Genomic DNA, 50,609 nt, shown 5'->3' on the forward strand with positions numbered 1-50,609 from the left:
TGGGGTATAGCCAAGCGGTAAGGCAACGGATTTTGATTCCGTCATGCCTAGGTTCGAATCCTAGTACCCCAGCCATTCGCGGAAGTAGTTCAGTGGTAGAACACCACCTTGCCAAGGTGGGGGTCGCGGGTTCGAACCCCGTCTTCCGCTCCAATATTCTCTGGCGGCTTAGCCAAGTGGTAAGGCACGGGTCTGCAACACCCTTATCACCGGTTCAAATCCGGTAGCCGCCTCCAGAATTTTATTGAAATCGGGTATCCGGTTTTTTTTTATCTCAATTTTGCTCTAATAAAATTATGCCGGTATGGCGGAATTGGCAGACGCGCACGACTCAAAATCGTGTTCCTCTGGAGTGTCGGTTCGACCCCGACTACCGGTATCATGAGACTGCTTGCCAATGCAGTGAAATCAACGTTTCTTACACATTGTAAGGAGCGTTTTTTTGTTAAGGAAATTATAAAATGTCGCATTGTGGATAACGGTTGTTGAAAAGAGCATCTACGTCTAGGCAAAAGCGCCATCCCCTCGCCACGGTTCGACTCCCTCCTACGTGTGGCAAGCACACTTGTCGGGATTCTCTAGCGCGTGTCGGGGATGAGCAGGCGCTTTTTTATTTATCTTAAATACGATTCTTACATAAAATCGTATGCGTATAATCTATCCAGAAATTATAAATCATTAACATAACAAAAGTGATCAAAGAGATTGATTTTCAAACAGCTTTTTCTTTTGTATTTCGCAATTGAAATGTGAGCCATATCGCAATCGAAATATTAGAACATTCTGGTGGATATAGGTGGACAAGATTATCGAGGTAGCAAAGTTTACCGGTAGGCTTTACATGGAGCCTCTGCGAGTATAATTCAAGCTTAATAGGCGTAGTAATAAGGAGTTAACGCCCGAACAAAGGTATCATGCCCTCCACTCCAAATAAAGCTGAGGTGTGTATCTGAAAAATACACAGAGGTTTAAGTGGATTACTGGCTCAGTTAATAAATGGCTCACTATTGGGTTGCGATATACAGGGGTGTTTTCACTTGTTGTAAAACACCTCTTCCCACGTAGATATAGTAACGTCAATAATTGTATTCGACTGTTCATTTTGGTGCATTAGCTCCTCCTTTCATGAATTTCTTTGATGATAATTTACTCCTCCGTAGGTGATTATTTCTTTATTTATAACAATGGTTGTTATTGTTCTTTTTAAAATATGGTAAATATAGGATTTGAGTAATAGTGAAATAATTCCATAATACCTCCTTTCTTACTTTCCCTGCCACCAGGGAGGGAGTAGAAACTACCTCTTTATATAATCTTCTAATGCTACCTTATTATTTACTTATTTCTAATTATTATCAAAAAATTACTCGAATGAGTCTAATATTCATTAGAAAAAGTACTAGTATAGAAAAAAATTTACAAATAATTTATACTATTAACATATTAATGTGGTATTATTATGATTTTTTATTAAATTAAAAAAGGCAAACTTGTCGAAAGATAAGGACGCAAAGCTGCGAGTCTAACATCCTTCTGGATAATGATAGTCGGGTTGCCAAGATCATAAGTGATTGGTTGGCTATCCCAATTATTATAAGGGATAGTTTTTTTTTGTTTAGAAAACGTTAGGGAATAGGTGCAATCAGTCGTAGTGACGGGTGGAATGTTATCTTGGTGTAGTCGTTTGAGTAGCATTCACATAAAAACATGCAAACGCTATCAATGGAAGGATAGCTAACGATAAAAAGGAGATTAGAGATGATAGTCGTTGATAAACCAAAATATAAAATGGCCATTTATGAAGCAAAAAAAGAATTACATGTTCAAATACAAGGATTTCTTAAAGCGGAAGTTGTAGAGGAATATTTAAACGATTTGCAAGAGACATTGGCAAAAGTACCGAAACATGCGTATACATTTGTTGCAGATGGCACTTATCAATCACCTGTTCCTTCAAAGATTTCGGCAGAGCTAGGGCAAACACTCATGTTTTATGCATCACTAGGTTTCAAAGATATTGTGATTGTCAATCCACGCTCTAAAATTGCATATGTGCAAGTGCGAAATGCTTTAGAGGGAGTTAACTTCCCAGGAAAAGTAGTAGACAATGTTTCGCAATTAGCAATGCGTTAGTCTTGAATGAACTATAATGACATCTTAGAGAGGAATTTTACCATGCAAACGATTGAAGCTTTATATACATATGAACTCCTTACAAAGGACCAGTCCGATTTAATTGAAAAAGCAGCAGCGTGTATCGCAAGCACATTTATTGGAGTAGATGTTGCTGGCAAATGGGTGCAAGAACCAATCATTGGGTACGCCTTAGAATTACCTTACGAAGATTTTTATCAATTTACAAAGGAATATATCGAGACAAATGCTCACCAAGGCTACTGTGCTGTTGCGCTAGATGAAGAGAAAAATGTGGTAGGTGCACTCGTTGGGGATACAAATGCCCTTGAAATTATTGAAGGGGATATTTTTGACGGCACGTTTGCTGATATGAATGTAGTAATGCGTGTATTAGAGGATATCGATATTCGTTTCCTAGAAGATTATAAAAAGCGCTATGGGAAAGATATGGAAGATGGAGAAATATTGCATTTATTTTTATTAGGTGTCATTGCGGAGCATAATCGTCATGACATTGTACAAAGTTTAAGCGATATATTAATCAAAAGAGCAACAGAAGAAGGCTTACGATTGGTGTTAGGAGAAGCGACAAATCCGAAGTCCATGCGTTTGATGGAGAAGTATCATGGCATGACAAAATATGTAGACGTAGAAGGAAACTATATTGTTCATAAATATGAAAACAATGAGCGGTTAAACCATATTCCACCGACTGTAGCAGATGGCATTTACATCATTGTAAAAGAACTTTAAAATTTCATCGTTAATACATTAGTAGAATAGGAGATTTTTTTTTCATGGAAGCGATTATGCTGGGGATTATTATAGTTTTATTATGTACATCGTTGTATTTTGCTTACCAATATTTTTCGCTTAAACGTCATTCTGATATAACGCATGAGGTTATAAATGGAATGGGGGAATTATCAGTAGATCAAGTAACAGCGCAATTTCATTCATTCGCAAAAAATGTGAATGAAAAAGGTGAGAACCTGACGGAACATGGAGAATACGCAGCTGAGAAGGCTGATATTGTAAGGGCCGCAATCGATGAGGTAGGGAAAGGGTTGAAAAAGCAATTAGTCGCTACTGAAGAGAGCTCTACTTCGATCGAAGATATGACAGAAGCGATTGAAGAACTATCTATCAGATCAAATCAAATTTCAGAACAATCGAATACGACGTTAGAATTGACGCAAGAAGGTAACGAAAAGTTAAAAGATTCGATGATAAAAATGGAGCAATTTAATCAAACGATTAATACAACATTTGATGCCATCAATATACTTGGGGAAAAATCGCACGAAATTGGTATGATTGTAAAAGTCATTACAGGGATTTCAGAGCAAATTAATTTATTAGCATTGAACGCAGCGATCGAAGCAGCCCGTGCAGGTGAACACGGTAAAGGGTTTGCTGTAGTTGCTGATGAAGTGCGTAAATTAGCTGAACAATCACGTCAGTCAGCTGCTGAAGTATCGAATATTGTAAAAAATATTCAAGAAGAGACAGACAAAGTTGTCACATCAATGAATCAAGGAACAGAAGAGTTTGCACAAACGAATACAACTATTTTAGAAATTGGCACGATGTTCGAAAAGATTGTAGATACTATAAAAATTATTGCTGACAATAATGCGAATTCATCTGCAAGTACGGAAGAATTATCGTCAAGCTCTCAGCAAATTATGGCTGCTATGAGAGACATTTCGTTCATTTCCCGAGAATCAGTTGAAATGTTTGAAGAGCTAGTTGAAATTAGCGATGATGAATTAAGTACAATGCAAAAACTAGTTCAAGAGGCACAGAGTCTTGTCGATTTACAAGATGATGCAGAAAAATTACTTTTAGCATTGGAGCAAGGTAAGGAAACGATTAAGTAAAAGCAGGTTCATAAACATAACGAGAGTTCTCATTCATTTGAGAGCTCTTTTTTGTTTAGCTTCTATATGATTGGAGCAGTAGAAAAAGGAAGAGCCTCATAATAGATAAGTACAGATTGTTAGTTAATGTTAAATTTAATTTAAAAATAAATATGATATTTGTGTAATCATAATGAATATACCTTCATATTGTATATAATGTTGAATAAAATTAAACTTAGTGGAAAGTTCTGTTGAATAAGGAGGAGTAATTTGGAAAATGAAGAATATTAGGTAATAACATAATACACGGTGAGCTAATGGTCATGTATAAACCTTATTGACTTCCAATACGATGATATTTATTAGGGGGAACTAAGATGTGGAAAAATGTTAAAAGGGGAACGGCAGTAGCACTACTAACAGGGGGACTTCTTTTTGGCGGAATTAATGCATCAGCTGCTACGTTTAAAGATGTACAGCATCAGTATTGGGCAAAAGAGGAGATTACCTTCTTAGTCGAACAAAGCATCATTAAAGGTTATAAAGATGGCACATTCCAACCAGAGAAAACGATTACGAAAGCACAAGCTGCGACAATGCTAGTGAGAGCGTTACAGTTACAGACAACGAATAATCCAGATCCAGCCTTCTTAGATGTATCCAAACAGCATACAGCTTACAAAGAAATTACAGCAGCAGTGGCGGCAGGTATTTTTCCAGCAGGAGGACATTTTAATCCGAATGAACAGTTAACAAGGGAAGCTGTAGCAGAAGCTATTGCCAATGCTTTTAAATTAGAAAGTATAGGGCAATTTGAATTTAAAGATGTGCCTAAAACAGCTAAAGGCTATCAAGCAATAGTCAGTTTAGCGGAGCATGATATTGCAAAAGGGTATTCAGATGGCACATTTAAGCCAAATGAAAAAGTAACGAGAGCGCAGTTTTCAGCTTTTATGGCGCGTGCATTGAGTGCAGACTTCTTGCCAACACAATATAATATTCCGTTTAACGTAAACCCGGCTGTGATGTTATTTAGCAATGCTTTAACGAATCCTAGCGAAGCACAAAATCTATTTGTTGATCATAAATTTGATGTAGCTGTGTTGGCGAAACAACTAAAAAATCTGGAGTTAGTGGAAGTAAAAGAAGTAGCAAGGTTAAACGGGGAAGTAGAATTGGCTGTTACAGTGAAAGCGGAATTGGTCCATCCTGAAACGAGTGGATTCCTAAATGAGGGGAAAAACCAATTATATATGTTAATTACACGTAACGGTTATATGGATTATAAAATTGCCTCCATAAGTAAGAACCCACATTTATATGGGGATGACGGCATTCAGTTCACAACAGACGATGCACAGTCCCTTTTTGAAGAAGCACAACAAGGCTATTGGTATGTAGTGATGGGGGGCGAAGGAAAACGAAATGAAGCAACCTTTACTTATGAAGGGGTAGATTACCGCTACATGGGCGAAACGCTCAATACGATGGAAAAGTTACAGGCGTATTTAGGAACGGTATATACAGGTGAACAAGTAGAAGAATTAATTAAAACATTAGGGATTATTGAACGTAGCGGCTTTTTAGCACAGCCGAATGCAGATGGAGGAAGCTTATTAAATTGGTCCAAGGCAATGACTAAAGAAACTGTACGAACAGCAAGTATGAGAAGCTACGAAATGATGGTCCCAATTGGAGTAGAGGGAGAATACGAGACACTCCTAGGGGAACTCCACTTTGTAAAAGGAAAGGGCTGGCGCGTGCATCGTCTTGAAACAAAAGCAAATCATGAGCCAGTTGCCTTAACATCCGAAGAGGCATTAGCACTGTTTGAGCAATCACAAACGAGTTATTGGTATGTCGTAAGTGGTGGTGAAGGGAAGCGAGATAGCTCCGTCTTTACTTATAACGATCAATATTACCGTTACATGGCCGAAACATTAAATACAATGGAGAAGTTACAGGCATATTTAGGGGCAGTCTACACAGAAGAACAAGCAAATCATTTAATTGAAACGTTAGGGATCATTGAATATAAAGGCGTGTTAATACAGCCAGATGCGGATGGGGGAAGTTTATTAGACTGGGGTAGGGCAACGATTAAAGAGCTTTCAAGTACAGGGAATGTAAAACGTTTCGAGATGATGGTGCCAATCGGTGAGTCAAATGAGTTGGCGAAGTACGTTGGTGAACTCCATTATATTGAAGGGCTAGGCTGGCGTGTGCATAAACTAGCAGCTAAATAAAATAAAGGGCTTAGAGATTTCAGCTAAGCCCTTATTCATTTATATCTTTAAAATAGCCATATATTTTACATAGATTAATAAGGATATTTCATTTAAAATTAACACATACATGTCATATTGATAAACGGTAAGAAAGCTTACTGTAACAAGGATTTACAGTTGTTATTTTACGATTATGAGTATAACATGAGAACGAATGAAAGTAGGGTAAACAAAATGAATGCAAAAACAAATATGAAATGGATGGAAGCAGCTAGCTATGAGGAAATGAGTAAGTTAGCGGCAGATTTGTTTAAAGCACAACTAAAAGAACATAAACAAAGTGTATTTGGTATGGCTACAGGGGGGACACCAGAAGGCTTTTATAAAGAGTTAGTTGCTAGCTATCAAGCGGGTGAAATTTCGTTCGCTGAGGCCACATCGTTTAATTTAGATGAGTATATTGGTATAGCACCTGAAAATAAAGTGAGCTACCACTATTATATGGACGAACATTTATTTAATCATATCGATATGAAACGTGAAAACATTCATGTACCAACTGGTAATGTAGTAGACGTTGAACAAGCGGCTACTGATTATGATGCGGCAATCGAAGCGGCAGGTGGCATTGATATGCAGCTTTTAGGCATTGGTGTGAATGGACATATTGGCTTTAATGAACCAGGTTCTTCATTCGAAGCAGGTACAAACATTGTGGAGCTAACAGAGTCAACACGTGAGGCGAATAAAATTTACTTCGATCAGCCAGAAGATGTACCGACACATGCAATTACAATGGGCATTAAAACGATTATGCAATCGCGTAAAATTGTGCTATTAATTTCAGGTGTTTCTAAACAGGAAGCATATGACCGCTTGCGTTCGGGCGAAGTAACAGAAGACTTCCCAGCAAGTGCACTGCACAATCATCCAGATGTAACGGTTATTTATACAGGTGTGAAATAATGAAAATAAGCAGGCCGCTAGCGAGCCTGCTTGTTTTATTTTTTGTTCGATAATATCACACCACAAATAACAGCGAGGCCACCGATGACTTGTGCGATGCGTAAATCTTCACCGATGAATAACACTGCAAAAATAGTAGCAAAAAGCGGAATAAAATTCAGATAAATACTCGCCTTATTTGCCCCGAGTGCTACGACGCCCGTGTTCCAACTTAAAAAGGCTACAATGGATGCGGCAATTCCGACATAAAAAATAGCGCTAATTGTACTGAATGACCATACAATCTCAGCTGATGTTGTCGTTAATTCATAAATTGTAAACGGTAATAGCATGAGTGCACCTAATGCGATTGTCACGAGAAACGTGGAGTAGCCTGGCAAGCGTCCAGCATATTGCTTGACGAGAAGGGAGTACACACCCCAACAAACGACAGCTACAAGGACGATTAAGTCACCTTTATTAAAGGAGAAGGCAAGTAAGCTTTCAAGTGAGCCACCGGAAATAATGAAGGCAACACCTGTTAATGATAGCGCTGTGCCGAATAGCTGAAATTTGGATAAACGTTCTTTCAAAAAGATAAAGGATAATATGTAAATAATAATCGGTGTCGATGAATTCATTAAAGAGGCATTAATCGACGTTGTAGAATGGAGCCCGATATAGACAAGTGTATTAAAGCAAGCAACACCTGTCATGGCCATCATAATGACAGCAGGCCAATGTGCTTTGATCATAGACCATTCTTGTTTTGTACGGCTATAAGCGATCGGTAAAAAAATCATAAAAGCTACACACCACCGTAAGAAAGCGAGTGTAACAGGTGGTATATCTCCCGTTACAGCTCGTCCAATCACAAAGTTACCACCCCAAAGCAATGTGGCAAGGACGAGCAAAAGCTGTGGTGGGAATTTCATAATAAAAACTCCTTTTTAAAATTATTTCGAAAACTCAAATACAATTATAGGAATAGAACATTACATAATGCAATGCACTACATATGTTAAAATAACAACATCAACAAAAAGGGGGAATGAGGCAATGAAAATACGCCCAAAAAGAATAAAAAGCGGAGATACAGTAGGGCTCGTAGCGTTAAGTAGTCCATTAAAAATGGAGCAACTACAAGCGAAAATAGATTTTATTGAATCATTCGGTCTTCATTATAAGCTAGGACAAACTATTGGGATGTCACAAGGAATGCTTGCTGGGACAGATGAAGAACGAGTGGAAGATTTACATGCGATGGTGCAAGATGAAGAGATAAAAGCCATTTTCTGTGTGTGCGGTGGTTATGGGGCAGGACGGATGGCAGACAAAATCGATTATCAATTAATAGAGGAAAATCCAAAAATTATTTGGGGCTTTTCAGATATTACGTATTTACATACGGCTGTTAATGAGTTTGCGGATGTCGTGACATTCCATGGACCGATGCTATCAAATGGGCTAGAGCCACTTGACGCGCTATCCGCTAAAATGTTTCAACAATTATTTACACCAATCGAAATGCAATATGATGAAATGATTAGTCCACTAGAGGCGTTATCAGATGGCATCGTTCGCGGCGAGCTAACAGGTGGCAATTTAAATCGTTTAGTCAGTACACTCGGTACGAAATTTGAGTTTGATGCGCGCGGTAAAATTATTCTTTTAGAAGATATTGGGGAATCGCTTGAGCGAATTGATGGGATGATGAATCAGTTACGTTTAGCACGTAAATTAGAGCAAGCGGCAGGCTTTATCATTGGAAGCTTTACGAATTTAGGGGAAGGGGAGACGCATGAGCAAGTAGTTGAGATTATGCGAGACTATTTAGCCTCGCTTCAAAAGCCGGTTGTTTCAGGATTTATGATTGGTCATTGCACCCCGAATATCGGTATTCCTCTAGGCGTGGACGCTATTTTAGATGCAAATGAAAAAGTATTGCGTATTTTACCTGGGGTGGAATAAGTAGAGCGTGACTGCACGAAGGCGGTCACGCTCACTTTGTTACGGGTGTGAAAATAATCAAAATTACCGAAGTAACCTTTAGCAATAGTTGGTCATTTGTTAAAGGTAACCGGAGTAACAGGTGATTGGTCATCGGTTTGCATATAGCATTCAAGTTGTGAAATATGCAAAAAAGCGAAAAACACCCGTAACAAACTCGGTTTGGAGTTTTAACGACTCCTTCTATAAATTCTATACGATTTCATACAGTCTGAAAAGCTTAATATATCAAGTCTTTTTCAATTTTTATCATTCATTGCATTTCATACAACCGTATTTAGTTGTAGTCAAACCCGTAGTCAAAAGTTCATGTACTGCTCAAACTTTTTGGTAGCTTCTTCTTTCGCTTTGTTCGTGACATGAGTGTAAATGTTCATTGTAGTTTTTACATCACTATGGCCTAATCTATCTTGTACTTCTTTCAGCGAGGCCCCAGCTTTAAATAATAGGCTACAATGTATATGGGTAGGGCTTTTATTAGCTAACTAAGTCAAAGACTATAGATATGAAAGTTTTAATCCTACTCCAACTTCTCCTAAATCAGTAACTGTCGAAAGAGCTATTTTCGAGTGTAAATCTGTACAATGGCAAGCATGAAGCTTAGTAGGTTTAAGATTTTTTATATAATGAACTGTATTATCTAACTGCTCTTTAGTTGGATTCAATAGGTGAAATCCTCCGATAATATCAACGACTCTCTCTTCTTGACATACCTCTTTAGCATATTCAATAATGTTACATATTCCAGCATGTGCACATCCTACGATAATAATTAACCCTTTTGAAGATTTATAAACAATTGCTGAGTCATCCTCAACAAAGTCGTCAATACTCCCCTGATTTGTAACAACTTGACCTATCGAATCTTTGCCTTCAAAATCAAATATTCTTTTAATTTCCCCTAAAAACACCAATCTATCTGTTAACCATAATGGTTCTTTAGTTAATTGGACTGGAAAGTGTCTACTTAACTTTTCATGTGATAAAATACTCCCTATCTCTCCTACAGGATCAATTAGTTTCGTGTTAAAAACCAATGGATGCCCAATAATCTTGGGAGTATTGTGGTTTATTTCTTCATTTTTAGCTTCCATATGTAGTCTAATTAAATGTGTCAGTCCCCATGTATGATCCACATGTCCATGTGATAAGGCAACATAGTCGAGATTTCTTAAATCAATTCTCATTTTATCTGCATTCTTTATAAAGGCATCTGAATATCCAGTATCAAAAAGGATACGTTTATCATCTTCTTCAATAAAAAAAGATAGCGCAGGTTCCCCTAAAAAATAGCGATCAATTAAAGTATTATTATCTACCAAAACGGTTAATTTCATATAACATCTTCCTTTTTTATTAATTATAACTAAGTAAAGTAAGTTGTGTTCTATATAGTTAAACTTTTTCTAGAACAATAAAATTCATACATATTGAACTAAACTGCTCCGTTAGTTGAATAGCAACAATATTTTTTGAAAACATCCTAAATAAAAAAGATTGAAGCAATAAGCCTCAATCTTATATTTAAAATCTTGCCCCCGACAACGCTATTTTTGATAAATGGCATTCACTTAGCTTGGAATACCCTTGAAAAAGCCTTGTATCTATTGGTGTAACAGCGTTTTTATCGAAGTGTGTTACGAGTCTCACCGCCCCGAGCTTAGAAGTATTTCGAATCGTCAAAGTCTATTTGTACTTGATAGTTTTTCGCATTGATTGCGTTGGATAGGCGATGTGCTGATTTTTCCAGTTCGTTTGCCTTAACGCGGTATTCATTTGGCTCATATAATGCGACACGATAAAAGATCGTATCTCCTGAACCGTGGAAGAATGACTCTTTCTCAGATGAACCAAGGTCTTTATATAATGATGCTTGTGAACGAAGTTGAATCGCTAACTCAATCGCCTCAACGAGTGTATATGCTTCATTTTCAAACATAATCGTATTTTGAATATTCGCTTCGTAAATTAAACGGTCCAAAGTACGTGAATCATTGCGTATGTCTTGTAATTCAGCATCAATCACTTGTAAAGTGCGTTCAGGTACTTTTGGCTCTTCTCCTTTTTCTACAACAGTATGTGATACGCTATGAATCTCTGAGATTAGCTCTTGTTTCTTCTTATTTAAAATTGATTTTAGTTTAACGGCTTCTGCTAATGAAATCATAGAATCGCTCCTTATAAAGAAGTATGTCGTGACTCGGCAGAAAGTACATCGATTATGTAGTCGCCACCATTCACTTGCGTAAACATATTACCAGAAGATGTAAGGAGTTGTCTTGCATTAACCTCATCTATTGAGGGTGGTAAATAGAAAATGTGAAGAGCTTGTGTCGTTTCCTCAGTTGTTGCAGTACGAAGTGAATCGACAAATGGACTACCAAAGGCGCCAAGCTTGTCTCGCGAATACGGGATATTTTTTAGTACGTTATAACGACCGTTCAATCCTTCATATCCTGTTTCCTCATCGCCTAATGCAATGACAACATCTCCTTCGAGCTTTGCTATATCATAAATCCCAATAGGCATTTCATATTGCAATGAAAAGAAATTATTTAAGTCAACAGCTGAATGAACAGGTGTTAGGTAATTTTGTTTCGCGATTCGTCGCATTAAGCTTTCCGCAGAATGGCGATAACGATTTGGATCAGCACCAAGTGTTTTCCACAATGTACGCCATTCTTGAATACCAGCACGTTCCGTTACAGGTTTGTCTTGCATTTCCAAAAATAAATTTTCCTGATAAAGTTGCATGCGTCCTTTAATCATTTGAGGAGAGTGTGAGACCGTAATTTTGGTATAATGAATAATGCCGATTTTAAATTGGCTATGTTTTTCAATCAGTGATGCATCAAGTGAAATGTTCATGTAATCACTCCAACGTTTTTTTGTTAATTGTATCATAAGGAAGGTGAGGAAATGCGTATTGCAGAACTGCAACAAGAGCTGATTGCATATGCAAAATCCATCGGTGTAGATAAAATCGGTTTCACAACGGCCTCGCCATTTCATGAATTAAAAAATAGATTGCGCCGTCAGCAAGAGCTAGGATTTCAATCAGGTTTTGAAGAGTCTAATGTAGACTTGCGAACAGAGCCACTGCAGCTACTCGATAGCGCCGAAAGTATTATTGCGATTGCGATTGCCTATCCATCTAAAATGAAGGATGCGCCAGTTGGAAAGAAAGGGGAGCGCCGCGGTATTTTTTGTCGTGCTTCCTGGGGAGTGGACTACCACGTTGCTGTTCGCGAACGTCTGGCGAAAATAGAACAGTGGCTACTAGAGCGTGTACCCAATGTGTGTATTAAGTCGATGGTTGATACAGGTGAGCTAGTAGATAGGGCGGTAGCGGAGCGTGCGGGTATCGGTTGGAACGGAAAAAATTGTTCCATTATTACACCTGAGTTTGGCTCGTACGTGTATTTAGGTGAGCTCATTACAAATATTCCGTTTGCACCAGATACGCCGATTGAGGATGAGTGTGGAGATTGTAGGCTTTGTATAGATGTGTGTCCGACGGGTGCCATTGTAGAGGCAGGACAATTAAATGCACAACGTTGTATCGCGTACTTAACACAAACGAAAGGCTTTTTACCAGACGAGTTTCGGGGGAAAATCGGAAATCGTTTATATGGCTGTGACACGTGTCAGACGGTTTGTCCAAAAAATAAAGGAAAGGCTAACTGGATTCATACAGAATTCACGCCTGACCCTGAAATTGCCAAGCCATTATTAACACCGCTTTTGTCGATTTCAAATAAAGAGTTTAAAGCTAAATTTGGTCATGTATCCGGCTCATGGCGTGGGAAAAAGCCGATTCAGCGAAATGCCATTTTAGCATTAGCTCATTTTAAAGAAGAGGCGGCAGTGCCAGCGCTAATTGACGTGCTACAAAAAGATGAACGTCCCGTCATTCGTGGCACTGCGGCATGGGCACTCGGGAAAATTGGTGGTCCTGAAGCCGAACAAGCATTACAATGTGCGATGACACGTGAAACCGATATAGAAGTATTAGAAGAAATTCAAAAAGGATTAGCATTATTATAAGAAAGAGGTCTTTACTTTGCCGTTACATGTTGTTTTATATCAACCAGAAATCCCTGCAAATACAGGAAATATTGCACGTACGTGCGCGGGAACAAATACAAGCTTGCATTTAATTCGTCCGCTTGGCTTTTCGACTGACGATAAAATGCTAAAGCGTGCAGGGCTTGATTATTGGGAGCACGTCAATGTGGTGTACCATGATTCGCTCGAAGATTTTGTGGAGTATGCAAAGGATGGCGATGTGTATTTAATTGAAACATATAGTGATGAGCCATTTACGACACATGATTTTAGCGATACAGCACGTGATATTTATTTTATGTTTGGAAAAGAGACAACAGGCTTGCCGAAAGACTTTGCCTACGAGCGTCGCGATATGTGTTTACGTATCCCGCAAAGCGACCATATCCGGTCATTAAACTTATCAAACACAGCAGCCATTGTTATTTACGAAGCATTAAGACAACAAAACTATCCGGGATTAAAATAATTGCATAAAATAAAAAATGCCAGTTATCTTGAACGATAGCTGGCGTTTAAAATTATGTTATGAAGGATTAATCTCACTTATAGATTGGCTGCTTTTGTGCATTTGATTTGTTGCCGTTGCAGTATCATAAGCAATGAGAATGACGCCGAGCTTATTTTCAAGCGCTGTGATTTCTTCTAACTTGTCATTGCTAAGTTGGGCAAATGTATTGTTTTCCAAGATGTCACACCCTTTCTTTAAAAAATATTATGAACTTTTTTAAAGAAGGCTATACTTTTGAAAACTAGACTTCATCTTCAACAGTGAAAATAATACGAATACCGTTTGGATCTACTGTTGAAAATAGTTGCTTGCCACCGTATGCTGGTGCCTCATCGTATTGTTGAACCGTTACACCTGCTGTTTCTAATTTCGCTTTGACGGCTTGTGCATATCGTTCATCTTGTAATACGACAGTATATGATTTTAAGCCGACCGCATTTTCAGGTAATGCAGGACGACCAGCACTATGCCAAGTGTTTAAGCCAATATGGTGGTGATAGTTGCCAGTGGAAATAAATAGAGCTTGCCCGCCGTAACGACAGACCACATTATAATCTAATACATTCGTATAAAATTCCTCCGTTTTGTGAAGATCACTTACTGATAAGTGAATATGCCCCATCACTGTTCCTTTAGGAAGACCATTCCAGTTGCCATCCGCTTCAGCTAAAATGGGTTGGAAGTTTAGTTGTTCTGTGACCATATGCACGTAACCTTCTCCATTCCAAGTCCACTCATTTTCAGGACGATCTACATAAATTTCAATCCCGTTGCCATCTGGATCATTTAAATAGAGTGCCTCACTCACATCATGGTCTGCTGCGCCTAAACGAACATTATGTTGAATAAAATGTTGCACGATGTTGCCTAAGTCTTTACGAGTTGGTAATAATAAGGCAAAGTGATAAAGTCCTGTAAAGCCTTGTTGTGGAATCGCTTCTTTTACTTCTACTAAAGAAAGCAAGCTTGTTTGATGATCAAATGTTAAATAGGCTATGTTTTCTGTTTGTTTTAGGACTTGAAAGCCAATAATCGTTGTATAGTATTCGATGGAACGTTTTAAGTCAGACACTTTTAGCTGAACATGTGATGTATACAAATTTGGTTTTTGATGAAAGTGTGTAGTCATTGGATAGAAAAACCCCTCTTAGTTTATTTTTTGATAGTTACTTACTTTATGTAACTTAATATATGTATTTTATCTAAAAAAGTCAAGAAAAAAGACGACCGTTTAAACGATCGTCTTTTTAGGCGGATAGGAAAGTATAAGTTTCATGGATATCCTCCGCCGAAGAAAACACATCCACGCACTGTACGATAAAGCGAGTTGTGTTTTTCTAATCGGTGTAGGTTAAGGATTAGTTTTCTTTTGAAAACGGTTTACCTTCATACCCAGCTGTGAAGATTGCAGTTAAGAATGCAGCACACACACCAAGAACTAATAATAATCTCATGGAAGTACCCTCCTCATGGAATGAAAAATTTCTCAATATTAAGTATATCCTATCTAGTAAGGCTTGACCATTAATATTTTATGACGAAAATGGTTCAAATAACGGAGATGGGGAATCATAAAAATAGGAGGAATGATGATGACAAAAGAAAATGAGAAAATTTTAAATGGTTATATGGCAAATAACATGGAAGAACTCATCTATTTAGGGAAGCAAATGGAGGATTTACGGGATGGCAAGCAGCTAGAGGAAGATGGGCGGAATCCAGATCCACAACAATTCGATGAAGAATAAGGATGGCAACATAACACCATGATACGATAGGACCCCTCCGAGTAGATATACTGCTATAATTGATATTTTATTTCATATATTGTGAAAAAATGGACACAAATTAAGGTGTACAGGAATATCATATAACAGGAGGGGTCTATACGGATAAGGAGTCTATCGTAAATGGCTATATGGCCAGTACAATGAAGGAGTTAAAAGCATTGGGGAAACAAATGGAACATATTAAAGAACAGCAGCGGGGAAGTAATCGAAAGGCAGAGCCTAAAGAAACGGATAAGGAACAATAAAAACCACGAAGCATTTGAGCTCTTCGTGGTTTTTTCTGTTAAAAGAATGATTAGCTACGAGAGTATTCGCTTAACTCTTCACGTAGTTTTGCCTTTAAGAATTTTCCTACCGATGTTTTTGGGATTTCATTTAAGAAGACAACATCGTCTGGAATCCACCAATTTGCAAATTGCCCTTCAAGCGATTGAAGTAATTCTTCTTTTGTTGCTGTAGCGCCTTCATGTAATACGACACATGCGAGTGGTCGCTCTTGCCATTTTTCATGCGGTACCGCAATCACTGCCGCTTCAAAGACAGCAGGGTGTGACATTAACGCATTTTCTAAATCAACTGAAGAAATCCATTCGCCACCAGATTTAATTAAATCTTTTGTGCGGTCTGTAATTTTGATATAGCCTTCTTTTGTCAAAACAGCAATATCGCCCGTATACAGCCAACCATCGCGGAATGCTTCAGACGAGCGCTCGTCTTTATAATATTCCGATGCAATCCATGGTCCTCGAATACGTAGCTCGCCCATTGTTTTACCATCTTGAGGGACCGGACCGTTTTCATTGACTATTTCTGTTTCAATTAGGGAAACCGTTAGCCCTTGTGTCGCACGAATATCGAGTCGCTCGTCTTTGTTATAGTCATCCATTTCTGTCGTGTAGTTTGAGATAGAAACAAGTGGCGACGTTTCGGTCATACCGTAACCGACAACGAATGGTACACCTAATTTTTCTTCGTATGCTTGAATGAGCCCTTTCGGTGATGCAGAGCCGCCTGAGATGACTAGACGTAAAGAGGATAGGTCACGCGGATTTTTTTCTTGCTCCGCTAATACTCCTAACCAAATGGTCGGTACCCCTGCAGTCACCGTGACTTTTTCCCGTTCCATTAAATCAAGCAGTAATGGCGGTGTAAACATTGGCCCTGGTAGTACAAGAGTCATACCGTAGTTCACGGCTGCAAATGGGAGCCCCCAAGCATTGACATGGAACATTGGGACAATCGGCATGCTGACATCACGCTCACATACCCCAAATGATTCGGCTAACCCAAGTGCCAGGCTATGTAGCACAATACTACGATGATTATACACGACTCCTTTTGGCATACCAGTTGTAGCGGATGTATAGCACATACCAGCTGGCAAATTTTCGTCTAGGTCATCAGGAAATGCATAATTTTCATCTGCCTCAGCGAGTAAAGCTTCATAAGAATAGACATTTTCAAAGCTAGATTCAGGAACGACTGTATCATCGCGCATGACAATAATATGCTTCACTGTTTTTAAATGTGGAAGCGCTGGCTCTACTAGTGGGAACAAATCGCCATCAATTAATAAAATTTCATCTTCCGCATGATTAATAATATAAATAATGTGCTCTGGTGCTAGGCGAATATTAATCGTATGAAGGATAGCACCCGCACAAGGAACAGCAAAATAAGCCTCAAGATGGCGGTGGTGATTCCACGCAAACGTACCCACCTTTGTGCCGCGTGTCATCCCGAGTTTTGTTAAAGCGTCGGCTAGGCGACGTGTACGCTTAGCATACTCTGCATATGTGATACGATGCGTCATTGTTTCACTTGTACGAGAAACGATTGTTTTGTTCGGGAAATATCTCTCTGCCCGTTTTAAGAATCCTGTTAATACTAATTGTGTATCCATCATTTCTAATCATCCCCTTTTAGAAAAAATACGTACAAAGGATAAATATTCTACTTAATTAAGAAAATTCCTTTTAAAATGAAGACGATTTCGAAATAAACGTTCGACACAAAAAGAAAATGTCCCGGGAACCCCGAGACATTTTGATTAATGTGGTAAAAAGACAAGTTGGATAACAAATAGGACAGCGAATAAATAAAGAAGTGGATGTACTTCACGTGCTCGCCCTTTAACGACCTTCATTAATGGATATGAAATGAATCCTAACGCAATACCAGTGGCAATACTTGATGTTAAAGGCATTGTTAAAATAACAAGGAATGCAGGGAAGGCTTCATCGAAGTTGTCCCATTCAATATTTTTCACTGCACCAATCATTAAGCTACCAACGATAATAAGCGCCGGTGATGTAATGGCTGCTACGCCAGATAATGAGGCAACAAGCGGTCCGAAGAAGGATGCAACCATAAACAGTACAGCGACTGTTAACGTCGTTAAACCAGTACGCCCACCAGCAGCAACACCAGCAGAAGATTCGATATAGGCACTCGTTGGGCTTGTACCGAACATTGATCCGACTGTTGTTGCAACAGAATCCGCAAGAAGTGCATGACGTGCTTTCGGTAATGTATCACCTTTCATTAAACCAGCTTGCTTTGCTACCCCAATCATTGTACCTGTCGTATCAAATAGCGTCACTAAAATAAATGAAAAGACAACGCCGTATAACCCGTAAGAAATGACATCACCGATTGCGGTAATTGGGTTCCATACTAAAATCCCTTCTGGTAAGTGAGGACTTGCTACAATCCCGTCTATTTTTAGATGACCTGTAATACTAGCGACGATAGATGTCGCAACCATTCCTAAAAATAGAGCACCATGTACATTTAGTGCCATTAAAACGACTGTAATAGCTAATCCAAATAGCGTCAGTAGAACAGCAGAGCTAGACAAATCTCCAAGTCCAACTAAGTTTGCTTCATTTGCTTCGACAATGCCTGACATACGTAAACCGATGAATGCGATGAAAAGACCGATCCCCGCTGTAATCGCTAGCTTTAAATTTGCTGGAATCGCTGTAATTAATTTTTCACGGAAAGAAGTTAAACTTAAGCCGATAAAAATTAAACCCGCTACAAAGACAGCAGCAAAGGCTGTCATGTAATCAATGGTACCATTGGAGCCTAACACGACAGCATAAGTGAAGTAGGCATTCAAACCCATACCAGGCGCAATCGCAATTGGATAATTCGCCATGAAGGCCATCCACAAAGTACCGATAATTGCTGAAATAATCGTTGCCATAAATACTTGATCAATCGGAACACCCGCATCAGCTAATATAATTGGATTGACGACAACGATATAAACCATTGTTAAAAATGTTGTTAAACCTGCTAACAGTTCTGTTCTTACAGTTGTGTTATTTTCTTTTAGTTTAAACATGTAAGGAACCTCCCTAAACACGAACGATATTAAAAACATTTTATATAATATTCGTTTTTTAGAGTAAATGCAACTATTTTTATTAAATTTTTGTGTGTTGCCTAAAATTGTTATAATAGAAATAGTGAGAAAAAAGGAGTGAGAAGCTTGAATTTACAATCTACAAAGAAATTAGCGAACGGTGTGGACATGCCCATTTTAGGTCTTGGTGTATATAAAATGACAGATCCACAAGAAACAGTTGAAGCCATTACAAAGGCATTAGACGTTGGATATAGAGGGATTGATACAGCTGCTCTTTACTATAACGAAGAGCAAGTAGGCGAGGCGATTCGCCATTCGGGTGTACGACGTGAAGACATTTTTGTGACAACGAAAGTGTGGAATACTGACCAAGGCTATGACAATACATTACGTGCATTTGAAGTATCATTGAAAAAGCTAGGCATGGACTATGTAGATTTATACTTAACGCATTGGCCAGTAGAGGGGAAATATCCTGATACGTACCGTGCCATTGAGCGTTTATACGAGGAGAAATTAATTCGTGTACCTGGTGTATCGAACCATCATGAGGCACATTTGCAAGAAGTGATGAAAGTGGCCCAAATCCCACCAATGGTCAATCAAATCGAAGCACACCCGTATTTATCACAAGAGCCTTTACGTGCATTTTGCGCTGAACAAGGAATAGCAGTCACAGCTTGGTCACCGCTTGGACGAGGTGGCGTTTTACAAGATGAAGCGATTGTGAACATCGGTGAAAAGTATGGTAAATCAGCGGCACAAGTTGTACTACGTTGGCACATCCAAAATGACATTCTTGTCATTCCAAAATCGGTCACACCAGCTCGTATTGAAGAGAACGCCGATATTTTTGATTTTGAACTTTCAACTGAAGACATCGTAAAAATCAATCACTTAAATCGTAACCAACGTTTTGGTAAAAATCCAGATAACTTCCACTTTGATTTCTAATGAAAAAGAAGCGCTACAAATGTTTAGCGCTTCTTTTTTATGCTTGGTTATTGATCCTTCACCGTAATAATTTGATTTAGAAATGGATGTGTGAATTGTAATTGAATGGCATGTAGCTCATAATCACCACTAGCTGTTTGGCGTGCATTGTACATTGTATCGCCAACAATTGGGTGTCCGAGATGTGCTAGATGAACACGAATTTGATGTGTTCGACCTGTCTCTAGCACTAAGTGAACGACGCATGTCCCTTTGAAGCGTTTGATGACTTCATAATGGGTAATCGCATGTTGACCTGATGCTGATACAACGCGGCGTGTATTGTGATGGCGGTCTTTGCCGATAGGGGCATTGATTGTACCGCTGTCTGATCGAATATTGCCTTGTACTTCGGCTTCGTATGTGCGAATAATGGATTTTTCTTCAATCATCCGGTCAAAAACAGACTTCGCAATCGGATGCTTTGCCACGAGGAGTAAGCCCTTTGTTCCTTGATCGAGACGATGAACATGCTCCGCATATGTGCCACCATTTGCTTGAATATGTGCCATTACATGATTCATGCAAGTATTTACATCAGATGCTTCATTCGGATGTGTCGCCATTCCTTTTGGCTTCGATACAATTAAACAGTGCTCATCTTCATAACGAATATTAAGATGACAGCTCTGTGTTGGTTTGTAATTGGAAGTGGGCATCTCAAAAGAAAATGTTAATTTTGTGCCCTTCGGTAGTGCCTCCTTCCAGTTGACCGGTTCACCGTCTTTCGTAATCGCCTTTGCCATACGTAATTCATGTACTTGTTTTTTACCTAGTCGCCACTCGTTACGAAGTAGCTCTTCTACCGTTTCACCGTCGCGTACGATTTCATATTGAAACATCGTTATATTCCCTCCCAAAAAGAAAGTACCCTTACTATGAAGGGTACCCTACATTGATTATTTTCCTACACTTTCGAAAAATTCGCGTGCCTCAGCTTCGCTATGGTCGCCATATAAACGTGTAACCTCTTCACCATGTTCAAAGTAAATTAACGTTGGTGTTCCTTTTAGGTCATACGTTGTCCACGCATTTTCAAACTCTAACACGTTTAATTGGTCAATTTGAACGTCTTCTTCTTTAGCAGCAGCCATTAACTTTGGCGTGAATTGTTTACAATACCCACACAATGGGCTGAAGAAGTAAGCGAAAACCTCTTTACCTGAGTCGATTTTTTTCTGTAAATCTTCCGGTAAAATAATGTTTTGATAGTTTTCATCATCTAATAAATCAATAGTTGATTGCTGTAAATTCTCTGTACCATATGGGTTATTTTTTAGCTTACTCGAATTTGATTGGCTTTGTAATACAAGCATAGCTCCAAATAATAATACGACGACTGCGCCAATAATACCTAATTTTTTCAAGTTATTTTTCCTCCTTTAAACCCTTTAACATATAAAAGCTAACACCCGCGATGATGATAAATGCAGTAAGTGCAAGGAACGGGATTGTAATAAAGCCGAGCCAATTAATGTATGCTCCTGTACAAGAAACTTGTCCACAAGAAGGAGCACTTTCCTGTAAAAACGTAATTTTTTGAATGCCGTAGTGATAAAGTGAAATACTACCACCTATACAAGCAAATACGGCTGTCGTTAAAGCGATACGTGCATTTTTTTGTATGTACGCTACAGCTGAAATAATGACAATCGGATACATTAAAATACGTTGATACCAGCACATTTCACACGGGATATAGCCACGTACTTCTGAAAAATACAATGATCCTAACGTAGCGATGAGCGACACAGAAAAAATCGCTAGCAAGCTATTTTCCATTTTTTTGTTCATAAATAAGACCTCGGTTATTTTTTGTAATTTATAACGCAACCTCACTTAATTTGGCTGAGTTGTATCTTGTTAATTCTTTCTTGATTATAGAGGGTCATGCTTGAGATGTAAATTCTTTCGATTTAAAGGTATTTCATTTAGGTAAATAGGTAGAAGGAGTGTGAAAAATGAGTGAACTAAATATGGCACAATTTGAAAAGAAGATGGTTATTCGTCATATGGAGTTTGATGATATTGAGGCCATTTTAGAAATCCAGCGCTTATCGTTTCCGGGTATGGTCCCTTGGGAGAGAGCGCATTTATATAGCCATTTAACGATTTTTCCAGAGGGACAAATGGTAGCAGAATTTGAGGGGAAAGTTATTGGCTCTTGCTCAAGTCTTCGGATTAATTTTGATGAATATGATGACCGTCATACATGGAATGATATTACGGATAATGGCTTTATTACAAATCATGACCCAGATGGTTACAATTTATATGGCATTGAAGTTATGGTGCATCCGAATTTTCGTCGGATGAAGGTTGGGCAACGGCTGTATGAGGCCCGAAAAGATTTAGCAAGGTCATTGAATTTGAAATCCATTATTATTGGGGGACGAATCCCAAATTATCATCTTCATGCAGATGAAATGAGTCCGCGTGAGTATGTCGATGCTGTGAGTCGTCATAAAGTGTATGACCCGGTGTTAACATTCCAAATGATGAACGGCTTTATATTGATGCGCATTAACCCTAATTACTTATCAGACGATAAAGCGTCAGGGAAGTACGCAACATTAATGGAGTGGAATAATGTTGATTATAAACCGCAGTCAAAGCGTCATTTTAAAACGAGCTATCCGGTCCGGATTTGCGTTGTGCAATATATGATGCGAAAAATTAGCAGCTTTGATGATTTTGCGCAGCAGTGTGAGTACTTTGTGGATGTGGGCTCAGATGCGGCAGCTGATTTTGTGGTATTTCCAGAAATTTTTACGACGCAGCTCATGTCTTTCTTGCATGAGAAATCTCCATCACAAGCGATACGAAAACTAACGGAATTTACCCCGCAGTATATTGAATTATTTACGAATTTGGCGGTGCGCTATAATGTCAATATTATCGGCGGTTCACATTTTGTAGTGGAAGAGGACGAGGAAATTTATAATATTGCGTATCTGTTCCGACGAGATGGTACGATTGAAAAACAGTATAAAATTCATATTACACCGAATGAACGAAAATGGTGGGGCATCTCAAGTGGCGATATTGTAGAAGTATTTGACACAGATTGTGGGAAAATTGCGATTCAAATTTGTTATGATATTGAGTTTCCTGAGCTTGCTCGTATTGCCACAGATATGGGGGCTAATATTATTTTTACGCCATTTTGTACAGAAGATCGTCATGGTTACTTACGCGTCAAGTATTGTGCGCAAGCGCGTGCAGTAGAAAATCAAATTTATACAGTCATTTCTGGTACAGTCGGCAATTTGCCAGAAACAGAAAATATGGATATTCAATATGCGCAGTCTGCGATTTTCGCACCGAGTGACTTTGAATTTGCACGAGACGGGATCGTAGGGGAGACGAACCCAAATGTAGAAATGGTACTCATTGGGGATGTCGATTTGGAAATCTTACGGCGTCAACGTCAAGGCGGCACCGTAAAACATTTAAAAGACCGTCGTCATGATGTATATAGAATAGATTATTTAAAAGAAGAGTGAAGCATTGTCCTATAGGTGAAAGCTTATAGGGCAATTTTTTTGGATCTGTTTATGTGAATGGCACGTGAGTAAATTTTCATAAATATATAGAACGAGCAAAACGTGGAGCTATCCGGTCAAAATGGGTAGCTATGCGAGCAAAATAAAAACCCGTCTCACCCAAAGAAATATTTCATAGCCGAAAATGAGAACCTTTCAAACTCGTCCCGCAATTTGTTTATGATATGATAAAAAATAGAAAGGGTGGAAGCGATGAACGACCATTCGAATATTACGATTTTAAAAGAAATTGCAGAATTGCTAAATGAAGAAACAGAAATGATTCCGATGCTAAAAGGAGCATTACATAAATTTTTAACGGGTACGAAATTTGATACAGGGTGGATTTTCTTTATTAATGAAAAAGGAAAGCCAGAGCTTGTCGTACATGAACACCTGCCAGAAGCACTGGCATTTAACAGCTGCGAGTATTTACGTAAAGGTGGTTGCTGGTGTGTGTCAAAGTACCGAAAAGATGAGTTAAAGCGTGCATCCAATATTATTGAATGTCAGCGTATTGAGGCAGCGATTGAAGCGGAAGTTGGAGATCCACAGGGTATCACACATCATGCGACAGTACCGCTACAATCAGGTCAGGAAAGATTCGGCATTTTAAATGTTGCATCGAAAAATACAGTGCGTTTTTCAGAGGAAGATTTAGAGCTTTTAGAATCTGTTGCCTTTCAGCTAGGTTCAGCGATTAAACGGATTTTACTTGTGAATGAGCAACAAGAAATTGCACTTGTCCAAGAACGAAATCGTTTAGCACGTGATTTGCATGATTCGGTCAACCAATTACTGTTTTCGGTGACGTTAACATCAAGGGCAGGCATTGAAATGACGGATGACGCACATATAAAAGAAACATTTAAAGAGATTCAAAATTTAACGCAGGAAGCATTAAATGAAATGAGGGCACTCATTTGGCAGCTACGTCCGCGCGGGTTAGAAAGTGGTCTGATCGAGGCCATTAAAAGCTACGCAGAGATGTTAGGTTTAAAGTTAAATGTCAGTGTTTCAGGTGTACTTCAATTTCCGTCTCGTGTAGAAGAAGCACTGTTTCGTATGACACAGGAAGCATTAAATAATGTACGCCGGCATGCCGGGGTGAAAGAAGCGGATATTTTTATGACGGTCACACCAACAGATGTACTACTCGTCATTAAAGATGAGGGCAGAGGATTTGTAATTGATTCGAATGTAGCGCTCTTATCCATTGGCTTGCAATCTATTCGAGACCGGGCAAAAGCAATTGGTGGTACAGCAGACTGGGTAAGCGAACTCGGAAAAGGAACAGAACTATTAATTCGTTTGCCATACTAGAAGGGGGGATTCGATGATTCGCGTATTAATTGCGGATGATCATCATGTCGTGCGTCGGGGGTTACTATTTTTCCTAAAAACACAAAAAGATATTGAAGTGGTGGGAGAGGCGAAAAATGGCCTTGAAGCAATAGGGATGGTTGAGGCATTAAAACCAGATATCGTATTAATGGATTTAGTTATGCCAGAGATGGACGGGATTCAAGCAACGAAAAAAATAAAAACAAAGTGGCCTCACGTTCAAATCTTAATGCTAACAAGCTTTTCGGATAAAGATCATGTATTGCCAGCGTTAGAAGCAGGGGCATCTGGCTATCAGTTAAAAGATATTGAGCCAGATGAACTTGTTGAATCGATTCGGACGATTATGCGTGGCGAAAACACAATCCATCCTGAAGCGACGACACAGCTAGAGGAAGGATTACGTGCAGAGGAAAACTTACCGCATGTGCTAAATCCATTAACGCCAAGGGAACAGGATGTATTGGCGGAGCTGACGAAAGGGAAAAGCAATCGTGAAATTGCTTCCTCACTATTCGTGACAGAAAAAACGGTAAAAACACATATATCTAATATTTTTACAAAACTAGAAGTACAGGATCGTACACAAGCCGCATTGTATGCAGTGAAGCATGGGTTAACGGAAGGCAGCGGGCTACAATAATGGTTGAGTAGGCAAGTGAATCCTGAAATGAAGCAAATAAAGGCGAAGCGGCATAGTGTCCGCTTCGCTTTTTCCTTTTATATGTAAAAAACTTGATTTCGATGAATGTTCTAGTGTACTATTTAAATAGTACACTAGAACAGAGGAGTTTACAGGATGAAAAAGTTTGTGAGTTTGGTCAAGAAAGAGTGGCACAATTATAAGTTATGGTTGATTTTACTCATTTTTGCAGGTGCCTTCTTTATCGGCGTATTACCAACATATGCAGATCGCCTATTAAATTTAGTGCTTTCACCAAGTGATGTGCGTTTAACGGCAATCTTTATGGGGATGACGGTGTTATATTTGGTTGCAACGATTCAATTTATCCTGAGTATTCGACGAGACATAAAAATGAAGGAAATATGGCTTCATAGTACGAGAAAGATTACGACATTAATTGGAGCGAAATTATGTTTTTCGGTTATGTGGGCAACAGCTTTAAGCTTTATTTACGGTCTGGCAAGCTATTTCGTAGGTGATGCACTACAGGGGGAGATGTACCAATTAATCTTTTTCCACATGATGTATGTGTTATTGGCTTTTCTCTTTGTCATCTTATTTACAGTGACGGCATTAGTGTTTTACGCAATTTATTTACAATTAAAACGCTATATTGGTCTAGCTAGTATTGTCGTAACGGGCATTTCCTTTTTCCTATCTATTTATATTTTTGTTAAATGGACAGAATCGGAAAAATATGGAAAAATAATGTATGTTGGAGAGGTCTCTTTAGCGCCTTTAGAGAAATTTTTCCCGGCTATATATAGAAGCGAAGCTTTGATTATAGGTCATGTATATGTGATGGAGGAATTATTCTCAATCGTTTTACTAGTAGGTTGCTTTATCGTGGCGAGTAAGTGGATTGAGAGGGTGATTACACGATGACGCAAGATTTTGCAAAGGATAAGCCAATTTATTTGCAGCTAGTAGAGCGAGTTTGCGGTGAAGTATTAAGAGGCGATTTAAAGCCCGGGGATAAATTGCCTTCTGTGCGAGAGTATGCTATTGAATCTGGGGTTAATGTGAACACAGTACAACGGGTATATAAGGAGTTGGAAATGTTGGAAATGACCGAAACAAGGCGGGGACAGGGTACATTTATTACAACAAATGAAGAGCGCATTAAGCATTTGCGAGAAGAGATGAAGGAGCAAGTGGCTACTCAATTCATTACAGCTATTCAATCGCTCGGTTTTTCAACGGAGGAAATGCTTGAAGTGTTAAAGAAAAAGGGGTAAAGCGTTATGCAATTACAGGATGTATCGTTTCGCTATAAAAGTGTGGACATATTAAATAATGTGACGCTCACTATTCCAAGTGGGCAAATGGTAGGGATTATAGGGGAGAACGGGAGCGGCAAGTCTACACTATTAAAGTTAATGGCAGGCTTACTTGTACCAACGACAGGTACCATTACATTAGATGGTGAACAGGTAACACGCCGTTTAGCCAATAAAATTGCCTACCAGCCAGACATTGATTTGTTTTATGAAAATTATACAGGTGAGCAGGTATTTCAATTTTATACCGAGCAATTTGACGATTTTTCGATTGACAAGGCACATGTGATTGCCTCGCATTTACAAGTGCCGACAACAGAAAAACTAAAAAAGCTATCCAAAGGAAATCGTGGTCGTGTGAAAATGGCGGCAACTTTAGGGAGGGAGACACCTCTTTATCTATTGGATGAACCTTTTGCTGGGCTTGACCCGCTAGCAAGAGAGGCGCTCATTAAAGGACTCATTCGCTTTGTCGATTTAGCAACACAATCGATTATTTTATCTACACATGAAGTCAATGAGGTGGAGCCAGTACTTGATCAATTGATTTTATTGCAAAATGGGCAAGTGCGAGCGATGGAAGAGTTGGAGCTTATTCGTGATGAGCGTGGAGAAGATGCAGTGCAGTGGATGAAATCACTTTATGAAAAGCAGGTGGATTAAATGACAAAACCAGTTGTAGAGTTAAAAAAATTATCAAAAACCATTAAAGGGAAGCAAATTATTAAATCCCTCGACTTGGCGTTTTATCCGGGACAAATTACAGGTTTTCTTGGCCCAAATGGTGCAGGGAAGACGACGACTATTCGTATGATGACGGGATTGATGTATCCAACAGAAGGAGAAGTAATCATTGATGGGGTATCCCTTGCGTCTAATTATGAAGAAGCCATTAGTAAAGTAGGCGTAATTGTTGAAAATCCTGAAATGTATAAGTTTATGACAGGCTATAAAAACTTAGTACATTTTGCACGTATGCATAACGGAGTAACAAAGGAGCGGATTGACGAGGTAGTTCGTCAGGTCGGACTTGAAAAGCGCATTCATGAAAAGGTCAGTACATATTCCCTCGGGATGCGTCAACGGCTAGGGCTTGCACAGGCATTATTACATCGTCCGAAGTTTTTAATTTTGGATGAGCCAACAAATGGTCTGGACCCAGCCGGTATCCGAGAGTTTCGTATGTACCTTCGTCAAATTGCACAAACAGAAGGCGTATCTGTGATGGTGTCGAGTCACTTATTATCTGAAATTGAGCTTATGTGTGATCGTATTGCTGTCATTCAAAACGGGACATTGATTGATATTCGCGAAATGAACGGTGTAGAAACGAGCATGTATTATATCGAGGCAACACCAAAAGAGCAGCTTGCACAAATGCTTGCATCCTACACAGTGGAAGAGCAAGGAGACGGGTTTGCTGTAGAGATAAATAAAGAGCAAGTGCCTACATTAGTAAAAGAGCTAACTGCAGCGGGATTAGATATTTATGCATTACAACCAACACAAAAAACATTAGAAGATCAATTCCTTGAAATGACAGGTGGAGGTGCGATTGATGAAATACGTTAGAAATGAATGGATGAAATTATGGGCAAAGAAAAGCTCATGGGTGATGCTTGCTATTATGCTATTGCTTGTTGTGGGCCCAGCAGCCATGATGAAATACTACGATGAGCCGGTTAATGATAACTGGAAAGAAACGTTACAGCAAGAAAATGCAGAATATCAAAATATGCTACAAGATGAGACGCTAACAGCACAAGATAAAGTCTATTTCCAAGAGTTACTATTAATGAATGAATATCGTATGGAACAGGATATTCCGCCTCAAATGGCTACGACAATTGATAGTTTTATGAATTTTGAATTAAGTTTATCAAGAATGTTTATTACCATCTTTGCCGTTGTGGTAGCAGCAGGGATTGTCTCAAGTGAATTCTCAACAGGGACAATTAAAATGTTATTAACACGTCCAGTCGCGAGATGGAAAATTTTATTATCAAAACTTGTGACAACCATTTTCTATGGGTTATTCATTTATGTTGTGACACTTGCCTTTTCGGCACTTGTCGGTGTCATTCTATGGGGGACAACAGCGTCAACACCGCTTGAAGTCGTGGACGGTGCCGTGAAAGAAGTGAATGTCTGGGGGAACTACTTTGAAATGCTCGCGTTATCGTTTAGTGATTTCTTCATGTCGATTTTCCTTGCGTTTATGATTGGCTCTGTCTTTAGTTCAAGCTCACTTGCTGTTGGGTTAACGTTATTTATTTCGTTTATGGGTGCGACAGTAGTGATGCTGTTAAGTAAATATGAGATTGCGAAATACATTTGGATTACGCATACAGATTTAACGCAGTATGCAACAGGATCTTCGCCAATCATTGAAGGCTTAACATTATCATTCTCTTTAACGATGAATGTAATTTATGCGGTACTATTCTTAGTCATTACCTTTACGTTCTTTATGAAGCGTGACGTCACAGCCTAATCATGTATAATGTACCTATGAAGTTAATAGAGGTGCTACTATGAATATTGTTATGGCAGGATTGCTCATATCGGTGTCCGGGATGACTGTGATTGCAGCAGCTATTTTCGGGGTGATTCCACCTGAAAACAAACCACTACAATATGCTTTTATCGCAATTGGTTGGGTGTTTGTCATTATTGGAATGATTGTACGCTGGAAAGGCATGAAAATGGAGCGCGAACAAGAAAAGCGTCGGGAACAGAACCGAAAATAAAAAATGCGAAATGGGCATAAAAACTCATTTCGCATTTTTTGGTGGATAAGAAAGGGTTGTCACTTTATTGAAGTCCTCGTATTCGAATCTATTTAAAAAGCAAAACGCAAGAATGCTGTTAAATGAACATTCTTGCGTTTTTTAGTTCTCTAGTTGTTGTCTCTAAAATGATTTTTAGATTTCGTGCTGTACATGCTCTTGTCCATCAACGATTGTATAGTCGTGGTCAATCGCTGCTTCTTGAATTTCGTAGTGTGCCCAGTGTTGCGGTGTGACGTCTGAAAATTTGTCTGAGATTGTTTCTGTCATTGGTCCACGATTGAAGAGGCGGTTTAACACTTTCACTGCCTGTGCACGTGTCAATGTTTCGTTCGGACGGAAAGTCCCATCTTCCATACCTGTCATAATCCCCATTTCAGAAATACGGGCAATATATTGTGCTGCCCATAGTGTATGAGGGACATCTGTATACATTTTTGCTGCTTGTATAGGGGTACAATACAGTGCTGTTTTCGGATTTTCAGTGCATTGCTTATCAATCCAACGCACCGCAATGGCTGCCATTTGTGCACGCGTAATTTTGCTGTTTGGCGCAAATGTATCAGTTGTTGTGCCAGTCATGATCCCTATCGAACGGACATATTCAATTTCATCTTTTGCCCATGCAGAGCTCATATCGCTGTATCTACTATGATTAGCTTTTGGTATTTCATTTTTTGTGAGCTGACGGGCAAGCATTGCTGCCATTTGTTGACGTGTAATCGCTGCATTTGGACGGAAAGTCCCATCTGCATAGCCTTGAATGTAAGAAATATGTTTTCCACTTTGTTCAACTGTATCCCCATTTAAATCTGCAAAATAGTTTGCGGCTCCTTCTAAAGAAAGAATTGTAAATGTTGAGAAATGCTCCACATCAAATTCAATACCTTGAACACCTGTTGCGAAGGTTACGATTCTCCCTTGTAAAATTTCTTTTGTACCATCGCTATGCTCAATAAACACTGCTAAATTATTGAGTTGTTCCTGTGTTACGTTTGTCGGTAAAGGCAATGTCAGCGTGACTAGTCGATTTTGCATGTTCGTTTCAATTGTCATCGGACGACCTAAAATTTCAATCGTTGCGTTGTCTGCTTTTACTATTTCTTTTATTGTTTTCTCTTGTTTCGCTCGTGTTTCAATGGCGATTTGTTCTTCTTCCTTCTTCACTGGTACGACGCGGAAATATAGGTCATCTGTAAAAGTATTGAACGAAGTGTTTGGAATAAAAATCATTGCATTTACTGTACGAATCGAAAGGCTTGTTTCTCCATTATTTAGTACTGAAACAGCAACTTTAGGCACATTGATTGTCGTTTCAGATACTTCATCCTTACTATCTGGAATAACAATTCTTGAAACCTTTGATTCTTTTCCTGCTAGCTTTTCAACCGATTCCGATGCTTTTTCGGGTGAAAATGTCACTACATCCTTAACAAGACCATTTTCTTTTGTGCGTGTAATCGGTGTACGAACGAGTAATTCATCAGGGTTTTTATCATCAACAACATCGACAACAATTTCCTCTGTCGTTGGCTGAGTTGTTGGTGTTGATGTTGAATTAGAAGAATCCTCTGGAACGTTTTGCGTCCACTTTGCATACAAGGTCATATTGCCTGTGATTAGTGTTGTTAGATTAAATGGAGTCACTAAATTTACATCCTTATACCAACCATCAAAAGTATAACCAGCCTTTGTAGGTGGTGAAGGAAGTGTAAGTGTCTGATTGTATTTGACCTTTATTGCTTGCACTTGGGAGCCGCCATTTGTGTTGAATGTTACATCATATTGATTGATTGTCCATTGAGCGTATAACATAACGTTGTCTTCACCCATTGTCAGTGTTGCATTTGGTAAATACGTAGTACCAGTCCCATCGGATTTTGTGTTCCAACCAGTGAATGTATAGCCAACTTTTGCGAGATTACCGGAATTGCTTTTAATCGTTACAGTTACGTCTTTTGCATACTTGTCATTATCTACTGGCACTGCGCCCGTCGAACTACCATTGCCATCGTAAAGAATAGAATAGGTAGAAAGGGCAGTCCATTTCGCATATAAAGTGAGGTTACTCGTAACAGGTGTGCCGAAATCAAATGCATTTTTTAATGCTGCATCACTATACCACCCAGCAAATGTATAACCCACTTTTGTTGGTGGTGTTGGAGCAGTAATTTGTTTGTTATATTGAACAATCATTTTATTGACAGTAGAACCACCATTTGTGTCGAACGTCACGTCATATTGATTGATTGTCCATTGAGCGTATAAAATGACGTTTGCATCACTCATTGTTAGTGATGCAGTTGGTAAATACGTAGTACCAGTTCCATCAGCTTTCGTGTTCCACCCAGTGAATGTATAACCTGCTTTTGCGAGATTACCGGAGTTGCCTTTCACCGTGACAGTTGCGTCTTTTGCATATACCCCGCTATCTACTGGCACTGCGCCCGTTGAACTACCATTACCATCGTAAAGAATAGAATAGGTAGAAAGGGCAGTCCATTTCGCATATAAAGTGAGATTGCTTGTGACAGGTGTGCTGAAATCAAATGCATTTTTTAATTCTGCATCGCTATACCACCCAGCGAATGTATAACCCGCTTTTGTCGGTGGTGTTGGAGCGGTAAGTTGTTTGTTATAGTCGACCGTTATTTTGTTGACAGTGGAACCACCATTCGTGTCGAACGTTACATCGTATTGATTGATTGTCCATTTCGCATAGAGCGTCATGTGATTTGTAATCGGTACTGTAGCATCAAATTTATTCGTTAAATTTACATCCTTATACCAACCGTCAAACGTATAACCGGTTTTTGTTGGTGGTGAAGGAAGTGTAAGTGTCTGATTAAACTTGACCTTGACTGGTGGCAGCGTGGAGCCACCATTTGTATCAAAAGTCACATCATATTGATTAATTGTCCACTGAGCGTATAAGGTTACGTTTGCCTCACCGATTGTCAGTGATGCAGTTGGTAAATAGACCGTGCCTGTCCCATCGGCTTTCGTGTTCCATCCAGTGAAAGTATAGCCGGTTTTCGTAAGATTACCGGAGTTGCCTTTCACCGTTACAGTTGCGTCTTTTACATATGTCCCGCTATCTACTGGTACTGTACCACCTGTGTTACCGTTATCATCATAAAGAATAGAATAGGTAGGAACGAGCGTCCATTTCGCATATAAAGTGAGATTGCTTGTGATAGGCGTGCTGAACTCAAATGCCGTGTTTAATTCTGCATCGCTATACCAGCCATCAAATGTATAGCCCACTTTTGTCGGTGGTGTGGGGGCCGTAAGTTGTTTGTTAAAGTCGACGGTTATTTTATTGACTGTAGAACCTTCATTTGTTTCGAATGTTACATCATATTGATTAATTGTCCACTGAGCGTATAGGATTACGTTTGCCTCACCGATTGTCAGTGATGCAGTTGGTAAATAGGCCGTGCCGGTTCCATTGGCTTTCGTGTTCCATCCAGTGAATGTATAGCCTATTTTCGTCAGATTACCGGAGTTACTAGCCACTTTAACCAAAGCATCTTTCATATAAGCCCCGCTGTCGATTGGTACTGAGCCTGTCGAATTACCATTGCCATCATAAAGAACAGAATAAGTAGGAACGAGCGTCCATTTCGCATATAAAGTGAGATTGCTTGTGATAGGCGTGCTGAACTCAAATATTGTGTTTAATTCAGCATCGCTATACCAGCCAGCGAATGTATAACCCGCTTTTATCGGTGGTGTCGGAGCCGTAAGTTGTTTGTTAAAGTCGACGGTTATTTTATTGACTGTAGAACCGTCATTTGTGTCGAACGTTACATCATATTGATTGATTGTCCACTGAGCGTATAAGGTTACGTTTGCCTCACCGATTGTCAGTGATGCAGTTGGTAAATAGGCCGTGCCTGTCCCATCCGCTTTCGTGTTCCATCCAGTGAATGTATAGCCGGTTTTCGTCAGATTACCGGAGTTGCCTTTCACCATTACGGTTGCGTCTTTTGCATACGCCCCGCTATCTACTGGCACTGTACCACCCGTGCTACCGTTATCATCATAAAGAACAGAATAAGTAGGAACGAGCGTCCATTTCGCATATAAAGTGAGGTTACTTGTGATAGGCGTGCTAAACTCAAATACTGTGTTTAATTCTGCATCGCTATACCACCCATCAAATGTATAGCCGTTTTTTGTCGGGACTATTGGTTGCGTTACTTTTCCATTTTCAAGCACCGTTTGACTAGCTACTTTACTTCCATTATTAGAATCAAAATCGATGCTATAGCCATTTACAACAGTGACAGATCCAAAGTCAACATCCGTTGCTATATCATCAGCGTTTCCATCAACAAACTCCAGTTTGTCTCTATCTGTCTTATCAATAATAGTTAAGTGGCTTATTCCTAGAGCAGCATTGCTTTTTACTGTTAATTTGATACTGAATAATTGTGTAGCAGATGCTAACAGAGCATCTCCTCCAGTAAAATCAACCCAGGCTATCCTTACATAACCTTGTGCATTAACGATGTTTGAATTGAAACCTAGATCATCAGGCTTAGCAGAAATTATCTCTTCAACTTCAATAACGGTTGGGTCAAAATTAATTTGCATTCCATAAGCGCCTATCCCAGTAGATGGCTCATTAATTGATACAGGAATTTCAACGGTTTGCTCTTTACCCGCAATTACATTTCCAATCGTTACGGTTACATCTGCTTTAATTGGGCTCCATTTTGCATATAAAGTTAGATGATTTGTGACAGGCGTGCTGAAATCATACGTTGTGTTTAAGTCTGCATCATTATACCACCCATCAAACGTATAGCCGGTTTTTGTCGGATCTACGGGTTTCATTACTTTGCCATTTTCAAGTACGGTTTGACTTGTGACTGATGAGCCTTCGTTGCTATTGAAAGTGACTGTATAGCTTGTTGGAGCTAAGGTTGTAAATACTTGGTTAGCTCCGTATGCTGTGCCTTTAGAATTTGTTGCGTATGCTCGGTAGTGATAAGTTGTATCTGCTGTTAAATGACTTAAAGCTACTGAAAATACACCCGTTGTACCTGCATCGTTTGCTGGTACGAATGTAGTATTTGTTGCCCCAATTTCTGGATTGGCCGTTGTTCCGTATACAATACCACGCGCTGTCACTGTCGCACCGCCATCAGCTGTCACATCTCCTCCAGCCGTTGCTCCTGTCGCTGTAATATTTGTTGCTGTTGTTGTTGTAACGGATGGGGCACTAGCATGATTAGTTGTCGTCACCTGTTTCATTGTATACGCACTTTTGTTACCAGCCTTATCTTTAACAATAATATTAAAATAATAAGTTGTACTCGGTGATAAACCAGTTATATCAAATTGATTCATATCTTTCGTGAATCCTGCCCCTAACGCTATCCCATTAGCTTCAATATTACTAACTGTGTCGATATTGTTAGAAGTAGATTGATAGACTCGATACTCAAGATTTGCTTGTGCTGTGTTGTTGTCTGCTGCTTTTGTCCAGTCTAATGTCAAGCTTGATGTAGTAATTGTTGATGCGCTAATTATCCCGTTATTTCCTAGGGTTGGTGGTGTATTGTCTGTACTAATTGAAGTATCAGAATTACTTACAGACCCTGGTCCAGTTATTTCAAAATCAGCCGTCCCGCTATCATCGGCAAAGTAACTTGTCATCACGATGATATAGTTTTTTCCAGCCTCCATCTGAATAGAAGGGATATGAGATAAATAATTGCTCGCAGCTATATCATCATTAGCTTTTAATAAGTTTGTTTTTGGATTGTTAGGGTCAAATGAATCCTTGTATAAGAACAAGGCTGTATCCTTTTCAATCCCATCCTCAGACTTTTGTAGCGTCGTTGATGTAACTTTAATTGAATATGTGCCAGACACACTTGGACTTATATATTGAATATAGTAGTTATAATTCTCATCTTTAATCACAGACAGTTCATTTGGGCCATATATATTCCAAAAGATATTACCTACATTTTCATGAGGGAATTCCAATCTTTTAAATTGCTTCGTACCATCTAAATTGCCTGTTAGCGAGGTAGTTTGTGTTGCCGCTGCAACCTGGGTCCCAACCCAATTTCTATTAGGCAGATATCCGACTAAAATAAGAAAAACCATAAATAAATAAAATACTTTTCTTATCAAATGACTTTCTCCTTTCAATAAATTTTTCACCAAACAAAGTTGAGAACAATTGTATTTGGTAAAATAAGTTGATAGGAATAGGACAATTTAAACAAATAACATCATCACATTATAAAGATGTTTACGTATAAATTTTGGCATTCATTCAACCAACTCCCTATTATTGTTGTCTTACAGGATAAATCCCATTTTGTACACAAATAATAAAACTAACCGCTAAATATGGTTGCATATTATTATGTGGTTGACTATCTCCACTTACACCTAGGGCTAATGGACTCATTTGAACATTAATATTAGGGGCGTAAAGTTCAATTTCGGTTTTATTTTTTCCTGTGTTTCCGACAGCCCAGAATGCACCAGTCGGATTATTTGCGTCACCTTTTTCAGATAATCCAGCAGGTGTATGAGTATGAGCAGGAATCTGCTTCTCATCGAGGGTCACTGCGGGTATTCCTACTTGCTCAGCAAATACTCTAGGTGTTAATCCGATTCCAACCCCTTGCCCCATTGGCGCTCTGTTATTTAAATTGGGTAAAGCGAAGTCACTTATCCCATCCCCTCCAAACTTATTTCCAATTATCAAGAACAGAATTTGATTTTGAGATATTGGTAATTTTGAACCATCACAAAATTTCCAATCAACTGGAGGGTAGTTACCGGTAAAAATTCGAATTTCCCCTAAAAATGGATCCATATTATTTCCTCCTCTTACTTATTAACTACGTGATGGATAAAAACCAGTAGTTGCGATGCAGAAATTCAACGTTAAATATGGTTGCATATTATTATGAGCTTGTGAACTCCCTGCACTTGATAATGCTTCCATGTTCATTACAACCTGTGGAGTATTATATTGTTGATACATATTAGACTTACTTGCCCATACGTTAACCCCTGGTGTTGTACTTGAAGCTGGATCAGATGAAGCATTGACTATATGGGTATGTTTCGGTATTTCATTAATTGTTAAAATATGAGTTTCTTCTCCTTGACTTAAGCCTACCTGAGTAGGTGAATTGATTGGGACACGCCCCCGTAAGTCAGGTAAAGCAAATGTATTACCACTCCCACCATATTTATATCCAAGTATTGAAAATAAGGCTTGATTTTGATTGACATTTAAAATTTGTCCATTACATTGTGCCCATCCAACTGGCGCAAAATTAAATGGAAACACTCTAATTTCACCTACGAACGGTTCTGCCATAATTTTACTCCCCTCTCTTTTATGGATGGAACGGATAATAGCCTTGTAAAGCAATAATGAAAGAAATTGTTAACGAGGGCATCATATTTTCATGAGAATTGTTGCCCCCGACTGTTGAAACTGTAGCAATATTCATCGGAACTTTTGTACCACTAGCAAGATAATTAGAGTACCCACTCGTTTTAGCCCAAACCATTCCCATAGGCGAATCAATAACGCCATCTACTTCAGAGACATTAACTGTATGTGTATGTGCGGGTAACTGTGCTTGATTTATCGTTACAGTCTCTGTGCCGCCCTTACCACCGAGCGGATAAGTAGCGTTGGTATGGATTGGTACCCTGCCTTTTAAATCTGGTAATTGAAAGTTTGTTCTTCCATCGCCACCGTACGTTGTTCCAATTAGTGAGTACAAGGCTTCATATTCATTTATCGAAAGTATAGAACCATCACAAAACGCCCAGCCTTGTGGCGCATAATTTCCAGAAAACATCCGAATTTCACCGACATATGCATCTGCCAATTTAAATTCCCTCCATTTAACTAAATATTTTGTTTCTAGACATTTCTATACCTCATTGTCAAATAAGGCAAAACTTCCTCCGTTATACAAAAACCTAAACGCAAATACAAATTTATTGCTGGATTTCCTTGTAAAACGTGTAGCGTAATAGAAAGTCCTTTCTCCATAGAAAATTGCTGAAGCCTTTTTATTAATTCCGTCCCATAACCTTTCCCACGGTATTGAGGTAACAGTGAAATATCCACTAAATGGATGCCTTCGTTGCTTATATCCGTAATAATCCTGCCGATACAGATACCTTCGACATAAACAAATCTATGCTGGGCTTGTGGAAATTGACGGTTATAAGCAATTGTTTGTGCATTATATTGCATCCGAAGTAGAGACTGTATTTGTTGCTTAGGTAAGGGTGACCCTACAAATTCATGGATGCGTGTGGAAACGAATAAATTGTAAAGAAAATCATCTTCTTGCTTCTGAGATTCTACTATTTGTAACATAGACCATCCTCTTTCTATATGTTTTGTGTGGAAATTAGTAAAATATATTTTTTTTACATTTCTATTATATAAATGAAAACTCTCAAAAAACTCTCAAGCATAGGAGGTGGTTTAGAGGTGCAAAAAAGAAAAAAAGCGCTGTCGCACATAAAAAATGTGCGTTACAAGCGCTTTTGTAAAAGTATCTATTTATTTCTTTAGAAATGGTAATCTTCTTCAACGGCCGTTGTAATGTAATGCGGTTCAATATGGACTAGTACAATACAGTGCGGGTTAAAACGTTGTACTGTTGCTTCGATTGTATCGCTAATCGTATGGCTTTCGATGACATTTAAGTTTGGATTTACTGTAACAGTTACATCAACAAAGCTCATATTGCCGTGTGAGCGCCCTTTTAAATCTAGTAAGTCAATGACCCCATCGACATTGGCGATTAATTTTTTGAGTGTTTCTGTTTCTTCTGCGTCAAAACCATCTGTCAGTGTCACAACTGCTTCCCAGAAAATTTCGATCGCTGTTTTGATAATAATTAATCCAACAATTAACGCTGTAACCGTATCAATAATCGGGAAACCAAAAATGGCACCGAAAATACCAATGGCCGTACCGATACTTACAAGGGCATCAGAACGATTATCATAAGCGGCTGCACGAACAGCAGAGCTTTTAATTTTATTGGCAAGTGCTAAATTATACCGATAGACCACATACATAATGAGTGCGCTAAATAAGGCTACAATAGCCGTTAGCATAGAAGGTGATTCTTCAATCGGTTGAAATAATCCACGAATCGATGTGGATAGTACTTGCAAACCGACTACCATCATAATAAATGAAGCGACCAGAGAAGCAATTGTTTCTGCACGCAGGTGTCCGTATTGATGGTTTACATCAGGTGGTTTTTGTGAAATACGTAAGCCAATCAGCACTGCAATGGAGGCAATAATATCAGTCGTATTATTTAGCCCGTCCGCTTTTAAGGCAGCACTCATACCAAGGTAGCCGACAATTAATTTCATCGCACTTAAAAAGATGTATGTACCAATGGATAGCCAAGCACCTTTTTCCCCAGCACGTAAGTTTGTATATAGCTCCAAAATGTTTCCCCCTTACAAAAGTTCTAAAGACACGAAAACGACTCTCTAATGCGAGAGCCGTTTAACGTATGCAAAATTATTCTAAGATGTCTTTTTCTGTCGCTGTTTCAGGAATCTTTGTCACTTCAAGGTAAAGGATGTGGTGTCCATCAAGCTCTTTAATCTTAAATTCATAACCATGAGCTTGGATACTGTCACCCTCTACCGCATCGAAATGCTGTGTCATGAACCAGCCGCCAATTGTATCAATATCTTCGTCTTCAATAGGTGTACCTAGAAGGTCATTTACTTCTTGCAGTAGCATTTTCGCATCGACAATATAGTGTTTTCCTTCTGCAATTTCTTGTACTTCAGGAATTTCGTCTTCATCGAACTCATCTTGAATATCACCTACGATTTCTTCGATAATATCTTCGATTGTGACTAACCCTGACGTACCGCCATATTCATCCATTAAAATGGCCATATGAATACGTTCTTGTTGGATTTTTAATAGTAAATCACTAATTGGAATCGTTTCAATGACGCGAATAATAGGTTGCATATAGTCCGTAATTAATTTATTCCCATTTGTTGGGTCTTTTATATAAGCAGTGAGTAAATGTTTCATGTTCACAAGACCGATTACATGGTCTTTATCGCCATCGATAATTGGGTAACGTGTATATTGCTCAACACCCATGACCTCGAATACTTGGCGTAATGTTAAATCTTTTTCGATACTAATAATTTCAGTTCGAGGTACCATAATTTCTTTCGCAATACGGTCAGAGAATTCGAAAATACTGTTTACGTATTCGTATTCGGAGTGGTTAATTTCGCCACCTTTTAAGCTGTCCGATAAAATCATACGAAGCTCTTCCTCAGAATGGGCTTCTTCTGATTCACCTACCATTTTTAAACCAAACAAGCCTGTTAAAGCACGTGCTGATCCATTTAACGTGCGGATAAACGGATACATGATGTTATGGAATAAAATAAGCGGTCCTGCTAAGCTTAACGTAACAGCCTCTGCCTTTTGAATTGCGAGCGTTTTCGGTGATAATTCCCCTACGACAACGTGTAAAAACGTTACGAGTGCAAATGCAATAATGAATGAAAGAAGTGACGTAACACGACCTTCTAATCCAAGTATTTCAAATAATGGATGAAGAATTAGCTCAAATGTTGGCTCACCTAACCAACCGAGACCTAAAGCGGTAATGGTAATACCTAACTGGCAGGCAGATAAGTATTCATCTAAGTTTGAAATCACTTTTTTGGCTTTTATAGCTTTTTTGTTTCCTTCAGCTACAAGCTGGTCAATACGAGTCGTTCTTACTTTAACTATTGCAAACTCAGTTGCAACGAAAAATGCCGTAGCGGCAATTAATAGAGCGAATGCTCCAAACCTTATGGTTAGCTCAACTATGTCTACGTCCAAATATGTCCTTTACTTATGGCGCGAATGGGCGAGATAAGTAAAGAGTACACCTCCTATGAGAAAAAATGTTAATGACATAATCATAAAATATTTCAAAGAAAAAAACAAATCTTGTCTTTATATCGAGTGCAAATAACGATGATTTTAAAATGCTTTTTGTAATCATGTATTTTTTCATAAGCTCACAATAGAAGGGGGGCTAGAAAGTAAAAACTTCCTAGCCCCCCTTTATGCCCTCGCTCTAGCTGAAGGCGAGTCGGGTTTGTTTATTAATCTGTTACGAGCTCTTCAGGTGCATCGCCTTTTTTCACTTCAAGATAGTGAATTTGGTGCCCTTCTTTTTCTTTGATAGAGAACTGGTAGCCTTCATAATAAATGGACTTTGATGTATCCAAATCCATTTCATTTGTAAAGTACCATCCACCAATCGTATCAATTTCTGGTTGTTCTAAGTCAATATATAACAGTTTCGCCACATCACCAAGCAGTACTTTCGAGTGGATTAAATAATGCCCTTCACCGACACGACGAACTTCAGGAATTTCATCATCATCAAACTCGTCACGAATTTCTCCAACAAGCTCTTCTAAAATATCTTCAACGGTCACCATGCCACTTGTACCGCCGTACTCGTCTAGTAAAATCGCAATATGTGTACGTTCTTTTTGCATTTTTTGTAGTAAGTCGTGAATAGGCGTTGTTTCAATTGTACGTATGACTGGGTTGATAAATTCTGATAGTTTAAATGTGTCTGGTTGAATACGATTTTTCATCCCTAAAGTTAAGAAATCTTTAATATTCAGAAACCCTAAAATCGTATCACGGTCTCCTTCGAAAACAGGGTAACGTGTATAACGTTCTTCAGATATTTGGGTTAATACTTCTTCAAATGTTGCATTTACTTCGAAACCAACGATATCTGTACGTGGTACCATAATTTCTCGTGCGATTTTATCGTCAAATTCAAACACATTATTAACGTATTTTAATTCATTGACGTTAATTTCACCTGATTTATAACTCTCAGATAATAGTAAGCGTAATTCTTCCTCTGTATGGGAAAGCTCATGTTCACTTGCTGGCTTCATGCCAACTAATTTTAGTAATAAACGAGCGGATCCATTTAATAACCAAATAAATGGATACATCACTTTATAGAAAAATTTAATTGGTTTTGCAAATGCAAGTGTGACTGCTTCTGCTTTTTGAATAGCAATTGTTTTTGGTGCTAATTCACCAACAACTACGTGTAAAAATGTGGCGATGGCAAATGCAGCTGCGATAGTAAACCAGTGAATATAATCTGTTGGAATACCGATTGTTTCGAACAATGGGTGTAAAATAAACTCAAATGTTGATTCACCAACCATACCAATACCAAGCGCTGTTACTGTAATACCAAGCTGACAGGCAGATAAATACTCATCTAAATGAGTCGTTACTTGTTTAGCCGCAATAGAGCCTGCCTTCCCTTCTGCTACAAGCTGATCAATACGCGATTGACGTACCTTTACGATAGCGAACTCAGTCGCTACGAAGAATGCTGTTAAAGCGATTAAAATCGCAAAGATTATTAAGTTAATTGCCGTGGACAATTAGTCGTTCTACTCACTAAAGTAGAACGTTCACCTCCTAGTTGTTTAAAAGTAATAATAGTGATTGCATGAGTGCCACACTTTCAGGTGACACTTTTTTGCGTAATTTTTGTTTTTCTGTTTCGTCCATCTGCTCCATTAATTTCGCCACATTATGTTCAAGTTTTCGCATCTGTAGGCGAATTTCTTGAATATCGACCTCTTCTTCAATGGGCGCATCAATCGTTAACAGTGTACGAATTTCATCAAGGCATTTCCCTGATTTCTTCTGTTCCTCAATCCAATGAATCCGTTCAACCATGGCACGGTCGTAATAGCGATAATTCGATACGGAACGCTCGACTTGTAATAAGCCAAGATTCGTATAATAATCGATTGTTCGCTTTGTTACACCCGTTTGTGCAGCCAACTCACCAATTTTTAATTTCTCGTTCCCAAATTATCACCTCCAAACCGTAACGTTATAGTTTAAAGTATAACGTGTTGTAATGGATTTGTCGAATCATTTGATTTACATAAAAAATACGAGCTAAGTATTTTCTTAGCTCGCATTTAAGTATGTAGATATATTAGTCGTATACATGAAATAGCATTAACTCGTGAATCATTTTTTCTACGTTTGCTAAATCATTTGGTGATGGTGCTTCTCCGATGAATGTAATGCCACCATCTTTTTTATATTCTGCAGTATAACGTTGTTGTTTATAGAAAAATGTGAGTGCCCATCCTGGAAGCTGTGCATTTTCGTACAAAGGTTTAAAATTAAAATGCTGAATCATGAATCTTCCCCCTTTCTGTAATCGTACTTGATAGAGCATGTGAAATGCAATCATCAAAGAGTCTATCATTTCCATAATAGTGGTATAATGAGTAAATGAGAAAAAGGAAAAGAAATGAGAGGGTACAATGGATAATTTATTCGTCCTAATATTATTTTTAGCAGGTGTCGGTGCGCTTGTTGGGGCAGCGACGAACTATATGGCCATTAAAATGTTATTCCGTCCGTACAAGCCGATTTATTTTATGAAGTGGCGTCTACCGTTGACACCTGGGCTAATCCCTAAACGCCGTGATGTGCTGGCGGTACAACTAGGGAAAACGGTAACGGACTATTTATTAACGCCAGACACGATTAAAAAGAAATTCTTATCTAACGATGTGCGAAATAATGTCCTACAATTTGCACAATCAAAAGTAGAGCAGGAAATCTTTTTAAATGAGAAAACGTTAAAGGATTGGCTTGAGGTAGCAGGGTTTAGCCATTTACCAAAAACAGTTGAAGGGAAAATCGATGTGATTATTTTCAACCAGTTTGAAAATATGAAGCATACATTATCAACAAAAAAAATTCGAGAGTTATTGCCCGAGGATTTAGAAGCAGTAGTAGATCAAAAAGTTTCTGAAGCAGTCGAACAGATTTTGAAAAAAGGGGAAGATTATTTTTTATCGCCAGAGGGGTCGCTAACGATTAAAAATATGCTAGATGACTTTTTATCGTCAAAAGGGTCAATTGGTGGTATGATTCAAATGTTCGTTGGCGATTCAACATCACTTGTAGAAAAGGTGCAACGGGAGCTTGTGAAGTTTTTGCAAGCACCGGGGACAAGTGCACTGCTCAATCGAATTTTCACAGCAGAGTGGGAAAAAATAAAAGATCGGCCAGCAATGGATTTTATGCATGATATCAACTTCGATACGATTGTGGCAAATATTCAAAGCTATGCGAAACACGAGTTGGCAATCGATGATCGATTAAATAAAACGATACAAGATTATTGGCCACAAGGAAATGACTGGGCAAAAGATGAATTATTGCCGGCTTTAATGAATAAAGTATTCAAGGAAGCAGAAAGCAAAATAGAAGACGTATTAAAGCGTTTAAATTTAGCTGAAGTCGTGCGTGAGCAAGTAGACTCGTTCCCGATTGCGAAGCTAGAAGAACTTGTCTTAGGTATTATTAGCCGTGAGCTTCGAATGATTACATGGCTCGGTGGTATTATCGGCGGTATAGTGGGATTTGTGCAAGCCGTTATCGTGTTTGTAACGAACTAAATTAAAAGAGAGTAGGCATATTACATGACAATTTATAATGAGATTGCAAAGTTAGAAGCGGTGTTCCGTGATACAAAGGAATTTAAAGCGTTACAAGAGACAGTGGAAGAAGTGAAAAAAGATGATGAAGCTCGTACATTATTTACAAACTTCCGTGATATCCAAAAAAAGCTACAGCAAAAACAAATGGCTGGCGAAGAGCTTTTAGAAGATGAATATGTCTACTTACAAAAGGCAGCACAGCTTGCGCAACAAAATATGAAAATTTTAGCAATGCTTGAAGCAGAAATGGCGATGAGTACGATGATTGAAGAAGTCAACCGTATGTTAGTTGAGCCAATTCAATCACTTTATGAAGGACTTTAGGTATTGTCAAGGATCACAATATATGTGGTCCTTTTTTTAATGGAAAAACTTCGGTTGTACATGTTTTGGATAAAGTTTCGCGAATCGTTCAAGGCAGTGTTTGAATTCTTTTGTTTGGCTAATCATTTTCGCGATGGTTTGTTCGTCTGAATATAAAAGATCGTAGTTAAAATCTTTTTTAAAGAAATTTCGTACAGTATCATATTTTGCATTTAACGAAATCGCCCCATATAAATCGTTTTTATCAATTAAATAAATTAAGTCGCAAACTGCGTTGCCTTGCTTGGAAGAAATGGCAATTGATACATAAAGCGTACGTTCATCACAACGATTCATATTAAATTCAAAAAATTTCAAGTCAATATTCTTTAAAATCTCTGTAAAAGGTACTTTTTTTGCAGTTAACATCATAATAAAACCCCCATTTTCAGAATATTTAAATAAATTATACTCTATGTAGCGAAAAAATATAATAACAAATATATATTATATGAGATGTATTGATAATAAAAAATCAGCAGATGATGCGCGTAATTTTTTTATGTAATGGTTAATAAAAAGCGCTTGCTCATTGATAGGAGCTGAGTCAGCCCGAGCGAAAATCAACGTATTTGATTACAACTACCTGGTACGAGCAAAACCTTGCCGTATCCGGTCAAAATCCCCTGGTATGTGCGCAAAATATCGCTACATCCGGTCAAAAAATCGCAAGGTGTAGGTTGATTTTTAAAGTCAATCGTTATGTTTGAATATTAAAATGAACTTATATACCTCATACTATATACCTCTACTATTGATACATCATGAAATGGATTTGAAGTAATTGTAAATTTTTTTACGAGTATTCATCGCTATGAATTGAGCATTTTTTTGATACAATAGAAAAGATGTTTTGAAAGGTAATGAAGTATTGAATATAGATGAATTTAGTGAAGGTAGAGAATAAAGATGAAAACGATACACATTAACGAACAATTTAAAGAAGACTGGAACCGTGTATTAAATCATATTGCTAATTTATTTTATGAGGACTCGGTCATTCAATTTACACAAGACGGATCAGATATGTCCATTTCATTTGAGCATGCAATAGATGATCACTACACGATTACGACGGCTGCCACACTTGTCGTAGATGGGCAGGAATATAAAAGTACGTATGCCATTGGTTATGCGACAGAAGGAACGGAAAAAGAGCAAAGTATTCGGATGAAGCGTGCGCTATCTCATGTCATGTTAGATGTATTAGAGCAATACACGGGGATGACACAGCAGTGGGGGATTTTAACAGGGGTACGCCCGACAAAACTTTATCATAAATTCCGTAAAGAAGGCTTAACGGAAGAACAAATTTTTGCAAAGCTCAAAGCAGATTTTCGTCTATCTGATGCCAAAATTAGCTTATTAAAAGAAATTGTTGCGTGTCAATTACAAGTCATTCCAGATTTAGATGAGCTCGGGCGCGAAATTTCCATTTATATCGGTGTGCCATTTTGTCCAACGATGTGTGCGTATTGTACATTCCCAGCGTATGCAATCCAAAGCAATCGAAAAGCAGGGCGTGTGGAGAAATTTATAGATGGACTTCATATTGAGCTACGTGAAATGGGGAAATGGTTAACAGAAAAAAATATGCGCATTACGTCGATTTACTGGGGCGGAGGAACGCCTACGTCGATTGAAGCACATGAAATGGATGCGCTATATCAAACGATGTTTGAATCGTTCCCAAATACAGATTCCATTCGTGAGATTACAGTAGAGGCAGGGCGTCCGGATACGATTACACCTGAAAAAATTGATGTGCTAAAAAAATGGGGGATTGACCGTATTTCAGTTAATCCGCAATCGTACACACAAGAAACTTTAAAGGCAATTGGTCGTCACCATACGGTACAAGAAACGATTGATAAGTTTTGGCTATCGCGCAATATGGGCATGAATAATATTAACATGGACTTAATTATCGGCTTACCAAATGAAGGAATTGAAGAATTCCAGCATTCGTTAGAGGAATCAGCCAAGATGCAGCCCGAAAGCTTGACGGTACACACGCTGAGCTTTAAGCGTGCCTCAGAAATGACGCGCAACAAAGATAAATATAAAGTAGCCGACCGTGATACCGTTTCACAAATGATGCAAATGGCAAGCGATTGGACGAAAGCGAATGGTTACGTACCGTACTATTTATATCGTCAAAAAAATATTTTGGGTAATTTAGAAAATGTTGGATACTGTAAACCGGGTGAGGAGTCCGTTTACAATATTGTGATTATGGAAGAGGTGCAGACGATTTTAGGGATTGGCTGTGGTGCTTCCTCTAAATTTGTGCATCCAGAAACGGGCAAAATTACGCAATTCCACAATCCAAAAGATCCCGCTGCCTATATCATGACATTTGAAGAAGCCATTCAAAAGAAAATCAATATTTTAAATGAGTTATATCGTTAAATTTTAAAAGAGAGATAGTGTATGCTATTTCTCTTTTGTTTTTGTACAATTAAAACAAAAAGGATTTTTAAAGATGAAGAAATTATTAATCATATTTATGATGCTCTTTTTAGTCGGTTGCACAGAAGTGGTACAACCTACTGAAACGGTCACTGTGTCAACTGGTAAAGAGATGCGTGTCCATTTTATAAATGTGGGGCAAGGGGATTCGATTTTTATTCAATCACCGAACGGGAAAACGATGCTAATTGATGGTGGGGTCAAAGGAGAAGGGAACAATATTGTTGCTTATTTACGGGCGCAAGGCGTGAAGCAACTGGATTATGTGATAGCGACACATCCTGATGCAGATCATATTGGTGGACTTATTTCGGTATTGAACTCCATTTCGATTAAAAACTTTATTGATTCTGGAAAAGTACATACGTCTCAAACATATGAGCAAATGATTACACTCGTTGGCGATAAAGGAATTCCGTATACCGTACCGAAAACAGGAGAAAAAGTAAATTTAGATGAGGAGCTTGATATTACCGTAGTAAGCGCAGATGAACATGCTACGGATAATAACGAAGCATCCATTGTGTTAAAGGTGACATATGGAGAAGTATCGTTTTTATTAACAGGGGATGCAGGAGTTGAGATGGAAAAAGAGATGGTGGCTACGCAACATGTACAGGCAACGATTTTAAAAGCAGGCCATCATGGTTCCAATACGAGTAGTTCGCTCGCCTTTATTCAAGCAGTGCAGCCAGAAGCAGCGATTTTAAGTTACGGGCAAGATAATAAATATGGTCATCCTCATATTGAAGTTATCGAAAGCTTGCAAGCAGTAGGTAGTGAAATTTATAGTACAGCAGAAGCAGGACATATTGTTGTGACAACAGATGGCAAAGGCTATTCAGTGAATACACCTGAATGGACGGGCGTTGGGGCGACAAGTGCTGTACCGGTACAATCGACAGGTAAAGTTGAAATCATTAGTAAAGATGTAGAAGCAGAGCTCGTTAAAATAAAAAATAATGGCAGCGAAGCAGTAAATCTAACTAGCTGGCAACTACTATCCGTCGAAGGGAATCAACTATTTACTTTCCCGAATATTACGTTACAACCGGGTCAAACGATTACCGTATCTAGTGGACCGGATGCAAAAGAATTGAGCACAATATTAAAGTGGACAAATAAACAGATTTGGCTAAATTCTGGCGATGCGGCGAAGCTATTGAATGCGAAAGGGGACGTTGTTAGTGAGTTTGAATAAGTATACACTGGATCGTTTTGAAGGAGACTATGCGATTTTTCTTAAGCGCCCAGATGAGGTAGAACAATTGCTCATTCATCGCTTTGACATAGATATAGAGCTAGAGCAAGGCGATATTGTGGGAATTACAGATACAGGCGAAGGCTATCGTTTTTACGTACTCCATGAAGAAAAACAGCAAGCAGAAAATCGTATAAAAGCATTAATGGAAAAGTTAAAGAAAAAGTAAGCAATAGGCTCAGAAGTACGCTTCTGAGCTTATTTTAGTTACTGTACTTTTGAAATAAATCAGTTGAATTTAATCTTTATTTCCCATTAATGGTCAGTAATTTATTTTAAAACTGTCAACATTGAACGGTCAAAAGCTATGGTATCCGAGCAAAAAGTCGTTGCATCCGGTCAAAACAATCCGGCATGAGCAACACCTTACTGTATCCAGTCAAAAGCTACAGTGAACGGTCAAAAAACATTTATTTCTAGCCAAAATGAAAGCGAATGAGACGATAAGCTTGCAACTTGGAGAGCGATTTTTAAAGTCAATCGTTATGCTGGAACATTAAAATGAACTTATATAGTTGAAGCTAGCGAGTGCCGTAGCGGAAATCAACGTATTCCAATACATTCGTTAACAATAAATTCACAAGCATGTTGTTATCAAAAAATAGCTACTAAAACTTTTTAGAAAAGTACGAGAACTTGTCATAAAGAGTGGCATTAGAGAACACATAATATGCTAAAATAAAAACGTACATATTTTGATTTAGGAGCGAAACCGATGACAATTAAAACAATCATTTTTGATTTAGATGATACACTTTTATGGGATCAAAAATCAGTAAAAACAGCGTTTGAAAAAACATGTGAATACGCGGCGACAAAATATGAAGTAGCGTGTGAAAAATTAGAAGAGGCAGTTCGTGCAGCTGCGCGTGAGTTATATCAAGCGTATGAAACATATGATTATACAGTGATGATTGGGATTAACCCGTTTGAAGGATTATGGGGAACGTTTGATGACCCGACAGATTCTTTCCAAACGATGAAGGGAATTGTGCCAGGCTACCGTGCAGATGCATGGACAAATGGTTTAAAGGCGTTAGGCATTGACGATGTGGAGTTTGGTAAAGAATTAGGGGAGCGCTTTGTGGAAGAACGTAAAAAAGCGCCGTTCCTATACGAGGATACATTTGCGGTATTAGACGAGTTAAAAGGCAAATACCAGTTAGTATTATTAACGAATGGTGCACCAAGCTTACAAAACTTAAAGCTTGAAATTACGCCAGAAATTGCCCCATATTTTGACCATATCATTATTTCTGGTGACTTTGGGAAAGGGAAGCCAGATGCATCAATTTTCGAGTATGTGATGGAAAAAGCAGGCGTGACAGCAGAAGATGGCATTATGGTTGGCGACAATTTAATGACAGATATTTTAGGTTCATCACGTGTTGGGATGCGTAACGTATGGATTAACCGTGAAAACAAACCGCAAAACCCAGAAGTAACACCAACATATGAAGTAACATCATTGACAGAGTTTTTAGAACTTGTCAAAGGACTATAAAGTATTCAATGGAGGTTTGAAGGCTACTGCTTTTGATCCTCCTTTTACTTTGGAAGAAAAGCAACCTATAAATAATTTAAATGATTGAATTATCAGAAATTTTAATGCATACTAATAGTATTCAGTAGAAAAGTAGGGATGATGATGTGCACTTGCGGAAATTGCGGTAGAGCTAATATTAGTCTATTGACTATTACAATTGAACAATATTCTGCCAATCTATGTTATATGTGTGCGTACATTATAGAAAAGCAACCAGCTCGTTTGAAACAGCTTGTACGTAAGCAAAATAAGCGCCAAGCAAATGAAGAGATGAAAAAGCAGCACACTATCTTATCAAGCTTAATCACCTGCGGAATTATCGGTCTCGTAGCAATCGGTGGTTTTGGTGTGGCAGAGCAGATGAGTGTATTCGCTAAACAACCGGAGCAAGTATTAACTTTTCTACGTTTAAAACAACTTTAAATTGAATTTATATAAACTAAAGCTATGCTGGAAATTTTTTTCAGTGCAGCTTTTTTATTTTGTAACGAAATGTCACTTGATGGTACTACTATTATGAAGGGGGATGGAGGTGTGTCCGATAGAAAGCATAGAGCAGTTATATGAACAGCTACAACTATGACAATCATTTTCCAACAAATCATGGATGGCGTTATGATTGGTAGCTTGCATATGCTATTCGCGATTTTAGGAGCTGCTACGGTATTTTAATAAAAAAAGCAACGAGTGAGGGAAAGAACAAATGAGAAAATTGCTGTATTTTACAGGCTCAACACCAAAATCTGTTCTTGCTAAAAAAGAATACAAAAAAACATCTGTATCCGCTAGAGTTGAGAGTACGAC

At 38.6% G+C, this 50,609-nt stretch carries 48 protein-coding genes, 4 tRNA genes, 1 pseudogene and 1 riboswitch; of the genes and pseudogenes, 30 read left to right on the plus strand and 23 right to left on the minus strand.

Annotated features, from left to right (window positions below; all coding sequences use genetic code 11):
* The 9 genes from AC3II9_RS19065 (at position 1) to nagB (ending at position 7,195) form a co-directional block, all read left to right on the plus strand.
* Positions 1–75: transfer RNA gene (locus tag AC3II9_RS19065), tRNA-Gln, on the plus strand.
* Between the two features lie 3 nt (positions 76–78).
* Positions 79–153, plus strand: a tRNA-Gly gene (locus tag AC3II9_RS19070).
* 9 nt (positions 154–162) lie between these two features.
* Positions 163–236, plus strand: a tRNA-Cys gene (locus AC3II9_RS19075).
* Positions 237–298: 62 nt separating this feature from the next.
* Positions 299–379 (plus strand) — tRNA-Leu (locus AC3II9_RS19080).
* 1,094 nt (positions 380–1,473) lie between these two features.
* Positions 1,474–1,560: riboswitch (cyclic di-GMP riboswitch) on the plus strand.
* A 198-nt stretch (positions 1,561–1,758) separates the two neighbouring features.
* Positions 1,759–2,133, plus strand: coding sequence for a hypothetical protein (locus tag AC3II9_RS19085; RefSeq protein ID WP_489158006.1), 375 nt, complete (start codon positions 1,759–1,761; stop codon positions 2,131–2,133).
* Positions 2,134–2,175: 42 nt separating this feature from the next.
* The gene (locus AC3II9_RS19090) at positions 2,176–2,889 is read left to right on the plus strand and encodes a hypothetical protein (protein WP_489158008.1); all 714 of its coding nucleotides are present in this window, start codon (positions 2,176–2,178) and stop codon (positions 2,887–2,889) included.
* Between the two features lie 44 nt (positions 2,890–2,933).
* On the plus strand, positions 2,934–4,019 hold the full coding sequence (locus AC3II9_RS19095; protein WP_489158010.1) for a methyl-accepting chemotaxis protein: 1,086 nt from the start codon (positions 2,934–2,936) through the stop codon (positions 4,017–4,019).
* Between the two features lie 359 nt (positions 4,020–4,378).
* Complete coding sequence (locus AC3II9_RS19100) at positions 4,379–6,247, plus strand: DL-endopeptidase inhibitor IseA family protein (protein WP_489158011.1); 1,869 nt, start codon at positions 4,379–4,381, stop codon at positions 6,245–6,247.
* Positions 6,248–6,481: 234 nt separating this feature from the next.
* Positions 6,482–7,195 carry a glucosamine-6-phosphate deaminase gene (gene nagB, locus AC3II9_RS19105; protein ID WP_489158085.1) on the plus strand — a complete coding sequence of 238 codons (714 nt, stop codon included), beginning with the start codon at positions 6,482–6,484 and terminating at the stop codon, positions 7,193–7,195.
* A gap of 35 nt (positions 7,196–7,230) precedes the next feature.
* Here the strand turns inward: nagB and AC3II9_RS19110 are convergent, their stop codons facing one another.
* A complete protein-coding gene (locus AC3II9_RS19110; protein ID WP_489158013.1) occupies positions 7,231–8,109 on the minus strand; it encodes a DMT family transporter in 879 nt (292 codons plus the stop codon).
* A gap of 124 nt (positions 8,110–8,233) precedes the next feature.
* On the opposite strand from AC3II9_RS19110, the gene AC3II9_RS19115 reads away from it, so the two are divergent.
* The gene (locus AC3II9_RS19115; RefSeq protein ID WP_489158015.1) at positions 8,234–9,145 is read left to right on the plus strand and encodes a S66 peptidase family protein; all 912 of its coding nucleotides are present in this window, start codon (positions 8,234–8,236) and stop codon (positions 9,143–9,145) included.
* Between the two features lie 338 nt (positions 9,146–9,483).
* On the opposite strand, the pseudogene AC3II9_RS19120 reads toward AC3II9_RS19115, so the two are convergent.
* The 4 genes and pseudogenes from AC3II9_RS19120 to AC3II9_RS19135 form a co-directional block, all read right to left on the minus strand.
* Positions 9,484–9,648: pseudogene (locus AC3II9_RS19120) on the minus strand (tyrosine-type recombinase/integrase); the annotation flags it as partial.
* Between the two features lie 33 nt (positions 9,649–9,681).
* A complete protein-coding gene (locus AC3II9_RS19125) occupies positions 9,682–10,521 on the minus strand; it encodes an MBL fold metallo-hydrolase (RefSeq protein ID WP_489158017.1) in 840 nt (279 codons plus the stop codon).
* A 323-nt stretch (positions 10,522–10,844) separates the two neighbouring features.
* Positions 10,845–11,351 carry a hypothetical protein gene (locus AC3II9_RS19130; RefSeq protein WP_489158019.1) on the minus strand — a complete coding sequence of 169 codons (507 nt, stop codon included), beginning with the start codon at positions 11,349–11,351 and terminating at the stop codon, positions 10,845–10,847.
* An 11-nt stretch (positions 11,352–11,362) separates the two neighbouring features.
* On the minus strand, positions 11,363–12,052 hold the full coding sequence (locus AC3II9_RS19135) for a B3/B4 domain-containing protein (RefSeq protein WP_489158021.1): 690 nt from the start codon (positions 12,050–12,052) through the stop codon (positions 11,363–11,365).
* Between the two features lie 51 nt (positions 12,053–12,103).
* Here AC3II9_RS19135 and queG point away from each other — a divergent pair, with 51 nt between their 5' ends.
* Positions 12,104–13,231 (plus strand): tRNA epoxyqueuosine(34) reductase QueG, encoded by a 1,128-nt coding sequence (gene queG, locus AC3II9_RS19140; RefSeq protein ID WP_489158023.1) that lies wholly within the window; start codon positions 12,104–12,106, stop codon positions 13,229–13,231.
* A gap of 16 nt (positions 13,232–13,247) precedes the next feature.
* A complete protein-coding gene (trmL, locus tag AC3II9_RS19145) occupies positions 13,248–13,721 on the plus strand; it encodes a tRNA (uridine(34)/cytosine(34)/5-carboxymethylaminomethyluridine(34)-2'-O)-methyltransferase TrmL (RefSeq protein ID WP_391371617.1) in 474 nt (157 codons plus the stop codon).
* A 57-nt stretch (positions 13,722–13,778) separates the two neighbouring features.
* Here trmL and AC3II9_RS19150 read toward each other — a convergent pair whose 3' ends face one another.
* A complete protein-coding gene (locus AC3II9_RS19150; RefSeq protein ID WP_391371615.1) occupies positions 13,779–13,940 on the minus strand; it encodes a hypothetical protein in 162 nt (53 codons plus the stop codon).
* 64 nt (positions 13,941–14,004) lie between these two features.
* Positions 14,005–14,892 (minus strand): VOC family protein, encoded by an 888-nt coding sequence (locus AC3II9_RS19155; protein ID WP_489158025.1) that lies wholly within the window; start codon positions 14,890–14,892, stop codon positions 14,005–14,007.
* Positions 14,893–15,355: 463 nt separating this feature from the next.
* Between AC3II9_RS19155 and AC3II9_RS19160 the strand changes: the two genes are divergently transcribed.
* Entirely contained in the window at positions 15,356–15,511 is a 156-nt protein-coding gene (locus AC3II9_RS19160) for a multidrug ABC transporter ATPase (protein ID WP_391371609.1), read from the plus strand.
* Between the two features lie 337 nt (positions 15,512–15,848).
* Here AC3II9_RS19160 and AC3II9_RS19165 read toward each other — a convergent pair whose 3' ends face one another.
* Together AC3II9_RS19165 and AC3II9_RS19170 are read right to left on the minus strand one after the other, a co-directional pair.
* The gene (locus tag AC3II9_RS19165; protein ID WP_489158027.1) at positions 15,849–17,459 is read right to left on the minus strand and encodes a long-chain fatty acid--CoA ligase; all 1,611 of its coding nucleotides are present in this window, start codon (positions 17,457–17,459) and stop codon (positions 15,849–15,851) included.
* 144 nt (positions 17,460–17,603) lie between these two features.
* Positions 17,604–18,905 (minus strand): NCS2 family permease, encoded by a 1,302-nt coding sequence (locus tag AC3II9_RS19170; RefSeq protein WP_489158029.1) that lies wholly within the window; start codon positions 18,903–18,905, stop codon positions 17,604–17,606.
* Between the two features lie 147 nt (positions 18,906–19,052).
* On the opposite strand from AC3II9_RS19170, the gene AC3II9_RS19175 reads away from it, so the two are divergent.
* Positions 19,053–19,883 (plus strand): aldo/keto reductase, encoded by an 831-nt coding sequence (locus AC3II9_RS19175; RefSeq protein ID WP_489158031.1) that lies wholly within the window; start codon positions 19,053–19,055, stop codon positions 19,881–19,883.
* Positions 19,884–19,930: 47 nt separating this feature from the next.
* On the opposite strand, the gene AC3II9_RS19180 is transcribed toward AC3II9_RS19175, so the two are convergent.
* The 3 genes from AC3II9_RS19180 to AC3II9_RS19190 are packed head-to-tail and all read right to left on the minus strand — an operon-like array spanning position 19,931 to position 21,716.
* Entirely contained in the window at positions 19,931–20,764 is an 834-nt protein-coding gene (locus tag AC3II9_RS19180; RefSeq protein WP_489158033.1) for an RluA family pseudouridine synthase, read from the minus strand.
* A 57-nt stretch (positions 20,765–20,821) separates the two neighbouring features.
* Positions 20,822–21,289, minus strand: a complete 468-nt coding sequence (locus AC3II9_RS19185; protein ID WP_489158035.1) for a thioredoxin family protein — start codon at positions 21,287–21,289, stop codon at positions 20,822–20,824.
* Position 21,290: 1 nt separating this feature from the next.
* Positions 21,291–21,716 (minus strand): disulfide oxidoreductase, encoded by a 426-nt coding sequence (locus tag AC3II9_RS19190; RefSeq protein ID WP_489158037.1) that lies wholly within the window; start codon positions 21,714–21,716, stop codon positions 21,291–21,293.
* Between the two features lie 167 nt (positions 21,717–21,883).
* Here AC3II9_RS19190 and AC3II9_RS19195 point away from each other — a divergent pair, with 167 nt between their 5' ends.
* The 9 genes from AC3II9_RS19195 to AC3II9_RS19235 all read left to right on the plus strand — a co-directional run bounded on the left by AC3II9_RS19195 (position 21,884) and on the right by AC3II9_RS19235 (position 29,526).
* Positions 21,884–23,428: a GNAT family N-acetyltransferase gene (locus AC3II9_RS19195; protein ID WP_489158039.1), complete on the plus strand. Its 1,545-nt coding sequence runs from the start codon at positions 21,884–21,886 to the stop codon at positions 23,426–23,428.
* Positions 23,429–23,680: 252 nt separating this feature from the next.
* Positions 23,681–24,790, plus strand: coding sequence for a GAF domain-containing sensor histidine kinase (locus tag AC3II9_RS19200; protein WP_489158040.1), 1,110 nt, complete (start codon positions 23,681–23,683; stop codon positions 24,788–24,790).
* Between the two features lie 13 nt (positions 24,791–24,803).
* Entirely contained in the window at positions 24,804–25,454 is a 651-nt protein-coding gene (locus AC3II9_RS19205) for a response regulator transcription factor (protein ID WP_489158042.1), read from the plus strand.
* 156 nt (positions 25,455–25,610) lie between these two features.
* Positions 25,611–26,381, plus strand: a complete 771-nt coding sequence (locus AC3II9_RS19210; protein WP_489158043.1) for a hypothetical protein — start codon at positions 25,611–25,613, stop codon at positions 26,379–26,381.
* A complete protein-coding gene (locus AC3II9_RS19215; protein ID WP_489158045.1) occupies positions 26,378–26,734 on the plus strand; it encodes a GntR family transcriptional regulator in 357 nt (118 codons plus the stop codon). The genes AC3II9_RS19210 and AC3II9_RS19215 overlap by 4 nt, the downstream gene beginning before the upstream one ends.
* Before the next feature lie 6 nt (positions 26,735–26,740).
* On the plus strand, positions 26,741–27,439 hold the full coding sequence (locus AC3II9_RS19220) for an ATP-binding cassette domain-containing protein (protein WP_489158047.1): 699 nt from the start codon (positions 26,741–26,743) through the stop codon (positions 27,437–27,439).
* Positions 27,440–28,348: an ABC transporter ATP-binding protein gene (locus AC3II9_RS19225; RefSeq protein ID WP_489158049.1), complete on the plus strand. Its 909-nt coding sequence runs from the start codon at positions 27,440–27,442 to the stop codon at positions 28,346–28,348.
* Positions 28,335–29,270 (plus strand): ABC transporter permease, encoded by a 936-nt coding sequence (locus AC3II9_RS19230; RefSeq protein WP_489158051.1) that lies wholly within the window; start codon positions 28,335–28,337, stop codon positions 29,268–29,270. The genes AC3II9_RS19225 and AC3II9_RS19230 overlap by 14 nt, the downstream gene beginning before the upstream one ends.
* A gap of 40 nt (positions 29,271–29,310) precedes the next feature.
* A complete protein-coding gene (locus tag AC3II9_RS19235; RefSeq protein ID WP_489158053.1) occupies positions 29,311–29,526 on the plus strand; it encodes a hypothetical protein in 216 nt (71 codons plus the stop codon).
* A 174-nt stretch (positions 29,527–29,700) separates the two neighbouring features.
* Here the strand turns inward: AC3II9_RS19235 and AC3II9_RS19240 are convergent, their stop codons facing one another.
* The 10 genes from AC3II9_RS19240 to AC3II9_RS19285 form a co-directional block, all read right to left on the minus strand.
* Positions 29,701–35,721, minus strand: a complete 6,021-nt coding sequence (locus AC3II9_RS19240; RefSeq protein ID WP_489158055.1) for an InlB B-repeat-containing protein — start codon at positions 35,719–35,721, stop codon at positions 29,701–29,703.
* Between the two features lie 160 nt (positions 35,722–35,881).
* Positions 35,882–36,418 carry a phage tail protein gene (locus AC3II9_RS19245; protein ID WP_489158056.1) on the minus strand — a complete coding sequence of 179 codons (537 nt, stop codon included), beginning with the start codon at positions 36,416–36,418 and terminating at the stop codon, positions 35,882–35,884.
* A gap of 21 nt (positions 36,419–36,439) precedes the next feature.
* Positions 36,440–36,931: a phage tail protein gene (locus AC3II9_RS19250; RefSeq protein ID WP_489158058.1), complete on the minus strand. Its 492-nt coding sequence runs from the start codon at positions 36,929–36,931 to the stop codon at positions 36,440–36,442.
* A 19-nt stretch (positions 36,932–36,950) separates the two neighbouring features.
* Complete coding sequence (locus AC3II9_RS19255) at positions 36,951–37,454, minus strand: phage tail protein (protein WP_489158060.1); 504 nt, start codon at positions 37,452–37,454, stop codon at positions 36,951–36,953.
* Between the two features lie 35 nt (positions 37,455–37,489).
* Positions 37,490–37,954, minus strand: coding sequence for a GNAT family N-acetyltransferase (locus tag AC3II9_RS19260; RefSeq protein ID WP_489158062.1), 465 nt, complete (start codon positions 37,952–37,954; stop codon positions 37,490–37,492).
* Positions 37,955–38,151: 197 nt separating this feature from the next.
* Positions 38,152–39,051 carry a cation diffusion facilitator family transporter gene (locus AC3II9_RS19265; protein ID WP_489158064.1) on the minus strand — a complete coding sequence of 300 codons (900 nt, stop codon included), beginning with the start codon at positions 39,049–39,051 and terminating at the stop codon, positions 38,152–38,154.
* A gap of 76 nt (positions 39,052–39,127) precedes the next feature.
* Complete coding sequence (locus AC3II9_RS19270; protein ID WP_489158066.1) at positions 39,128–40,474, minus strand: hemolysin family protein; 1,347 nt, start codon at positions 40,472–40,474, stop codon at positions 39,128–39,130.
* Between the two features lie 269 nt (positions 40,475–40,743).
* Positions 40,744–42,069: a hemolysin family protein gene (locus tag AC3II9_RS19275; RefSeq protein ID WP_489158067.1), complete on the minus strand. Its 1,326-nt coding sequence runs from the start codon at positions 42,067–42,069 to the stop codon at positions 40,744–40,746.
* Between the two features lie 37 nt (positions 42,070–42,106).
* Positions 42,107–42,478, minus strand: coding sequence for a MerR family transcriptional regulator (locus AC3II9_RS19280; RefSeq protein WP_489158069.1), 372 nt, complete (start codon positions 42,476–42,478; stop codon positions 42,107–42,109).
* A 160-nt stretch (positions 42,479–42,638) separates the two neighbouring features.
* Complete coding sequence (locus AC3II9_RS19285) at positions 42,639–42,848, minus strand: YheE family protein (protein ID WP_489158071.1); 210 nt, start codon at positions 42,846–42,848, stop codon at positions 42,639–42,641.
* A 127-nt stretch (positions 42,849–42,975) separates the two neighbouring features.
* On the opposite strand from AC3II9_RS19285, the gene AC3II9_RS19290 reads away from it, so the two are divergent.
* Entirely contained in the window at positions 42,976–44,121 is a 1,146-nt protein-coding gene (locus tag AC3II9_RS19290; RefSeq protein ID WP_489158073.1) for a DUF445 domain-containing protein, read from the plus strand.
* Positions 44,122–44,145: 24 nt separating this feature from the next.
* Positions 44,146–44,487 (plus strand): YlbF family regulator, encoded by a 342-nt coding sequence (locus AC3II9_RS19295; protein ID WP_431027913.1) that lies wholly within the window; start codon positions 44,146–44,148, stop codon positions 44,485–44,487.
* A gap of 36 nt (positions 44,488–44,523) precedes the next feature.
* On the opposite strand, the gene AC3II9_RS19300 is transcribed toward AC3II9_RS19295, so the two are convergent.
* A complete protein-coding gene (locus tag AC3II9_RS19300) occupies positions 44,524–44,898 on the minus strand; it encodes a hypothetical protein (RefSeq protein WP_489158075.1) in 375 nt (124 codons plus the stop codon).
* Between the two features lie 537 nt (positions 44,899–45,435).
* On the opposite strand from AC3II9_RS19300, the gene AC3II9_RS19305 reads away from it, so the two are divergent.
* From AC3II9_RS19305 to AC3II9_RS19325, 5 genes are all read left to right on the plus strand, one after another.
* Positions 45,436–46,938, plus strand: a complete 1,503-nt coding sequence (locus AC3II9_RS19305; RefSeq protein ID WP_489158077.1) for a coproporphyrinogen III oxidase — start codon at positions 45,436–45,438, stop codon at positions 46,936–46,938.
* A gap of 73 nt (positions 46,939–47,011) precedes the next feature.
* Entirely contained in the window at positions 47,012–48,199 is a 1,188-nt protein-coding gene (locus AC3II9_RS19310; RefSeq protein WP_489158079.1) for an MBL fold metallo-hydrolase, read from the plus strand.
* Positions 48,186–48,428 carry a DUF3006 domain-containing protein gene (locus AC3II9_RS19315; protein ID WP_489158081.1) on the plus strand — a complete coding sequence of 81 codons (243 nt, stop codon included), beginning with the start codon at positions 48,186–48,188 and terminating at the stop codon, positions 48,426–48,428. The genes AC3II9_RS19310 and AC3II9_RS19315 overlap by 14 nt, the downstream gene beginning before the upstream one ends.
* A 546-nt stretch (positions 48,429–48,974) precedes the next feature.
* Complete coding sequence (locus AC3II9_RS19320; RefSeq protein WP_489158082.1) at positions 48,975–49,763, plus strand: HAD family hydrolase; 789 nt, start codon at positions 48,975–48,977, stop codon at positions 49,761–49,763.
* Positions 49,764–49,907: 144 nt separating this feature from the next.
* A complete protein-coding gene (locus tag AC3II9_RS19325; RefSeq protein WP_489158083.1) occupies positions 49,908–50,228 on the plus strand; it encodes a hypothetical protein in 321 nt (106 codons plus the stop codon).
* Positions 50,229–50,609 lie beyond the last annotated feature (381 nt).

The organism is Lysinibacillus sp. RU7, from assembly GCF_057837305.1.

What these genes read in the sequence shown, in the direction of transcription:
- AC3II9_RS19285 (WP_489158071.1), bottom strand. Translation starts at nt 42,848, where the DNA reads ATGATTCAGCATTTTAATTTTAAACCTTTGTACGAAAATGCACAGCTT.
- AC3II9_RS19090 (WP_489158008.1), top strand. Translation starts at nt 2,176, where the DNA reads ATGCAAACGATTGAAGCTTTATATACATATGAACTCCTTACAAAGGAC.
- AC3II9_RS19125 (WP_489158017.1), bottom strand. Translation starts at nt 10,521, where the DNA reads ATGAAATTAACCGTTTTGGTAGATAATAATACTTTAATTGATCGCTAT.
- AC3II9_RS19320 (WP_489158082.1), top strand. Translation starts at nt 48,975, where the DNA reads ATGACAATTAAAACAATCATTTTTGATTTAGATGATACACTTTTATGG.
- AC3II9_RS19205 (WP_489158042.1), top strand. Translation starts at nt 24,804, where the DNA reads ATGATTCGCGTATTAATTGCGGATGATCATCATGTCGTGCGTCGGGGG.
- AC3II9_RS19225 (WP_489158049.1), top strand. Translation starts at nt 27,440, where the DNA reads ATGACAAAACCAGTTGTAGAGTTAAAAAAATTATCAAAAACCATTAAA.
- AC3II9_RS19235 (WP_489158053.1), top strand. Translation starts at nt 29,311, where the DNA reads ATGAATATTGTTATGGCAGGATTGCTCATATCGGTGTCCGGGATGACT.
- AC3II9_RS19325 (WP_489158083.1), top strand. Translation starts at nt 49,908, where the DNA reads ATGTGCACTTGCGGAAATTGCGGTAGAGCTAATATTAGTCTATTGACT.
- AC3II9_RS19215 (WP_489158045.1), top strand. Translation starts at nt 26,378, where the DNA reads ATGACGCAAGATTTTGCAAAGGATAAGCCAATTTATTTGCAGCTAGTA.
- AC3II9_RS19305 (WP_489158077.1), top strand. Translation starts at nt 45,436, where the DNA reads ATGAAAACGATACACATTAACGAACAATTTAAAGAAGACTGGAACCGT.
- AC3II9_RS19190 (WP_489158037.1), bottom strand. Translation starts at nt 21,716, where the DNA reads ATGAACAAAAAAATGGAAAATAGCTTGCTAGCGATTTTTTCTGTGTCG.
- AC3II9_RS19260 (WP_489158062.1), bottom strand. Translation starts at nt 37,954, where the DNA reads ATGTTACAAATAGTAGAATCTCAGAAGCAAGAAGATGATTTTCTTTAC.
- AC3II9_RS19115 (WP_489158015.1), top strand. Translation starts at nt 8,234, where the DNA reads ATGAAAATACGCCCAAAAAGAATAAAAAGCGGAGATACAGTAGGGCTC.
- AC3II9_RS19290 (WP_489158073.1), top strand. Translation starts at nt 42,976, where the DNA reads ATGGATAATTTATTCGTCCTAATATTATTTTTAGCAGGTGTCGGTGCG.
- AC3II9_RS19110 (WP_489158013.1), bottom strand. Translation starts at nt 8,109, where the DNA reads ATGAAATTCCCACCACAGCTTTTGCTCGTCCTTGCCACATTGCTTTGG.
- AC3II9_RS19200 (WP_489158040.1), top strand. Translation starts at nt 23,681, where the DNA reads ATGAACGACCATTCGAATATTACGATTTTAAAAGAAATTGCAGAATTG.
- AC3II9_RS19160 (WP_391371609.1), top strand. Translation starts at nt 15,356, where the DNA reads ATGACAAAAGAAAATGAGAAAATTTTAAATGGTTATATGGCAAATAAC.
- AC3II9_RS19310 (WP_489158079.1), top strand. Translation starts at nt 47,012, where the DNA reads ATGAAGAAATTATTAATCATATTTATGATGCTCTTTTTAGTCGGTTGC.
- AC3II9_RS19165 (WP_489158027.1), bottom strand. Translation starts at nt 17,459, where the DNA reads ATGATGGATACACAATTAGTATTAACAGGATTCTTAAAACGGGCAGAG.
- AC3II9_RS19085 (WP_489158006.1), top strand. Translation starts at nt 1,759, where the DNA reads ATGATAGTCGTTGATAAACCAAAATATAAAATGGCCATTTATGAAGCA.
- AC3II9_RS19195 (WP_489158039.1), top strand. Translation starts at nt 21,884, where the DNA reads ATGAGTGAACTAAATATGGCACAATTTGAAAAGAAGATGGTTATTCGT.
- AC3II9_RS19100 (WP_489158011.1), top strand. Translation starts at nt 4,379, where the DNA reads ATGTGGAAAAATGTTAAAAGGGGAACGGCAGTAGCACTACTAACAGGG.
- queG (WP_489158023.1), top strand. Translation starts at nt 12,104, where the DNA reads ATGCGTATTGCAGAACTGCAACAAGAGCTGATTGCATATGCAAAATCC.
- AC3II9_RS19155 (WP_489158025.1), bottom strand. Translation starts at nt 14,892, where the DNA reads ATGACTACACACTTTCATCAAAAACCAAATTTGTATACATCACATGTT.
- AC3II9_RS19250 (WP_489158058.1), bottom strand. Translation starts at nt 36,931, where the DNA reads ATGGCAGAACCGTTCGTAGGTGAAATTAGAGTGTTTCCATTTAATTTT.
- AC3II9_RS19130 (WP_489158019.1), bottom strand. Translation starts at nt 11,351, where the DNA reads ATGATTTCATTAGCAGAAGCCGTTAAACTAAAATCAATTTTAAATAAG.
- AC3II9_RS19210 (WP_489158043.1), top strand. Translation starts at nt 25,611, where the DNA reads ATGAAAAAGTTTGTGAGTTTGGTCAAGAAAGAGTGGCACAATTATAAG.
- AC3II9_RS19230 (WP_489158051.1), top strand. Translation starts at nt 28,335, where the DNA reads ATGAAATACGTTAGAAATGAATGGATGAAATTATGGGCAAAGAAAAGC.
- AC3II9_RS19295 (WP_431027913.1), top strand. Translation starts at nt 44,146, where the DNA reads ATGACAATTTATAATGAGATTGCAAAGTTAGAAGCGGTGTTCCGTGAT.
- AC3II9_RS19095 (WP_489158010.1), top strand. Translation starts at nt 2,934, where the DNA reads ATGGAAGCGATTATGCTGGGGATTATTATAGTTTTATTATGTACATCG.
- nagB (WP_489158085.1), top strand. Translation starts at nt 6,482, where the DNA reads ATGAAATGGATGGAAGCAGCTAGCTATGAGGAAATGAGTAAGTTAGCG.
- AC3II9_RS19170 (WP_489158029.1), bottom strand. Translation starts at nt 18,905, where the DNA reads ATGTTTAAACTAAAAGAAAATAACACAACTGTAAGAACAGAACTGTTA.
- AC3II9_RS19220 (WP_489158047.1), top strand. Translation starts at nt 26,741, where the DNA reads ATGCAATTACAGGATGTATCGTTTCGCTATAAAAGTGTGGACATATTA.
- AC3II9_RS19135 (WP_489158021.1), bottom strand. Translation starts at nt 12,052, where the DNA reads ATGAACATTTCACTTGATGCATCACTGATTGAAAAACATAGCCAATTT.
- AC3II9_RS19245 (WP_489158056.1), bottom strand. Translation starts at nt 36,418, where the DNA reads ATGGATCCATTTTTAGGGGAAATTCGAATTTTTACCGGTAACTACCCT.
- AC3II9_RS19180 (WP_489158033.1), bottom strand. Translation starts at nt 20,764, where the DNA reads ATGTTTCAATATGAAATCGTACGCGACGGTGAAACGGTAGAAGAGCTA.
- AC3II9_RS19300 (WP_489158075.1), bottom strand. Translation starts at nt 44,898, where the DNA reads ATGATGTTAACTGCAAAAAAAGTACCTTTTACAGAGATTTTAAAGAAT.